The organism is Bartonella sp. MR90HLJMH, assembly GCF_042194115.1.
In the GTDB taxonomy this organism is placed as follows: Bacteria; Pseudomonadota; Alphaproteobacteria; order Rhizobiales; family Rhizobiaceae; genus Bartonella; species Bartonella grahamii.
The window spans coordinates 1-57,671 of sequence record NZ_JBHIMM010000008.1 but is presented as its reverse complement, the minus strand read 5'-3'; the positions used below and the strand labels follow the sequence as shown (position 1 = coordinate 57,671).

At 37.9% G+C, this 57,671-nt stretch carries 46 protein-coding genes, 1 tRNA gene and 1 pseudogene (1 of these 48 running past the window's edge); 12 read left to right on the top strand and 36 right to left on the bottom strand.

The features are described from left to right. Positions 1-1,310: the 3' portion of a DEAD/DEAH box helicase gene (locus tag ACFIJ9_RS06705; protein ID WP_375636301.1), read on the top strand. 94 nt of this gene lie to the left of the window's left edge; only the last 1,310 of its 1,404 coding nucleotides appear in the window; its start codon lies off the left edge, out of view; it ends in the stop codon at positions 1,308-1,310. A gap of 59 nt (positions 1,311-1,369) precedes the next feature. Here the strand turns inward: ACFIJ9_RS06705 and gltX (ACFIJ9_RS06700) are convergent, their stop codons facing one another. The 7 genes from gltX (ACFIJ9_RS06700) to ACFIJ9_RS06670 form a co-directional block, all read right to left on the bottom strand. After that, positions 1,370-2,743, bottom strand: a complete 1,374-nt coding sequence (gene gltX / locus ACFIJ9_RS06700) for a glutamate--tRNA ligase (protein ID WP_375636300.1) — start codon at positions 2,741-2,743, stop codon at positions 1,370-1,372. Between the two features lie 10 nt (positions 2,744-2,753). Continuing rightward, positions 2,754-4,415, bottom strand: a complete 1,662-nt coding sequence (locus ACFIJ9_RS06695; protein ID WP_375636298.1) for an NAD+ synthase — start codon at positions 4,413-4,415, stop codon at positions 2,754-2,756. Positions 4,416-4,537: 122 nt separating this feature from the next. After that, complete coding sequence (locus tag ACFIJ9_RS06690; RefSeq protein ID WP_375636296.1) at positions 4,538-5,917, bottom strand: class II 3-deoxy-7-phosphoheptulonate synthase; 1,380 nt, start codon at positions 5,915-5,917, stop codon at positions 4,538-4,540. Positions 5,918-5,985: 68 nt separating this feature from the next. After that, positions 5,986-7,377, bottom strand: coding sequence for a glutathione-disulfide reductase (gene gor / locus ACFIJ9_RS06685; protein ID WP_375636294.1), 1,392 nt, complete (start codon positions 7,375-7,377; stop codon positions 5,986-5,988). A 205-nt stretch (positions 7,378-7,582) separates the two neighbouring features. After that, a complete protein-coding gene (locus ACFIJ9_RS06680; RefSeq protein WP_375636292.1) occupies positions 7,583-8,152 on the bottom strand; it encodes a DUF2059 domain-containing protein in 570 nt (189 codons plus the stop codon). 111 nt (positions 8,153-8,263) lie between these two features. Beyond that, complete coding sequence (gene rpiA, locus ACFIJ9_RS06675) at positions 8,264-8,968, bottom strand: ribose-5-phosphate isomerase RpiA (protein WP_375636290.1); 705 nt, start codon at positions 8,966-8,968, stop codon at positions 8,264-8,266. 470 nt (positions 8,969-9,438) lie between these two features. After that, on the bottom strand, positions 9,439-11,703 hold the full coding sequence (locus ACFIJ9_RS06670; RefSeq protein WP_375636288.1) for a ComEC/Rec2 family competence protein: 2,265 nt from the start codon (positions 11,701-11,703) through the stop codon (positions 9,439-9,441). A 112-nt stretch (positions 11,704-11,815) separates the two neighbouring features. Here ACFIJ9_RS06670 and gltX (ACFIJ9_RS06665) point away from each other — a divergent pair, with 112 nt between their 5' ends. The 7 genes from gltX (ACFIJ9_RS06665) (at position 11,816) to ACFIJ9_RS06635 (ending at position 19,891) form a co-directional block, all read left to right on the top strand. Next, complete coding sequence (gene gltX, locus ACFIJ9_RS06665) at positions 11,816-13,246, top strand: glutamate--tRNA ligase (protein WP_375636287.1); 1,431 nt, start codon at positions 11,816-11,818, stop codon at positions 13,244-13,246. 263 nt (positions 13,247-13,509) lie between these two features. Further along, positions 13,510-14,805 carry a citrate synthase gene (gene gltA / locus ACFIJ9_RS06660; RefSeq protein WP_375636285.1) on the top strand — a complete coding sequence of 432 codons (1,296 nt, stop codon included), beginning with the start codon at positions 13,510-13,512 and terminating at the stop codon, positions 14,803-14,805. Positions 14,806-15,534: 729 nt separating this feature from the next. Beyond that, positions 15,535-16,287 (top strand): transporter substrate-binding domain-containing protein, encoded by a 753-nt coding sequence (locus ACFIJ9_RS06655; protein WP_012755057.1) that lies wholly within the window; start codon positions 15,535-15,537, stop codon positions 16,285-16,287. Positions 16,288-16,780: 493 nt separating this feature from the next. Next, positions 16,781-17,533, top strand: coding sequence for a transporter substrate-binding domain-containing protein (locus ACFIJ9_RS06650; RefSeq protein WP_012755056.1), 753 nt, complete (start codon positions 16,781-16,783; stop codon positions 17,531-17,533). Between the two features lie 79 nt (positions 17,534-17,612). Then, a complete protein-coding gene (locus ACFIJ9_RS06645) occupies positions 17,613-18,335 on the top strand; it encodes an ABC transporter permease (protein ID WP_375636283.1) in 723 nt (240 codons plus the stop codon). Beyond that, positions 18,332-19,039, top strand: coding sequence for an ABC transporter permease (locus tag ACFIJ9_RS06640; protein WP_375636281.1), 708 nt, complete (start codon positions 18,332-18,334; stop codon positions 19,037-19,039). The genes ACFIJ9_RS06645 and ACFIJ9_RS06640 overlap by 4 nt, the downstream gene beginning before the upstream one ends. A 78-nt stretch (positions 19,040-19,117) precedes the next feature. Then, positions 19,118-19,891, top strand: a complete 774-nt coding sequence (locus tag ACFIJ9_RS06635) for an amino acid ABC transporter ATP-binding protein (protein WP_375636280.1) — start codon at positions 19,118-19,120, stop codon at positions 19,889-19,891. 20 nt (positions 19,892-19,911) lie between these two features. On the opposite strand, the gene lpxB is transcribed toward ACFIJ9_RS06635, so the two are convergent. The 14 genes from lpxB to ACFIJ9_RS06565 all read right to left on the bottom strand — a co-directional run bounded on the left by lpxB (position 19,912) and on the right by ACFIJ9_RS06565 (position 34,016). Further along, positions 19,912-21,108: a lipid-A-disaccharide synthase gene (lpxB, locus tag ACFIJ9_RS06630; RefSeq protein WP_375636278.1), complete on the bottom strand. Its 1,197-nt coding sequence runs from the start codon at positions 21,106-21,108 to the stop codon at positions 19,912-19,914. Next, the gene (locus ACFIJ9_RS06625; RefSeq protein WP_375636276.1) at positions 21,101-21,973 is read right to left on the bottom strand and encodes an LpxI family protein; all 873 of its coding nucleotides are present in this window, start codon (positions 21,971-21,973) and stop codon (positions 21,101-21,103) included. The genes lpxB and ACFIJ9_RS06625 overlap by 8 nt, the downstream gene beginning before the upstream one ends. A 2-nt stretch (positions 21,974-21,975) precedes the next feature. Continuing rightward, complete coding sequence (lpxA, locus tag ACFIJ9_RS06620) at positions 21,976-22,800, bottom strand: acyl-ACP--UDP-N-acetylglucosamine O-acyltransferase (protein ID WP_375636274.1); 825 nt, start codon at positions 22,798-22,800, stop codon at positions 21,976-21,978. Positions 22,801-22,824: 24 nt separating this feature from the next. Beyond that, positions 22,825-23,292, bottom strand: a complete 468-nt coding sequence (gene fabZ, locus ACFIJ9_RS06615; protein WP_375626256.1) for a 3-hydroxyacyl-ACP dehydratase FabZ — start codon at positions 23,290-23,292, stop codon at positions 22,825-22,827. A gap of 1 nt (position 23,293) precedes the next feature. Continuing rightward, positions 23,294-24,340, bottom strand: coding sequence for a UDP-3-O-(3-hydroxymyristoyl)glucosamine N-acyltransferase (lpxD, locus tag ACFIJ9_RS06610; RefSeq protein WP_375636272.1), 1,047 nt, complete (start codon positions 24,338-24,340; stop codon positions 23,294-23,296). Between the two features lie 65 nt (positions 24,341-24,405). After that, positions 24,406-26,802, bottom strand: coding sequence for an outer membrane protein assembly factor BamA (gene bamA, locus ACFIJ9_RS06605; RefSeq protein ID WP_375636271.1), 2,397 nt, complete (start codon positions 26,800-26,802; stop codon positions 24,406-24,408). A gap of 203 nt (positions 26,803-27,005) precedes the next feature. Beyond that, positions 27,006-28,154, bottom strand: coding sequence for an RIP metalloprotease (locus ACFIJ9_RS06600; RefSeq protein WP_375636269.1), 1,149 nt, complete (start codon positions 28,152-28,154; stop codon positions 27,006-27,008). A gap of 15 nt (positions 28,155-28,169) precedes the next feature. Next, positions 28,170-28,985, bottom strand: coding sequence for a phosphatidate cytidylyltransferase (locus ACFIJ9_RS06595; protein WP_375636267.1), 816 nt, complete (start codon positions 28,983-28,985; stop codon positions 28,170-28,172). A gap of 503 nt (positions 28,986-29,488) precedes the next feature. Then, a complete protein-coding gene (locus ACFIJ9_RS06590) occupies positions 29,489-29,632 on the bottom strand; it encodes a hypothetical protein (protein ID WP_375636266.1) in 144 nt (47 codons plus the stop codon). Between the two features lie 99 nt (positions 29,633-29,731). Then, positions 29,732-30,292: a ribosome recycling factor gene (gene frr, locus ACFIJ9_RS06585; RefSeq protein WP_375636264.1), complete on the bottom strand. Its 561-nt coding sequence runs from the start codon at positions 30,290-30,292 to the stop codon at positions 29,732-29,734. 37 nt (positions 30,293-30,329) lie between these two features. Beyond that, positions 30,330-31,049 (bottom strand): UMP kinase, encoded by a 720-nt coding sequence (gene pyrH / locus ACFIJ9_RS06580; RefSeq protein ID WP_375636262.1) that lies wholly within the window; start codon positions 31,047-31,049, stop codon positions 30,330-30,332. Positions 31,050-31,206: 157 nt separating this feature from the next. Then, positions 31,207-32,130, bottom strand: a complete 924-nt coding sequence (gene tsf, locus ACFIJ9_RS06575; RefSeq protein ID WP_375636260.1) for a translation elongation factor Ts — start codon at positions 32,128-32,130, stop codon at positions 31,207-31,209. A gap of 102 nt (positions 32,131-32,232) precedes the next feature. After that, on the bottom strand, positions 32,233-33,012 hold the full coding sequence (rpsB, locus tag ACFIJ9_RS06570) for a 30S ribosomal protein S2 (protein ID WP_012755041.1): 780 nt from the start codon (positions 33,010-33,012) through the stop codon (positions 32,233-32,235). 167 nt (positions 33,013-33,179) lie between these two features. After that, positions 33,180-34,016: a cell envelope integrity EipB family protein gene (locus ACFIJ9_RS06565; RefSeq protein WP_375636258.1), complete on the bottom strand. Its 837-nt coding sequence runs from the start codon at positions 34,014-34,016 to the stop codon at positions 33,180-33,182. A 145-nt stretch (positions 34,017-34,161) separates the two neighbouring features. Here ACFIJ9_RS06565 and ACFIJ9_RS06560 point away from each other — a divergent pair, with 145 nt between their 5' ends. Then, on the top strand, positions 34,162-34,623 hold the full coding sequence (locus ACFIJ9_RS06560; RefSeq protein ID WP_375607219.1) for a RidA family protein: 462 nt from the start codon (positions 34,162-34,164) through the stop codon (positions 34,621-34,623). A gap of 134 nt (positions 34,624-34,757) precedes the next feature. Then, positions 34,758-35,180 (top strand): HIT family protein, encoded by a 423-nt coding sequence (locus ACFIJ9_RS06555; protein ID WP_012755038.1) that lies wholly within the window; start codon positions 34,758-34,760, stop codon positions 35,178-35,180. A gap of 7 nt (positions 35,181-35,187) precedes the next feature. Here the strand turns inward: ACFIJ9_RS06555 and clpA are convergent, their stop codons facing one another. After that, entirely contained in the window at positions 35,188-37,539 is a 2,352-nt protein-coding gene (gene clpA, locus ACFIJ9_RS06550) for an ATP-dependent Clp protease ATP-binding subunit ClpA (protein ID WP_375636256.1), read from the bottom strand. A 6-nt stretch (positions 37,540-37,545) separates the two neighbouring features. Further along, positions 37,546-37,917 carry an ATP-dependent Clp protease adapter ClpS gene (gene clpS, locus ACFIJ9_RS06545; protein WP_375636340.1) on the bottom strand — a complete coding sequence of 124 codons (372 nt, stop codon included), beginning with the start codon at positions 37,915-37,917 and terminating at the stop codon, positions 37,546-37,548. A gap of 234 nt (positions 37,918-38,151) precedes the next feature. Between clpS and ACFIJ9_RS06540 the strand changes: the two genes are divergently transcribed. Together ACFIJ9_RS06540 and ACFIJ9_RS06535 are read left to right on the top strand one after the other, a co-directional pair. Next, positions 38,152-39,501 carry a D-alanyl-D-alanine carboxypeptidase gene (locus tag ACFIJ9_RS06540; RefSeq protein ID WP_375636254.1) on the top strand — a complete coding sequence of 450 codons (1,350 nt, stop codon included), beginning with the start codon at positions 38,152-38,154 and terminating at the stop codon, positions 39,499-39,501. Between the two features lie 32 nt (positions 39,502-39,533). Beyond that, positions 39,534-39,812 carry a hypothetical protein gene (locus tag ACFIJ9_RS06535; RefSeq protein ID WP_375626277.1) on the top strand — a complete coding sequence of 93 codons (279 nt, stop codon included), beginning with the start codon at positions 39,534-39,536 and terminating at the stop codon, positions 39,810-39,812. A gap of 1,749 nt (positions 39,813-41,561) precedes the next feature. Here the strand turns inward: ACFIJ9_RS06535 and ACFIJ9_RS06530 are convergent. The 13 genes and pseudogenes from ACFIJ9_RS06530 to ACFIJ9_RS06470 all read right to left on the bottom strand — a co-directional run. Further along, the gene (locus ACFIJ9_RS06530) at positions 41,562-42,953 is read right to left on the bottom strand and encodes an L-serine ammonia-lyase (RefSeq protein ID WP_375636252.1); all 1,392 of its coding nucleotides are present in this window, start codon (positions 42,951-42,953) and stop codon (positions 41,562-41,564) included. A 345-nt stretch (positions 42,954-43,298) separates the two neighbouring features. Then, entirely contained in the window at positions 43,299-43,988 is a 690-nt protein-coding gene (locus ACFIJ9_RS06525) for a nitroreductase (protein ID WP_375636250.1), read from the bottom strand. Between the two features lie 207 nt (positions 43,989-44,195). Then, a complete protein-coding gene (locus ACFIJ9_RS06520) occupies positions 44,196-44,582 on the bottom strand; it encodes a MerR family DNA-binding transcriptional regulator (RefSeq protein ID WP_375636248.1) in 387 nt (128 codons plus the stop codon). 473 nt (positions 44,583-45,055) lie between these two features. Then, positions 45,056-49,267, bottom strand: coding sequence for a DNA-directed RNA polymerase subunit beta' (gene rpoC, locus ACFIJ9_RS06515; RefSeq protein WP_375636247.1), 4,212 nt, complete (start codon positions 49,265-49,267; stop codon positions 45,056-45,058). 171 nt (positions 49,268-49,438) lie between these two features. Next, positions 49,439-53,587, bottom strand: coding sequence for a DNA-directed RNA polymerase subunit beta (gene rpoB / locus ACFIJ9_RS06510; RefSeq protein WP_375636245.1), 4,149 nt, complete (start codon positions 53,585-53,587; stop codon positions 49,439-49,441). 291 nt (positions 53,588-53,878) lie between these two features. Next, positions 53,879-54,250: a 50S ribosomal protein L7/L12 gene (gene rplL, locus ACFIJ9_RS06505; protein ID WP_012755028.1), complete on the bottom strand. Its 372-nt coding sequence runs from the start codon at positions 54,248-54,250 to the stop codon at positions 53,879-53,881. Positions 54,251-54,351: 101 nt separating this feature from the next. After that, entirely contained in the window at positions 54,352-54,870 is a 519-nt protein-coding gene (gene rplJ / locus ACFIJ9_RS06500; RefSeq protein WP_375636243.1) for a 50S ribosomal protein L10, read from the bottom strand. Positions 54,871-55,228: 358 nt separating this feature from the next. Then, entirely contained in the window at positions 55,229-55,933 is a 705-nt protein-coding gene (gene rplA / locus ACFIJ9_RS06495) for a 50S ribosomal protein L1 (protein ID WP_375636241.1), read from the bottom strand. A 4-nt stretch (positions 55,934-55,937) separates the two neighbouring features. Then, positions 55,938-56,366, bottom strand: coding sequence for a 50S ribosomal protein L11 (rplK, locus tag ACFIJ9_RS06490; protein ID WP_273723157.1), 429 nt, complete (start codon positions 56,364-56,366; stop codon positions 55,938-55,940). Positions 56,367-56,515: 149 nt separating this feature from the next. Then, positions 56,516-57,046, bottom strand: coding sequence for a transcription termination/antitermination protein NusG (nusG, locus tag ACFIJ9_RS06485; protein ID WP_012755024.1), 531 nt, complete (start codon positions 57,044-57,046; stop codon positions 56,516-56,518). A gap of 20 nt (positions 57,047-57,066) precedes the next feature. Further along, positions 57,067-57,279 carry a preprotein translocase subunit SecE gene (gene secE / locus ACFIJ9_RS06480; protein ID WP_375636240.1) on the bottom strand — a complete coding sequence of 71 codons (213 nt, stop codon included), beginning with the start codon at positions 57,277-57,279 and terminating at the stop codon, positions 57,067-57,069. Between the two features lie 204 nt (positions 57,280-57,483). Next, positions 57,484-57,559 (bottom strand) — tRNA-Trp (locus tag ACFIJ9_RS06475). A gap of 47 nt (positions 57,560-57,606) precedes the next feature. Continuing rightward, positions 57,607-57,671: pseudogene (locus ACFIJ9_RS06470) on the bottom strand (elongation factor Tu); the annotation flags it as partial.

Sequence of the window (57,671 nt, the reverse complement as noted above, 5' to 3'; positions counted from 1 at the left end):
TTCAAAGTGAAACAATTCCGCATGTCCTTCAAAGAAAAGACGTTTTAGGAATCGCCCAAACGGGAACAGGTAAAACCGCTTCTTTCGTATTGCCTATGCTCACTCTCCTTGAAAAAGGTCGTGCAAGAGCACGAATGCCCCGTACGCTCATCTTAGAACCAACACGGGAAATTGCAGCTCAAGTTGAAGAAAATTTCGATAAATACGGAATAAATCATCGTTTAAATGTTGCTCTTTTGATTGGTGGAGTTTCTTTTGAACTCCAAGATCGCAAACTTGAACGGGGAGCTGATGTTCTTATCGCAACACCAGGGCGCCTTCTTGATCATTGCGAGCGCGGTAAACTGCTCCTGATGGGCGTTGAAATCCTTGTTATTGATGAAGCGGATCGCATGTTGGATATGGGCTTTATTCCTGATATTGAACGCATCTGTAAGCTAACTCCTTTTACGCGTCAAACTTTGTTCTTTTCTGCAACAATGGCGCCAGAAATTACAAAACTAACGAAACAATTTTTACATTCTCCTGTATCTGTTGAAGTTACAAAAGCATCCTCAACCGCAACCACAATTACACAACGGCTCGTCAAATCTGGAAGTAAGTCATGGGATAAAAGAGCTGTTTTGCGAGAACTTATTCATAATGAAGGTGCTGAGCTTCAAAACGCTATTATTTTCTGTAATCGAAAAAGAGATATCTCTGAACTTTTTAGATCTCTCGTCAGGCATAATTTTAGTGTAGGTGCACTTCATGGAGATATGGACCAATACTCGCGCATGAGCACATTGGCCGATTTTAAAGACAATAAACTCACACTTCTTGTTGCATCTGATGTTGCCGCCCGTGGACTTGATATCCCAGCTGTAAGTCATGTATTTAACTATGATGTTCCTACACATGCTGAAGACTATATCCATCGAATTGGTCGTACAGGGCGTGCAAATCGTAGCGGAAAAGCTTTTACAATTGTCACAAAAGCTGATCAAAAATATATCAATGCCATTGAGGAAATGAGTAATGAAAAAATTGAATGGCTCAATGGAGATCTCTCAACTTTAATAGCCGATGATCAAACAGAAGATATTGTTGTAAAGAAAAAATCTTCAAAATCATCAAAGAAAACTGCTCAAAAAGAGCCTGTTGCTCACACTAAAAAATCTGTAGAAGAGAATAAAACAGAATATATCAAAAATGCAAATAATAAAGAGAAGCCATCTGAGCAACAACGCCCACGAAAAAATAAGAATTACACGCCCCTTGGATTTGGTGATGATATTCCTGCTTTCATGCTTATAAAAACGTGTAAATAAACCCGTTCTTTACTCTCTTTAAGAGTAAAATGAACGAAATGCTTTTAAAAAAGCCGCTCTTATTTCCTAGAGAGTCTTTCTGCTACCTTTTCACGTCCCAAGAGCGGCAAAATTTTTCCCATTTCAGGTCCATGATCCATCCCAGTAAGTGCCTGACGTAATGGCATAAACAAAGCTTTCCCACTACGTCCTGTTTTTTCTTTTAATTCTGTTGTCCAAATTTTCCAACTTTCCTCATTCAAAGCACCTTCAGGTAAGAAATCGAGTGATTGGCGCACAAAAGCACGATCCTCTAGTGCCACTGTATCAAAATTCTGTTCATCATGAATGATTTTCCACCACAAAACAGCATCATTGACTTTATTAATATTACTTCTTATCGCGTTCCAGAAATATTCCGCCTTATCTCCCTCAATAGAAAGTTTTTTAAGGCGCATTTTTACTTCCTCATAGTTTAACTCATGGACAAGATGACTATTCAAAGCAAGAAGATCAGCAATATCAAATTTTGCAACGGATCTTGACGTATCTTGGAGATTAAAATGCTCTAAAAGCGCTGCTTGATTGGGATAGGGATGCACATTTTGCGATGTCCCAATCAAAACGGCAAGGCATTGAACAGCTATAGATTCAAATCCTTCTTCCCGTAGAGAACGAATAGAAAGATCATTGTTACGTTTTGAAAGTCCTTTTCCTAAAACTGTCGCCAATAAATTGATATGACCAAAAACCGGTAATTCTGCATTAAGAGCTTTAAAAAGAGCAATTTGAGCGCCTGTATTTGTAATATGATCATCCCCACGAATAATATGCGTAATAGCCATATCTACATCATCAACAACAGACGGCAATGTATAAAGATAGCTTCCATCTTCACGAATGAGAACAGGATCTGAAAGAGAAGCCAAATCAATCGTCTGCTTTCCCTTTACTGCATCATTCCAACAAACTGCTGTTCGCTTTGTTTGTAGAGGATCATTTTCAAAATTAGGGAGAAGAAAACGCCAATGGGGTTTACGACCTTGTGATTCAAAGTTTTTTTTCTCTTCTGCTGTCAATTTTAATGCTGCACGGTCATAAATAGGAGGCAATTTGCGTGAAAGCTGGATTTTACGACGCCGTTCTAATTCTTCTGCAGTCTCATAACAGGGATAAAGAAGCCCGCGTTGTTTGAGAATTTCCGCAACTTCATCATATCGATTAAATCGCTTAGATTGGTAATAAATTGCATCTGGTTGAATACCAAGCCATTCAAGGTCAACAGCAATAGCATCGATATATTCTTGTTTAGAACGTTCAACATCTGTATCATCATAGCGCAAGATAAATGCTCCATTATGCGCTTGCGCATAAAGCCAATTGAAAAGCGCAATACGGATATTGCCAATATGAATATAACCTGTTGGAGAGGGAGCAAAACGAACTTTAACCATAAAATAATACTCAATTTTTATCGCGAAAATGATTAACTATGGGATAGCGACGATCGCGTCCGAAACTCTTGTAACTGATTTTTACACCGAGTGCAGATTGTCGTCTTTTATATTCGGCACCATAAAGAAGCTGTTCAACTTTCTCAACAGTTTCCCGTGAATACCCACGTTTAATAATATCACAAATACTCATGTCATTTTCTACAAGAGATTGCAAGATATCATCTAGAATAGGATAAGGCGGTAGAGAATCTTCATCTTTTTGATTTTCCCGCAGCTCTGCAGAAGGCGCTTTTTCTATAATATTGGATGGAATGACAATCCCTTCTGGTCCTCTCAAATTGTGCAAGTGATTTTTATTGCGCCACTCAGCTAATGCATAAACCTGCATTTTATAAATATCTTTAAGAGGATTAAACCCGCCATTCATATCACCATACAGTGTCGCATATCCCACAGCCATTTCCGACTTATTGCCTGTCGTTACCACCAATGAACCGAATTTATTTGAAAGAGCCATTAAAAGTGTACCGCGTATACGACTTTGAAGATTTTCTTCTGTTATATCAGGGGGTAACCCTAGAAAAACTGGCGCCATTGTCTTTAAAAAAGCTTCAACAGGTTGCTCAATCGGTATTATTTCATAATGACATCCTAGAAGTTGTGCACATTCTTTAGCATCTTTTAACGATTCTTGTGAAGTATAGTGATAAGGCATCATAATGGTGCGAACTCTCTCAGAGCCAAGAGCATCCACCGCCATTGCCGCACACAGGGCTGAATCAATTCCTCCTGAAAGACCAAGAATAACATCCTTAAAGCGATTTTTATTAACGTAATCTCTCAAACCTAAAACACAAGCTTGATAATCGGCCGCTAATCCATTGAGAAGACTTTCATTAGGACCTGAAATACAGTGCCATCCCGTCGTTATTTTTTGCCAATGGCTTAAAGCAATATGGCTATCAAAGTGCTTCATTTGAAATATCTTTTTTCCTTCTCCATTCAAGGCAAAAGACCCACCATCAAAAACGAGCTCATCTTGACCTCCAACTTGATTAGCATAAATAATTGGTACCCTAGATCGTAGAGCTTGCGTATGAACAACATCTATACGTTTTAAGGTTTTATTACGATAGTAGGGAGATCCGTTAAGGACAAGAATAATTTCCGCTCCTTTATTACCAAGCTCCGCACAAAGTGAAGAATCATTCCAAATATCTTCACAAATCACTATTCCTAGTCCTACCCCACGATAGATAAGAGGCTCAGGTCGTGGGCCTGAAGAAAATAAACGCTTTTCATCAAATTCAGCATAATTAGGTAAATCAAACTTCAAACTTTCGGCAATGACTCGCCCTTCATCAAGAAGCATGACACCGTTGTAAATATTGCCATTGCGTCTTAATGGAAGACCAATGACAATTCCTGGTCCGCCTACGGTTATCTTTGCTAATTTCTTAACAGTCTCTTCACATGTTTTTGTAAAAGCAGGTTTTAGAACAAGATCTTCCGGCGGATAAGCGCTTATAAAAAGTTCCGTGAATAAAACAAGATCAGCCCCCTCTTCTTTGGCCTTTTGATGTGCCATGACAGCTAAAGAAAAATTCCCCTCAATATCACCAACAATAGGATTTAATTGGGCAATTGATACCCGAAAATCATTTTTCATAAGCCTTTGTATCATTTCATCAGTTTAGCAACCACAACTTTACTCTTCATCATCAGGAAATATCACTTTTTAAAAATTCTCTTCTGCCATAATGACCTAAAAGTATATTAGGAAAAATTTTCCTACCCACCAGCAGCAACTCCTAACGAATCAGTCACACGATTTTTTTTAAGGAGTTCAGCAACAAGAAAAGCCAATTCTAACGCTTGATCTGCATTTAACCGTGGATCACATTGCGTATGATAACGATCAGATAAATCGTCTACAGAAATAGCATGCGCCCCTCCTGTACATTCAGTAACATCACGACCTGTCATCTCAATATGGATACCTCCTGGATAAGTTCCCTCTCCACGATGTACTGCAAAAAAATTCTCTACTTCTTTTAAAACATAATCAAAGGGACGCGTCTTATAACCATTGGCAGTAATCGTATTGCCATGCATTGGATCACATGACCATATAACCGCACGCTTCTCACGTTCAACGGCACGGATGAGTTTAGGCAGATAACTTTCAACTTTATCATACCCAAAACGCGTAATGAGAGTAAGCCGCCCCAGCTCGTTTTCTGGATTTAAAATATCAATTAATTTTAAAAGCTCATCAGACTCAATGGAAGGACCACATTTTAATCCTATAGGATTTTTAACGCCGCGACAATATTCAACGTGAGCATGGTCAATCTGACGTGTACGGTCACCAATCCATAACATATGACCGGATGTTGCATACCAATTTCCTGAAGTTGAATCAATCCGAGTCAAAGCCTCTTCATAACCAAGCAAAAGTGCTTCATGACTGGTATAAAAAGATGTTTCACGCAATGAAGAATGTGTTTTGGATGTAATCCCTATAGAACGCATAAAATCAATTGCTTCAGAAATACGCTCTGCCAATAATTCATAACGTTCCCCCTGCGGACTGTTAGAAACAAAACTCAACATCCATGTGTGTACATTTTCTAAATTAGCATAGCCACCTTGTGAAAAAGCACGCAATAGATTAAGTGTTGCCGCAGATTGGCGGTAAGCCATAGACATCCGTTGCGGATCTGGAATACGAGAATCGGCTTCAAACTCAATGCCATTAATAATATCCCCCCGATAAGCAGGAAATTCAACTCCCTCTTTGCTTTCGATATCAGAAGAGCGGGGCTTTGCAAATTGACCAGCAATACGACCAATTTTAACAACCGGTTTAGAACTACCAAAGGTTAAAACAATTGCCATTTGCAAAAATACACGAAAAAAATCACGGATATTATCAGCTTCATGTTCTGCAAAGCTTTCGGCACAATCACCACCTTGCAATAAAAAAGCTTGTCCTTTTGCAACAGCTGCTAATTCATTTTTTAAATCACGTGCTTCACCGGCAAAAACTAAAGGAGGATAACTTCTCAGTTTTCGTTCAACATCTTCTAACATAGACTTATCCGGATAAGTCGGAACTTGTTTAATTGGCCTTGTTCTCCAAGAGTCAGGTGCCCATTCTTTTATCATTACACTCTCTCTAAAGATTAATCTTACAGATTGGCATATCAAAAGCTTTTTACCGCAATATATGCTGTTTAACTTTCTATTTTCTTCCCATTTTCATATATATAACTTGGTTTATACATCGTTACCAATTCTTCTGCCATCGTTGGATGCACTGCCATCGTTTCATCAAAGATATCCTTCGTCAGCTTTCCTTTGAGAGCTATCCCAATAAGCTGTGCCATCTCACCAGCGTTTTCCCCTAAAATATGAGCGCCCACAACAATACGGCTTTCACCATCAACAATGAGTTTCATAAGCATTTTCTCTGAACTATCAGAAAAAACATTACGCATAGGACGAAAAACTGTACGATAAATTTCAAGACGCTTATAACGACGTACCGCATCTTCTTCTGAAAGACCAACTGTTCCAATCTCTGGCTGAGAAAAAACTGCCGTCGTAATTAAATCATAATCAGGTGTCGTGGGAATATTCTCAAACGCAGTCTTCACGAAACACATTGCATCATGAATCGCAACAGGTGTTAATTGAATATGACCTGTTACATCACCAACAGCCCAAATATGGGGTACATTCGTTGTCATTCTTTCATCAACAACAACTGCACCAAATTCATCCACTTGAACACCTGCTCGCTCAAGTCTTAAACCTGTTGTATTTGGTACACGCCCCGTAGCCAACATAATCTGATCGGCACCGATCGTTTGCCCATTTGATAAAACAACTTCATAACAATTTTCTGCAGCCTGCACTTTAGAAATTGTTACGCCATAGAGAATAGAAATCCCTTTTTCAATCATTGCATCGCTAAGCAATTGCCGCAAATCATGATCAAAACCACGAAGGATTAAATCACCACGATGGAGCAGCGTTGTTTTTACCCCCAATTCATGAAAAATATTAGCAAATTCAACACCAATATACCCTCCACCAACAATGACTATCGATTTTGGGAGTTGATCAAGGTCAAAAATCTCATTAGAAGTGAGGCAAAATCCACCGCCTTCTATGGGAGTATTTGGTGCAAATTTTGCCCCTGTTGCAATCAAAATCTTTTTCGCACTTACCCGCTCACCCGTGGCAGAAAGCTCTAATGTGTGATCATCTATAAAAGTAGCACGACTTTCATAAATATGCACATTGTTATTTTCTAATCCCTTACGATACAGCCCTTCTAACCTTGATATTTCTTTATTTTTAGCTGCAACCAACTTTTCCCAGCTAAAAATTGGATCCGCATATTTCCACCCAAAACCAACACTTTTCTTAAATTCTTTTACATATTGTGATGCATAAACATAAAGTTTTTTGGGAACACAACCACGAATAACACAAGTACCCCCTATACGATATTCCTCTGCTATAGCAACACGCTTACCAAGTCCTCCAGCAAGCCGTGCTGCACGTACTCCACCAGAACCACTTCCAATAACAAATAAATCAAAGTCAAAAGAGCCCACGAATTATTCCTTCTTATGTATCTGCAAGAATAGGCTAAGATCATTTATTATCAAATGAAAGTCTTTTTTTCTTTTGAAGAAGCATTTTTTTATAAAGCCGTATTCTAAAAAGACCTACTCTCATTAAAATATTAAAAACGGCGGAAAAACCGCCGCTATTTAAAAAATCAGAAATTGCCCATTGGTTGTCATGATATCAATCAAGCTATTTTTTATTTTCTGAAGATTCTGATTTTATAGGCATATTTGTAGGCATAGTAGAATTATTCAAATTAACTGTTTCAGACATTTCTTTTTTCACATTTTCTACAAGATCCCGCATAAGCGCAGAACGCCATGCATCAAATGCTGAATAAGAATCACGTGCGATATTGGGGACCTCTGTCAAAAACTTTTTACCGGTATCAGAATTGTAGAATGCCGTTATTGCATCAAGCTCTTTTTGAGTAAAATATTTTGCATATACATGAGCAATCTCTTTTTCTAGATCAGAGCGCCTTTTAATTAAAGCAAGCGCCTGCTTATCAACAATATCAGAAATAGTCTCTGCCAAATTTGGATCAGCCCTCATCAGTGCAGTTTTAAGATCATCTACCGCATTTGGTAAAAAACTATCAAACTGATCCGTTGCGTGAATGGCACTTATAGCCTTTCTAGCTGAAGCTAAATGCTGATCGCTCACACCTTGTGCATAAGCCATTCCAATATTCACAACGAAAACGGCAACTACACCTAAATATACGACAAAACGCTGAAAAGAAAATATTGTTTTCATTTAATGATTACCCCGATAATTAATTATAATTCAAATGCGTTATTTATTCAAAATTTCAATACTCTTTGATTTATTGTATTGTGCTAACATATCGTCATGAAACTGTCTTCTCTAAAAATCAAAAGATTCTAAAATTTTTGTTTGACCATCAGCCATAGCTACAATTGCACGTGAAGCCAATCCCAAAAAAAGTCCATGCTCAACAACACCAGGAATGGCAAGAAGTGCATCCGATAATGGTTTTGGTTGCAAAATGCAGCCCCAAAATGCATCAAGAATAAAATGGCCACCATCTGTTTCAAAAGGATTTTTTCCATTCATTCGCAATGCAATTTCTCCAGAAAGCCCTAAATCCTCAGCGACTTTTTCGATGGCTCTGCATGTTGTATGGATACCAAATGGATTAACTTCAATTGGTAGTGCAAAAGCACCAAGTCGTTTTACCACCTTTGTTTCATCAGCAATGACAAGCATTGCACGAGATGCCGATGCTACAATTTTTTCATACAACAATGCTCCCCCTCCACCTTTAATGAGCATCATCTCAGGACCAATTTCATCTGCTCCGTCAATATCAAGATCCAGTTCAGGTATTTGTTCTAAAGTGCTAACAGGCACTCCAAACTTACGACAGAGTTGTTCAGAATATCGTGAAGTAGCAACACCAGTCACTCGCAAACCATCCGCAACACGCCCACCAAGAAGACGAATAAATTCATTGACTGTCGAACCAGATCCAATACCAAGCCGCATATCATCTTCAATAAATTCAAGCGCTTTAATAGCTGCCATTTTTTTTAACTGCTGAACATCCATGAATGACTTTGCCTTTTATCCGTATAAGCAGCATTTATCACCCCTATTACCACCGATAATAATGATAATAAAAGATAACCTCTTGACGCAATCTATTTAAATTTACCATCATCTTTTGCTTGGAGAGATGTTACTCGTTATAGAAATATATGATAAGAATAAAATAGAATAATCAACAATTATCTTTTTTATTTCTTTGAGAAAATTTATTAGCATTTTTCTCATTCAATAAGAATTTTTGATTTATCTTGTGCTATCAATAGGATGCACATATCAATTTTTTTGAAAAATTTAAAATGATCAGATATAAAAATCATCTATTTCTAGAAAACTGTAGATTATTATCTCGTTTCAATAACTTTGATAAACTTACTAATTTAAATACCGCAAAATTTTATCAGAAGAGTCTTCTATTATTTTTTGTTTTGTCATTATCCAAATGTGAAGCAAAATATGATAGATTATATTTTTTATGAATGCTGTCTGTGCATATTCCATGGTCTATGAAACCCTAGCGAAGACCAAATAATATCTCCACCTTTGGTCATCATAACGCTTCCTCGTGATAACAATTGTTGAGGCGTAAATATTATTTTTGCCTTCTTATAACATGTTGGATTACGCATTACAAATGTATGAATGAGAATATCTGCCTCTACACATTGATCTATTTCTCTCTGTAAAACAACCACTTTTAATCCATTCTCTAATAATGACGTACATACATGATAATCACAAATAAATTGTCCGTGCAACGAAGGACCATATTTTGTTGGTTTAATCGTTTCATTCACACGAAATGACTTTTTCCATATGGATGTCGTGAACTTAGAAATATGGTAACGATCAATATATAATTTTTTATCATGGATAACGCCCACGAGACGCATATTATCTGCTATAATCAGTTGTACAGGTGAATGCATTACGCAAATAGAAATACCAGCCAAAATAAACAAACTAAAAAAGAGCCGGATGAGTGTTTTGCAAAAAGTCAGTCCAACCAAGCCTATACTCAATAAAACCAACGCAGATAACGGCATAAAACCAGGATTCAAATCAGGAGAAATAGCCTTGATAACATGCGCAATCTTTATCACAATATCAACACCAAACCCCATAATTTGAAGGGGGAGCCATTCGAATCCTCCTAACATTGCGAGGACTGCAATTAATCCAAAAGGAATGACGAAAATTGAAATGACAGGCAAAGCAAAAGCATTACTGATAATGCTCAAAGATGCCGTATTAGAAAAATGATACGCAGCATAAATTCCACTTGCACTCCCTGCAACAAGGGAAGAAGCACATGTTGAAAGCATCGATAAGAAAGCAAAATTTATCACTCCTCCTCCAACATAAGAGGGTGTTGTTTTTCTTTTACGAAAAAATGATCTTCCACTCCACCAATCAAAAAAAGCGATCAAAGCAGCAGTCGCAGAAAAGGACATTTGAAAGCTAGGACCTAATATTTCATGGGGTGTCATCGCCAGAGTTATCAACCCTGCAATAGAAAAATTACGCATTGTTATAGCAGAGCGATTACACAATATAGCAACCAACATAACAGCAATCATCACAAAACTTCTTTGCGCTGATATTGCTAAGCCCGACAATAACAAATAAAAAGCTGTTATCATAAACGCAACGATAGCAGCAAATTTTTTACTGGAATAATAGGAAGAAAAAACTGGAAAAAATGCTAAAAAACTACGGATACTCAAAAGAACTATGCCGCTTAACAACGCCATATGTAAACCGGATATTGATAAAATATGGGCTAATCCAGCCGTACGTAATGCTTCATTTGTCTCATTTGAAATGCCAGCACGCTGCCCTGTTATAAGAGCAGCAGCAACACTCCCCTTTTCTCCTTCAAGGGCTATACGGATTCTTTGTGTCATCTTCGTGCGTAAATTTTCAATTTTCTGTAGAATGATAGCGAATATTCCATCAGGCTGCGAAACCGATATTTTTCTTGGTTTTCCTAAATAAACGCCTTGTGCCCCAATTCTTTTAAAATAATTATGAAAACTAAAGTCGTAGCCTCCTGGACGCACTGGCCCAGAAAATGCACGAATCTTAACTTTCCCATATAGTCCATCACCAATTGCTAAGCCAGATGGCAAATATCTTGCCGATAAACGAATACGATGAAGACTATGGCATAATATGGGCTTTTCTGTACTCAAAACATCCAAAACTAAACGAAATCCCCCTTTGGTGCCTAACTCAATAGAAACAATTCTTCCCGTCAATGTGGTGACGATGTCACTGCTTAACATGGGTGTTGCAATACGCCACGTTTCTATTTTTGCCGCCAAAACACCCAATATAATACAAAACAAAAATCCCACGGGAATCCATATTTTTCGATAAAAACGTGCAACATAGAATATTCCCAGAAAAATACTGACCAACGCCCCCAATTGTCCCCAACTTGGCTCCCACTCTAAATGAAAATAAAAAATGATTCCTAGAGCAAAAAAGATTAAAATCAGCGAAAAAAGGATACCAAAAGAAACCTCTTTATTGATACAATCTTCTAGCCATTTGCGAAAACGAATGATTACTTCTTTTGAGAGTGTCAATAAAAAAAGTTTTTGTTGGTTATAACTGCCGTTCTTTGCATCATCATATCTAGAAAAAATACTCTGCCCTATTTGACATGGCTTTTTTCTTTCTGTAACAGATTTTTCGGATAAACCCTCTTTAACTTTACTTTGATAAAACATCCGCCCCCCACTTTAACTCGCAATATGGCTATTGCACACCCCATCACCTATGCTAACATGATTTTTCTATAAAGTTCTATAAGTAATATCTCAGTTTAAAGGAAAATATTTCGTGTCTGTTATTACTCGTTTTGCCCCTTCACCCACTGGCTTCCTTCATATTGGTGGCGCTCGTACTGCTCTTTTTAATTGGCTTTATGCAAAACATACCGGTGGAAAAATGCTTTTACGAATTGAAGATACAGACCGAGAGCGCTCAACAGAAGCAGCTGTAAAAGCTATTATAGATGGCTTACACTGGATGGGGCTTAGTTATGATGGCACCCCTATTTCGCAATTTGAACGTGCTGAACGTCACCGACAAATCGCCGAACAGTTGGTCAAAGACGGCAAAGCATATTATTGTTATGCTTCACCTGAGGAGTTAGCTGAAATGCGTGAAAAAGCCCGTGCAGAAGGGCGCCCACCACGTTATGATGGACGTTGGCGGGACCGTGATCGTTCTGAAGCTCCTAAAGGTGTTAAGCCTGTTATTCGCATCAAAGCCCCTGAAGAAGGAGAAACGATTGTACATGATCGTGTTCAAGGTGATGTTCGTTTTCCTAATAAAGATCTCGATGACTTTATTATTTTGCGTTCTGATGGTTCGCCTACTTATATGCATGCTGTTGTCGTTGATGATCATGATATGGGCATCACACATATTATACGTGGGGATGATCATCTTACCAATGCTGCCCGACAAATGATCATCTTTAAGGCAATGGGATGGGATATTCCTGTTATGGCACACATTCCTCTTATCCATGGTGAAAACGGTGCAAAATTATCAAAGCGGCATGGTGCACTCGGTGTTGATGCCTACCGAACAATGGGATATCTTCCTGCTGCTTTGCGCAATTACCTTGTCCGTTTAGGTTGGAGTCATGGTGATGACGAACTGATGTCGCTTAAAGATATGATTTCTTGGTTTGACATTGAGGATATTAACAAAGGTGCTGCTCGTTTTGATCTCAAAAAGCTCGATTCCATCAACGGACATTATATGCGCATGAGTAATGATCAAGAACTTTTTGATGCCGCTCTTAATATTCTACCAGAAACCGATAGGGGAGCACAAATTATTGAAAGACTTGATGAAAAACGCCGTGTTCAATTTTTAAAAGCAATCCCACATTTGAAAGAACGTTCAAAAACACTGTGCGAACTGATTGACAATGCCTCCTTCATTTTTACGCAACGACCTTTACAACTTGATGAAAAAGCACAAATGCTCTTAGATAAAAATGGACGAACCATTTTAAATGATCTTTATCTTGCCCTGAAAGCTTGCCCCTCTTGGGATACAAAAAACCTAGATGAAACACTTCGCTCTTGTGTACAAACACAGAATCTCAAATTTGGATCTATTGCCCAACCACTTCGCGCAGCTCTTACAGGATCTGCAACATCACCAGGTGTTTTAGATGTTCTTATTTTATTAGGACGCGATGAATCCCTTCATCGCATCAAGGACCAACTTATCACAACAATATGCTCATAATGTGTACTGAGTATATTTCCTCAAATAGGGATCTATACAGATATCTCAACGCGCCCTAGAAGAGTTTTTTATGTTATATCATTGAAATACATTTTTTATTGAGTAATAATGATCAATAAGGAAATATTTTTAGATTGCATGTACTCACTTTTAGAGGCAATCTACCATTAAATATAAGTAAGAAAAGCTTCAGTTATACATCCCCCACTCTGATGAAGCAGAGTCTTAATTTTTAGCAGTGAAGGATCTGAAAGGAATACCGAATGTCTGAGAATAACGCATATATTATTGTGAATGATAAAAAAGTAGAGCTTCCCTTGCGTAAAGGCACGAGTGGACCTGAAGTCATTGAAATTGCTTCTCTCTACAAAAAAGCCGATATTTTTACTTATGATCCTGGTTTTACTTCAACAGCTTCTTGTGAATCAAAAATTACTTATATCGACGGTGATAAAGGCATATTGCTTTATCGTGGTTATCCTATTGATCAATTAGCTGAAAAAGGAGACTTTCTCGAAAGTTGTTATCTTTTACTTTATGGTGAACTCCCAACACAGCAAGAAAAAAATGAATTTGATCGATGTATTATGCAGCATACCATGGTACACGAACAGTTTGCACGCTTCTTCCATGGCTTCCGCCGTGATTCTCATCCTATGGCCGTCATGGTTGCCTGCCTTGGCGCTATGTCTGCGTTCTATCACGACTCTATTGATATTACAGATCCTCACCAGAGAATGATTGCTTCTGTTCGTCTTATCTCAAAAGTTCCAACGCTTGCTGCTATGGCCTATAAATACAGTATCGGACAAGCATTTGTTTATCCACGTAATGATCTTAGTTATGCTGCAAATTTCCTCCGTATGTGCTTTGCTGTTCCTTGTGAAGAATATAAAACAAACCCTGTGCTTGCTCGGGCGATGGATCAAATCTTTATCCTTCATGCAGATCATGAACAAAATGCTTCTACATCTACGGTACGTCTTGCTGGATCCTCGGGTGCTAATCCGTTTGCCTGTATTGCAGCAGGTGTTGCATGCCTTTGGGGACCAGCACATGGTGGTGCCAATGAAGCATGTTTAAAAATGCTACAAGAAATAGGTTCTATTGAAAGAATTCCTGAATTTATTGCACGTGCAAAAGATAAAAATGATCCTTTCCGCCTTATGGGCTTTGGGCACCGTGTCTATAAAAATTATGACCCACGTGCAAAAATCATGCAAAAAACCTGTCATGAAGTTTTAAAAGAACTCAACATTCAAGATGACCCGCTTCTTGATATTGCAATAGAACTTGAAAAAATTGCCTTAAGTGATGAATATTTTATTGAGAAAAAGCTTTATCCCAATGTTGATTTCTATTCCGGCATTACATTAAAAGCTCTAGGTTTTCCAACTGAAATGTTTACTGTTCTTTTTGCATTGGCGCGCAGTGTCGGGTGGGTAGCACAATGGAAAGAAATGATTGAGGACCCTGCACAAAAAATTGGTCGTCCTCGACAACTCTACACAGGCCATGCTATGCGTGACTATGTTCCTATAGATGAACGTGCAAATTAAAAAAAGAAATCAATAAAGCTTCAGTTTACTGAAGCTTTATTGAGAATAATCCAAAAATATCCTTTAAGAATTTTTATAAAACGTGATTTTAAAACTCTTTTTACAGAGGTAACATCATCATAAAAATTTACTAAAAAATTCTAAGTTTTAAATTGAGAATACTCTTCTGCAAATTAGCCAAACATTTAGCAAAAAGAAATTGAAAATTTTACCTTATAATTCCCATTATCTTTAATGGAAGTGTATTCCCTGTCATTCCCTCATGTTTAAAAACCTTATTACATATTAAAATCTAGCAATGTCAGAATTTTACTTTCTATCTTCTCCAGATAAAATTGCAAAAGGCTTACATTAAGTGCTTCTTTAAAATGCCAAAAAATTCTTATCCCTTTTCAAGTAGATTAGAATAAAAATACTTTACATTTTATCCTGTTCAGAGCTGAAATTTTCTTTGTATTTAAGTTAATAGTTTTCCTTTTAAATATAACTTATTGATTTTTAAATAAAATTATTAAAAATCATCATATAATCAACAAGAGGTGTACTTCTTTCCTATATTTTTTATCCCCATACTTAATAAGAATAAATCATTTTTTTTGATAATGATATCCAGCATAATGATAGCAAAATGAACCCAGATAAATTTTTTACATTGCTCCAAAAGAGCTTACAGATTATAAAAATGCATGATGGTTTCATATTTGCCAGCTTATCTAATAGGAGAACATAATGAAATTATTAGCAGGAGCTCTTATAATAAGCGCAACACTGTTTACCCTATCGGCCAATTCTCAAACGCTGAAAATTGCAAGCGATGCCTCTTATCCGCCATTTAGTTATATTGACTCAAATAACGAACTTCAAGGGTTTGATATTGATATATCTTATGCGCTTTGTAAAAAAATGAATGTTGAATGTACTATTGTCACACAAGACTTCGAGGGGATGATTCCTGGTCTTCTTGCCAAAAAATACGATGCTATCGTTTCTTCCCTTTCTCCTACAAAAGAGCGCTTACAAAAAATTGATTTTACAGATCCTTACTACAATACTGTACTCGCTGTTATCGTTACCAAAAATTCGGGAATTAAAGAAATCTCAACACAAAACTTTAGAGGTAAAAATCTTGGAGTACAATCGAATACAACACAAGCTGCATATGCGGAAGATCATTATGCCTCTGAAAGAGTGAATATCAAACTTTATCCTACAGCAATAGAAGCTAATCGTGATCTTTTAAGCCATCGGCTTGATATCATTATCTTTGATAAATTAAAAGCATTAAATTGGCTTGAAAATGAAGGAAAAGATTGCTGTATCCTCCTAGGAACTCTAGAAGAAACAAAATTTCCTGTTGCAATTGCACTCCGTCAAAATAATAACGATCTTAAAAACAGTTTTAATAAAGCAATAGAAGAAATCCGCGCCGATGGAACCTATGAAAAAATTATGAAAAAATATTTTACTTTCAATATCGATTAGATATCACTATGAATTAAAATTCAGTTTTTATATTTAAGGAGTATTTTTTAACTCTTTATTGGACATGCAAAGATAATTGGAAATTCGGCAGTTTTATAAGAAAATTTACATTTATCAAAATAGTTTTTAATTGTTCCTCGATATCTAAACATTTTATAGAATATAATGACAACAATAAGGTTGTATTTTTATCGTATCAAAATCTAATTTTTTCTTTATGTTCAAATTGAATAGCCTTACTTTCAAGAAAAATCCTTAGTTTTTACTCATGAAATGATTCAAATCTATCATTTCGTGAAAATTAACCTATCATACAAGCAATAAGATATTTATTCTTTTTTTATCAATAAAAAAGATAATTTTTTTGATAATAATGTCCAACATAATGATCTAAAATAAACATCAATAAATTTTTGAATTGCTCCCAAAAAGCTTACAGATTATAAAAACATAGTGATTTCATATTTGCCCGCTTATCCAATAGGAGAACATCATGAAACTATTAGCAGGAGCTCTTATAATAAGCGCCGCACTATTCACCCAATTGGCTGATGCGAAAACATTAAAAATTGCGAGTGAAGGCACCTACCCTCCCTTTAGTTATATTGACTCAAATAATAAATTGCAGGGACTTGATATTGATATATCTTATGCACTTTGTAAAAAAATGAATGTTGAGTGTACTGTTGTCACACAAGACTTCGAGGGAATGATTCCTGGACTTATTGCAAAAAAATATGATGCTATCATTGCCTCCCTCTCTCTTACACAAGAGCGCTTACAAAAAATTGACTTCACAGATCCTTACTACGATACAGCACTGGCTGTTATTGTTACCAAAGCTTCGGGAATTAAAGAAATCTCAACACAAGACTTTAGAGGTAAAAATCTTGGTGTACAATCAAATACAACACAAGCTTTCTATGCAGAAGATCATTATGCTTCTGAAGAGGTGAAAATTAAACTCTACCCTTCCACAATAGAAGTGAATCGTGACCTTTTAAATCATCGACTCGATGTGATTATTGTTGATAAATTACAAGCATTAAATTGGCTTAAAAATGAAGGAAAAGATTGCTGTCTCCTCCTAGGAACTCTAGAAGAAACAAAATTTCCTGTTGCAATTGCACTGCGTCAAAATAATAATGATCTTAAAAATAAGTTCAATAAGGCGCTAAAAGAAATCCGTTTAGATGGAACTTATGAGAAAATTATGAGAAAATATTTTACAAGTGATATCTATTAAATATCAATATGATGTTTAAATAAAACCCGCTAGTTATTTCTAAAAAATATTATCTAACTCTTTCATGAGGAACACAAGAATGATTGAAAATTTAGCATTGCTATCATTTAGCAATGGTGGATGGGGAGCGGTTATACTTTCTAGTGCAGGAATGACATTGTCATTGGCATTATGTTGTGGACTTCTAGGACTTCCTCTAGGTCTTCTAAATGCAGTGATGATTCGATCCAATATTAAGATGGCCAAAGCGATGGCACGCCTCTTTTCAACGGTATTTCGTGGACTACCAGAGCTTTTAACTTTGTTTTTAGTTTACTACGGGTTACAAAGCCTTATTCAAAATGTCTTGGACTATTTTAATTTTGAAATCATGTTCAGTATCAATGCTTTTGTTGCTGGTGTTCTTGCGCTTAGTATGGTTCTTGCAGCTTTTTCTTGTGAAGTTTGGCTTGGAGCATTTAATATTTTTGATAAAGGCCAATATGAAGCGGCTAAAGCTTTAGGCCTTTCACGGTCAACCACATTTTTTCGTATTGTCTTCCCTCAGCTCATCCGAAATGCCTTGCCAGGACTTTCTAATAATTGGCTTACTTTACTGAAAGATACATCCCTTGTTTCAACCATCGCACTTGTTGACCTCATGCGACAAACGAACTTAGCTGTCGCTGCTACCAATAAACCCATGCTATTTTATCTTGTAGCATGCTTACTCTATTTGTTATTTTCAGCGGTTTTTACTGCAATCTTACGCCATTTGGAAACATACACTCAAATAGGCGATAAAAAGGTGCTACGTCAATGATTCCTGAGTGGCTTTATTTCCTTTTCAATCCTGATCTTTTAAGCCATTATGGACCAAAATTTATTAATGGCTTTATTGTTACTGTTGAGCTTGTTTCTATTTCTTGTTCTCTTGGTTTTTTTCTTGGTATGCTTATCGCTTTTGCACGTTTATCAAAAAATACATTTTTACAGTATTGTGCAAATGCTTATGTCTATTTTTTCCGTGGCTCTCCTTTATTAGTTCAACTCTTCCTTTTTTATTATGGACTTGGTTCAATGAATGACTTCTGGCAGCAGGTTGGTTTGTGGTGGTTTTTTAAAAACGCGTGGTATTGTTGTCTTTTTATTTTTACTCTCAATTCTGCTGCCTATCAATCTGAGATCTTTAAAGGAAGTTTTCTATCCGTAACAACTGGGCAACGTGAAGCATCAAAAGCTTTAGGTCTAAGCAACTCTGTCACATTTTTTAGAGTTATTCTTCCACAAGCAATGATTGTAGCATTACGCCCCCTAGGAAATGAGTTGACTTTAATGATTAAATCCAGTGCTCTTGCCTCACTTATTACTGTTTATGATTTAATGGGGGTTGCTAAACTCACTTATTCACGGACTTTCGATTTTCAAGTTTACGTTTGGGCTGCTCTTATCTATCTCTTTATCGTTGAACTCATTCATCGTTTTATTGTTTTTATCGAACAGCGCCTCACTCGATATTTACGGTAAATAAAATGATCATAAAAAACTTTACAAACAAAAATGTTGAATTAATCAAGTTATTCATCAATGAAAGAATAAAATAAGATGAATTTGAAAAATAATAAATCGATCTCTCCCTGTAAAAACCCTGTGATCTCTATTCGAAATCTAAATAAATGGTATGGAAACTTTCAGGTCCTACATGATATCAACTTTAATGTTCAAGCTGGTGAACATATCGTTATTTGTGGACCATCGGGATCAGGAAAATCAACGTTAATCCGTTGTATTAATCAATTAGAACAAGCACAAAAGGGTTCAATCTGTATCCATAATGTTGATATCCATACCGCTCCTATACAACAGCAAAAAAATGTTCTTCGTAAGATAGGAATGGTCTTTCAGAACTTTAATTTATTTCCCCACATGAGCGTTATACAAAATTGTATTTTAGCACCTATGACAGTTCAAGGACTTTCCAAACAACAAGCACAAGAACGGGCAATTCGCTACTTAACGCATGTTGGTATTGAAAAACACTGTGAAAAATATCCTTTACAACTTTCTGGTGGGCAACAGCAACGTGTTGCAATTGCCCGTGCACTTTGTATGGAACCTGAAGTCATGCTTTTTGATGAACCAACCTCTGCTCTTGATCCAGAAAGTGTGGGAGAAGTTTTAGACGTGATGGCTCGATTGGCCGATACAGGGATCGCAATGCTTTGTGTTACCCATGAAATGGGCTTCGCACGTAAAGTCTCAGAAAGAATACTCTTTCTAGAAAATGGAAAAATTGTTGAAGATACAGCCTCTGAAGAATTTTTTACTAATCCTAAAAGCCAACGTGCTTGTAATTTTCTTGCTAAAATTAAATATTAATCATTAACATATTGCTTTATTTATACAATTTTATTCCTGCTTTTTAAAAGAGTGATAATTATTTGTGCGCTAACAACCCCCGATGGTACTTCAGTTTTCATTTTCTGTTCTACCATCTCAAAGGCATCGAGTTGTGCCTGTCGTATTAAAGGATTAAACAAAAGTTGTTCTACTTGTCTTGCTAACATACCTGGGCGTAAAAATTCATCAAAATATTCCGGTACAATAGGCTTATCAGAAATAATATTGGGAAGAGCTGCACTCCATAAAATTATTTTAGGGAAAATAAAGAATTTAGAAAAACGATCAAGTTTATAGCAAAGGACTGTTGGAATTTTAGCTAATGCTAATTCAAGTGAAACCGTTCCAGATGCTGCAAGTGCAACATCTGCTTGTGCAAAAGCACGCCATTTTGCATCTTCACCAACTATAATTTCCACTTTGCTTTTCCAGCCTTGTACAAAATCACGAATTTTATCCGCTAAACGTGGTAATGTTGGTAAAATAATACGTAAATGAGGAATCCGTTGTACAAGAATCTCTACTGTTTCTCGAAAAATAGGCATTAAAGAACGAATTTCTAAATTGCGTGATCCTGGCAAAATAACTAATGTAGGCGATGATGTTTGTGTATCGCTCAAATTTCTTTGTTCTAATTGGCATTTTTTTTCTGACTGAACTATCAAAAGGGGAGGATATGTCAAAAGACGATGTCCAACATAAGTCGTGGGAGGACCACCCAAATCTTGCATAATCTTTTCTTCAAAAGGAAAAACCGCTAAAACATGGTCAACAAACTTGCGCATAGCTTTAGCGCGCTCTGGACGCCATGCCCAAACGGTTGGTGCAACATATTTAATGATAGGAATAGAAGGCGCTAAAACGCGCACCTTTTTTGCAACACGATGCGTGAAATCAGGACTATCAATAATAATGAGGCAATCAGGTTGTTCTTGTGCAATAAATTTGGATAAATTGCGAATATGTAGCAACAATAATGGTAGTTTTTTCAACACCTCCTTTAAACCTATTAAAGCAATATCATGGGAATCAAAAAAGCTTTTTAAACCTAATGCCTTTAAATGCCTCCCCCCAACACCAATCAAATGAATATTGCATCCTGTTTGTTGTGATAAACAAGAAATTAAATCGGACGCAAGTAAATCACCAGATTCCTCCCCTGAAACCACAGCAATCTTTAAGAAACAATTATTCATGAGCAAACTTTTCAAATGTCTCTATAAATAGAGAATATTTATTGGCTTTTTCTATTGTTGTTTTCACCGATAATATTAGACTTCTATTTGCCTCCACTGCAACACCAGATAAACCACTTTTTGCAATATTCATTATTGTCGCGGGCCCAATTGATGGTAAATCAACGCGATTATCCTGTTGTGGTTTTGCACATTTTACAAGAACGCCACCTTTAAGGGGAATTTGCCCTCTTTCTCGCATTTCACAAACACGCCATAACATATTATCAGTTCCCTCAGCGCCCTCCAGTGCAACCACCCTTCCTTGGACAACAACAACGGCTTGCCCGATATCTAATTGACCTAAAAGCTTTGCTGCTTCTGCTGCTAAAAAAATATCTTTTTTCTCTTTTTGCGTAGCACGCCGCACTGTTAAATCAAACTCTATAGGAGCTAAAAGATCTGCGACTATCTCGTGAGCACCAACAACACGAAAACCATACGTTTCAATAATCCGTATAAAAGCTTTTAATAACGCATCATCCCCTCTCTTCAAAGCTCCGATTAACTTAGGAAGAGCTAAAAATGTTGTCCAGTCCAGTCGCAATTGCTTAAGAAGTGGGCGCTTTTTCACACCACCTGCCAAAACAACATTATAAACTCTAGCCTCTTTTAAGATTTTAATGAGTCGCGCTAACTCTACAATTGATAGCTCGCAATGCTCATAGCGAGAAAGAACAGAATCTGCCTCACCACGCAAAAGCACAAGAAAAGGATTCTCTCCATTCTTCTCAAGAGCCTGCGCAACAGTAATCGGCAGAACACCATTTCCTGCTATAATAGCAGTACGGCCGGAAAGAAAACCTCTGGCTCCCCAAATAGGCATTTTTAATCCTTATATTCTTTTATTCTATCACCTTCAAATTTTGGTGTACAATAAAAACGTTTTCCTTCTTCCTTAATAAAATTAACTATATCAAGAACAGACTGAGAAGAAGAATAGAAAGAAGCAACATCACTGACACGCTCTTTAAATGGTTTGCTATGATCAAAAAGCATGGCAACCGCATGACGGAGTGCATGAATATCTTGACGCTCAAGTCCTGCACGCTTCATGCCAATAATATTGAGGCCAGCAAGTTTTGCCTGTACCCCAACAGCTGTTCCATAGGGAATGAGATCACCAACCAATGCCGATACACCACCAATAAATGCATGATGCCCAACACGAACAAATTGATGCACAGCAGCACCCCCACCAATAATCACATAATCACCAATAATAACATGACCAGCTATCATCGCATTATTTGCGAATGTTACATGATTCCCTACATGACAATCATGAGCGATATGCGCATAACAAAAAAATTGGCAATTATCACCAACAACTGTCATTCCTACACTCGAATCGGAACCCCTATGCATTGTTACGCCTTCACGAATCGTACAGTTTTTACCAATCGAAAGAGTCGTAGCCTCTCCCTTATGTTTATTATTTTGCGGATCTCCCCCCAAAACTGCATGAGAAAATACTTTACTCTTGGCTCCTAACGTTGTCTTCCCCATTATCACAACATGACTCATCAAACTGCATCCATCACCAATAACAGCATCTGAACTAATATGACAAAACGGTCCAACTTGTACATTCTCACCAAGCTGCGCTCCCTTCTCCACAAGAGCAGTTGGATGGATTTTTGTACCGGACATTTTTAAATTCCCATCAAATATCGTTTATTCTTCTTCGACAATCATCGCAGCAATTTCTGCTTCAGCGACGCGGACATCTTCTACTTTTGCAACGCACGAAAAACGTCTCATACCAGATCTTTTTTTCAAAAGCTGAACATGAATCTTGAGCTGATCACCAGGCATAACCGGCTTACGAAATTTCGCATTATCAACCGTCATAAGGTAAACTAAATTTGTTTGCTTATTGCCTAAATTTAAAAGTGCTATTGCTCCTGCCGTTTGTGCCATAGCTTCTAAAATCAAAACTCCAGGCATAACAGGCTTTGCGGGAAAATGTCCCGTAAAATGCGGCTCATTAATCGTTATATTTTTAATACCAATAGCTCCTTGTTCACCATCAATATCAACTATACGATCGATTAATAAAAACGGATAACGGTGCGGTAATATTGATAATAGTTTTTCAATATCGACAGCCTCTAAGTTTTTAGTCTTTTCACTGCTGATCATATCAGCGTTTCTCCTTTTTAACTTTTCCCATACTGCGCAACGTCGCTACTTCACGAAACCATTGTTTAAATGGTCGCGCTGGACTACCTCCCCATTTTTCGCCATCCGGAATGTCATTCATAACACCACTACGAGCAGCAATCTGAACACATTTACCTATTATGATGTGATCGGCTACTCCAACACCCCCGCCAAGCTGAGACATATCCCCTATCGATGTACTTCCCGCAATGCCACATTGAGCAGCAATAAGACAATAGCGGCCAATTTTTACATTGTGGGCAATTTGTACAAGATTATCAATCTTGCTTCCTTCACCAATAACAGTATCTTGAAATGTCCCACGATCAATTGTCGTGTTCGCACCAACTTCTACACCATCCTCAATAATAACGCGACCAAGCTGTGGAATTTTCTCGATTCCAGAAACGCCCCCAACATAACCAAAACCATCTTGCCCAATACAAACACCAGGATAAAGCTGAACCTTATCACCTATTATAGAACACTGAACTGTTACCTTAGGAGCAATATAGCAGTCACATCCAATACGGCAATTTTCACCGATAACAGCTGTGGATGAAATGAGAGTTCCTGCACCAATCTCAACATTTCTACCAATAACAGCTCCCGCTTCAATACACACATCATGTGCCAACTTAGCCGTTGGATGAATATGCGCATGCGATGAAATCCCCTTCGATCCTAACCAAGGCATTGGCTTGACAGAATCTGGAAACAAAATACGACCAATCTGAGCAAAGTCACGCTGTGGTGTGGATGTTACCAAAATTGCCATAGTTTCGGGAACTTTAAAAACAATCTCATTCGTACAAAAAACAGCAACAGCGGAACTGTCCAGTAAAGCATCAGAAAACTTCCGATGCTCTACAAAAACAAGAGAACCTTCCACAGCACTCTCAAGTGAAGAAAGAGTATTGATAACTTTATGAGAAAACTCTGGATTAAGAAGCTTTGCACCCGTCAACTCAGCAACATTTGCAACTGTCAATTGCCGGGACGGCGTAAAAAAAAATGTATCCGCCATCAAAACACTTTCTCTCCCAGCTTAAGCTATTCTCTTCAAGTTTTTCCTTCTTAAAATCACTCAAATCAGAACTTCGTAGAAATACCAAAATTCAATTGTTGCAAACGATCACCTTCCTGCTTCGTTATTGGCCAAGCATAATCAAAACGCAAAGGACCAAACGGAGAATCCCACATCAAACTCACACCTGCAGATGAACGCCAAGCACTTTTGGTATTGGTAACAGACGGTTCACCCTTAAAAACGGCTTTATAATTATTGCCATAAAGCGTGGCAATATCCGCAAATAAAGCACCGCGCAACCCGAACCCTTCAGGCACAACAGGGATAGGAAACTGTACTTCAGCAGTCGCATTCATATATGTTGTTCCCCCCAAGAAATAAACCTCACCCTTACTGGAAACCTGACGCGGACCTATTCCATTATATTTGAACCCTCGAATCATATCAGTATTCGCTTTAAACATATCGAAAATACGAACACCATCTCGGCCCATTCCGTGGATATAACCACCCCCAAAGGAAAGCAAACCAACAATATCCTTCTGGTCAGAAAGAGTCTTGTACATCATCGCCTTACCCGTGGTCTTCAAGAACTTTGCACTTCCACCAAGCCCTGCATATTCCTGAAGAAGATGCACGTACCATCCATCATGGGGGGATCTCATATCATCAATCGTATTATAGGTGAAACCATAACTAATTGATGAACGTTTCCAAGGGCTTTGTTTTGCAGCTTGAACAATCGCACCAGAATATTTCCCATATAATTCTATTACGTCACTCTCTTTGTCAAAATCGTACTCTCCGCCAAAATCATATTCTTCCTGTACATAAGAATAAGCTACATTAGCAGATAATTGATTATTAATAGGTAATGAAAACCGTAGCGATCCACCTGTCTGTCGTACATCATAGGCCTTATCAGCACGGTAAGTACTACGAAAAACATCAACGCCAGCAGATAAACGATACCCTAAGAAATAAGGATCAACAAATGATAAATTATAATTACGAGATTTTTCTTGCCCCGCACCTAATCCTAAACGAACATATTGACCACGTCCCCCAAGATTACGTTCGGTAACAGAAACTTCAAGTGACATACCAGGACTTGTTCCCCCTGTTGTATATCCTCCAGAAAGAGAGAGATCTCCTGTTGAAGCTTCAACGACATCTATTACCAAAATAACTTGGTCAGATTGATCTGTGGGCACCATTGAAATATTAACGGCTTTGAAGAAACCTAAACTTTCTAGACGACGTTTTGCCCGCTGTAATAAAGTTTGATTGTAAGCATCCCCTTCGTTTAAATCAATCTCACGGCGAATGACGTAATCACGCGTTTTCTCATTGCCACGTATATCAATACGCTGAATATAAGCACGTGTACCCTGTTCAATATTATATAAAATTGAAATTGTATGATTTGCTAAATTACGATTTCCCCGCGGCTCAACTTTAGCAAAAGCATATCCCGAATCAGCAACCTTATTATTAATAATTGCAACAGACTGTTCAATATCTTCTGCGCTATAAACATCACCTGGCTGGGTTTTAAGCACCCTTTTCACAGATTGAACGTCAATTCCATCAACATCACTTTCAACCTGAATATCACTAATTTTATAGCGCACACCCTCATCAAGAACGAAAGAAATTTTATATGTATTGCTTGCTGCATCAAAAGTCGCTTTAGAAGAGACTACACGAAAATCTGCATAACCACGATTATAATAAAAGCGACGTAAAGCTTCTTCATCAGCAGCGAGACGCTCTTCACTGTAAACATCACCTCCCAATAACTTCGAAAAAATTCCTGAAGTTTTTGTTGAAATCACATCACGCAAACGACGACTTCCAAAGACACTATTCCCCTTAAAAGTGATATCACCAATCTTTGTTTTTTGCCCTTCAACAACATTAAATACTACATTAACCCGCCCTTTTCCAAGGTTAATCGTTTGAACGTTGACAGTGATATTATTACGACCAAGAGTTTTATAAGCTTCACGAATTGTATTTATATCAGCAGAAAGCTTAGCAGAATTAAAAGGCTCATTCGGTTTTAAAGAAATAAACCGCTTAAGATCTGGGTCTTTAAAAGATTTATTTCCCTGAAACAATATCTGATTGACAACCTCATATTCTTTTACGAATACAACCAATTTATCACCTACCGGATTTATTTTAACATCATAAAATAAACCCAATTCGAAAAGATTCTTCACAGCATTATCAACATCAGCACTGGAAACCCCTTGTCCAGCCTTAATCCCCATATTGTCTCGAATCGCCTGAGAACTTACAAACTTATTCCCACGAACCTCAATAGAACGGACTACAGACGCTTGCATTTCTCCAACCGCAGCAATTGACATAAAAACCGTTGCTGGGGCAATCATCCCCATCTTTAACACCAATACAGATGCTGCATTTAAAAACTTTGAATTTGTAGTCATTGGCTTTTTTACCTTACTCTTGTTCCTTGGACATGATGCCTTAAAAAGCTAACTGCCATAACAACCTTTTTACAGCGAGACTTTTCATTCCTTAATTACTCATTATAATGTACGACGCCACAACATTTTGCAGACATGGTAAACAACCTTCAATTTGTTTTCGCTATTATTACTCAATTTATAAAGCGTTTTCCATAATTTAATTAGCTAAACCAACAAAAATAATCATTAAAAAAGACAAAGATCATAAAAAGGAGAAGAATGGAAAAACCTAAACGAAAAATAATTCCCTGAATTTTAGCAGATATTTTCCTCCTAGTAATGACCTCAATGACATGCAATAAAAGATGCCCACCATCAAGCGGTAGAATCGGAAAAAGGTTAATAAGCCCAACACTTATTGAAAGAAAAGCTGCCAAATTCAACAAAGAAACAAAACCTGTCTCGCTCACTTTCCAAGCAATTTTAACGGTTTTAGAAGGTCCACTTAGCCGACAACGGTCCTCTTTTCCTCCTATTAAACGACTCATAAAAAGAACGGTTTGAGTGACGATAAACACAGTACGATCTGACGCTTCTCTTACAGCTGTTACAAAACCATAGCGAATATGTTTTATATAAGTTGGATCTAAATGTGCAGGATTATTTAAATCAATAGGAACACCTACACCTATCATAGCACTTCGTGTTCGATTACCAAATCCATCATCTCGCTCAACGATTTCCGGGGTAATCACCGTTGTAAAGAATCGCCCCATGCGTTCTATTTTAAACTCTATGGGTTCTCTTCCGTGAAAAGCTACATAATTCATCAAATCTTCAAAACTTTCAACCCGTCGTCCATCCATTTCAACAAAACGATCACCTAACTCCAAACCGGACTGAAGAGCAGGGCTATCTTTTACCAAAGAACCAACAACGGGCTCAATGGCTACACGACCATAGATAAAGAAAAAAAATGTTAGAATAACAACAGTAAAAAGGGCATTGAAAAAAGGACCGGCAAAAACAGTTGCTGCTTTTTTCCAAGCATGCGCACTAGCAAATGAACCATCAACAATCAGAGATGATTGGGATGATACCATATCGATTTTTTCCTCATCCCCAACAAACTTTACATACCCTCCTACGGGGATAAGTGCTAAGCGCCACTTCGTGCCATGCTTATCTGTATAACTCGCTATTTCTGGCCCAAATCCAAGCGAAAAAACTAACGCCTTAATACCACACCACCGACCAATGAGATAATGCCCAAATTCGTGCACAAAAATGATAATCATAATGATGAAAAGAATACTCAAACTTCTTAAAAGAAAATCACCCATAGTGACGATATAATTTAAAAGTCCCAAACTACCTTCTCCCAATTAGATCATACTAAAAAGATTAAAAGGTGCATCCATATCAGACATAAATGAACCAATTAAATAAAGAAGAAAAGCTGCCCCTACCAATCCATCTATACGATCCATAAAACCACCATGTCCAGGCAATAAAGAACTAGAATCTTTAACAGAAAACCGTCTTTTGAGCCATGATTGCCCTAAATCACTCAATTGTGAAACAATTGACAAAACAAGTGTAAGAAGTGGCACAAAAAAACTTGCTAAATTTATATCAAAAAATCCAAAAGAAACCCATATACCACCGAAAACTCCGACAAATGTACCACCAAGTGCTCCTGACCATGTTTTATTAGGAGAAAATTGTGGTGCTAATTTAGGTCCCCCTAATGCACGTCCGATAAAATACCCACCAATATCTGTTCCCCACACTATCGTAAATAAGAAAATAACAACTTGGAACCCCAACATTTCATGATCCCGTAGAAAGCATAAAGCAACAACAGGAAAAGATGCATATAAAAAACCACAAAAAACCCAACCACTCTTTTTTATAGATATAATAGCCAACACCGCAGCCAAAACGATTAAAACACAAAAAATCAATGAAGCAGATACACTCAACACTAAAAAAAAGCCAAAGATCAAATAAAAGGTACTTGCTAATATTTTTTGTAAAATACACCATTTCTCTTTAGTAATACTCATCCACTCATAAAGAACAAAACCGCCAATACACCATACAAATAAAAAAAAGAAGATTCCTCCCAACCATGTTAGATACAACGCAATAACGCCAAACACAAAAGCTGTCAGAACACGATAAACCAAATTAGACAAAACAACATCCAAACAATAAAAATAGAAAATACAAGCTCTAAAATTGACGCAAGAAAAACTTCCCTACGCAGTATTTTTATTTCATACTTGTATAAATTTCTCTTATAATTTATCATAAATAATTCAGTCTACAAAGATAGCGCTTTTGAGACCAATAATCAATGAAACCAACTTCAAAAATCTCCGTCAGGATTAATCCTAAAATATTTTTTTTAATATTTTCTCAAATATAAAATGAAAAAGCAGCTATCTATCTCCCATATGAATTAACTAATATAGCTTTCGTATAACAACACTTCTCTATCAACTATTCGTCATTGAAAAACGAATTACGCCACATAACATCTGCTTGATCGATTATACTCACATGTTTTATAATGGGAAAATAAGAGAAAGGTTAGGCTTATTTTTTGCGTTATATTCTTTCCCCAACCCTCATCTTAGAATATTTGAATAATTTCTAATAATACTTTCATTATGTAGTTTAACAAAGACATGCTAAACTAAAAGCCCTCACCATGCTGCTCAATAGTGTCTTCCTGCAAAGAGCTTGATTTACCATGCAGATTAAAAAATAAAAACATCTGCCCTTTCAAATCAATCCCTCCCATATCAAGATGATAAAACGATAAAATACCTTCCTGCATCACACCTTGCTATCACAGAGCACTCTACTTCCTACTATTATCCATAGAAACAATTTACAGGCTGGAAGTATAACATCTTTCTCTAGCGACAAAACCGTCTTAAACGTGCATAATTTCAGATTCTTTTACGGCTAAAATTTTATCAATATCAGCAATCGTTTCATCTGTGAGTTTTTGAACTTTTTCAGACAAACTATGGGCTTCATCTTGTCCAATTTCACCATCTTTTTCTAACTTTTTCAAATTGTCCATACCATCCCGACGAACATGACGTGTAGCAACACGCGCTTGCTCTGCATAGTGATGTGCAATTTTTACAAGTTCTTTACGGCGCTCTTCATTCAACTCAGGCAAAGGAATACGTAAATTCGTACCATCAGTTATGGGATTTAAACCAAGACCAGAATCGCGAATAGCGCGCTCTACAGCTCCTACCATCGTTTTATCCCATACAGAAACAGAAAGCATCCGAGGTTCGGGAACAGAAATATTAGCAACCTGATTTATGTGCACAACAGAACCATAAGATTCAACGGTCAACGGTTCTAATAAACTGGCCGATGCACGTCCAGTCCGCAAACCACCTAATTCATGTTTAAAAGCCGCAATAGCACCATCCATGCGACGTTTCAGATCATCCATAATTGATGTAACATTCATATTTCTGTCTCCTTCAATTGTCCTTTGAAGCTTACCCTTATTCCGATACTATTGTAAAGCGTCCTGTTCCATTCAAGACCTTAGCCAAACCGCCTTTTTCATGAATGGAATACACAATAATCGGTACATTGTTCTCACGTGCTAAAGTGACCGCCGTTGAATCCATAACAGATAACCCCCATTGTAAAACTTCAACATGTGTTAATTGGTCAAAACGCTTAGCCGTAGGGTCTATCTTTGGATCTGCTGAATAAATACCATCAACTTGTGTTCCTTTAAGAAGGACATCCGCACCAATCTCTGCTGCACGTAAAGTAGCAGCAGAATCAGTGGTAAAAAATGGGTTTCCTGTACCACCCGCAAAAATAACAACTTTTCCCTGATTCATATAAGCTATTGCTTTACGTTGCGAGAAACTTTCACAAATTTGTGGCATAGCAATCGCAGAGAGTACAACAGTTTCAACCCCTAATTTTGTCAAAGATGTTCGCAATGCTAAAGAGTTAATAGCAGTTGCAAGCATTCCCATATGATCCCCTGTCACTCGGTCCCCACCACGCGAAGCAACAGCAACGCCACGAAAAATATTTCCCCCACCGATAACAACCGCAACTTCTACCCCCATTGTGCGCACTTCTGCAATATCAGCGGCAATACGGTCTACAACAGAAACATCAATGCCAAAACTCTGCCCCCCCATAAGAGCTTCACCAGAAGCCTTTAAAAGAATACGTTTATACGGAAGTGCTAATGCCATTAATAATCTCCCCAAAAGCACATTGACTTTTTGCTTTTGACATCACGAAGGGCACCACTTTTTTCACGTGACGCCCTCTCAACAATTACATTGCTCCCATCAGAGATTCTACAACCAACGATATGATTTTAAATCTCTGATCAAGAGTTTGCAATAACTAGCCTTTTACAGCAGCAGCAACCTCTGCAGCAAAATCAGACTCCTCTTTTTCCACACCTTCACCCAATGCAAAACGAATAAAGCCTGTAATTTTTGCTGGTGCGCCAATTGATTTTTCAGCATCCTTTAAAGCTGCCTCAACAGTCATATCAGGATTCATAACGAAAGCTTGAGAAAGCAAAACAACCTCTTCAAAAAACTTACGCATACGTCCTTCTACCATTTTTTCAATGATATTTTCAGGCTTTCCAGACTGACGTGCTTGATCTGAAAAAATTGCTTTTTCACGTTCAACAGCAGCAGCATCAACATCTTGTGCTGTAAGCGCTAAGGGATTGGTTGCTGCAATATGCATCGCAACCTGCCGACCAAAAGCAAGAGCAGCCCCTTTATTTCCTGTTGTTTCAATCGCAACCAAAACACCAAGCTTACCAAGACCATCAGCTACACTATTGTGTATATAAGTCGCAACAACACCATTCTCAACAGACAATTTAGCGGAACGACGAAATGTCATATTTTCGCCAATTGTACCAATTGCATCTTTAATCGTAAGCTCTACAGTCTTCTCAGAACCTGGATAAAGAGAAACAGAAACAGATTCAACATCACCTGGCGTATCTAAAGCAGCAGTTGCTACATTGCGCACGATATCTTGGAATCCGGCATTGCGTGCAACAAAATCTGTTTCAGAATTAATCTCAACCAAAACCGCATTTAAATCTTTTGATACGACTCCGATTAATCCTTCAGCCGCTGTACGACCGGCCTTTTTATCTGCTTTAGCTATTCCTTTTTTACGAAGCCAATCAACAGCAGCTTCCATATCACCACTGGTTTCAGCTAGAGCGGCTTTACAGTCCATCATACCAGCGCCAGATAGTTCTCGAAGTTCTTTTACTTGTGCAGCAGTAATGCTCATATTTGCCTCTTTATTTTGTAATAGTGAAAGCGTGCAAAACCCCTCTGCACGCCTATAACTTCTTCTTTAGACAATAAAAGTACCTTAATTAGGCGTTTTATATTATTCAGAAACTTCTGCAACCGCATTTTCTTCCAAAATAGGCTCCACAGGCGCATCAACTTGAGCTCCTAAATCGATACCCATTGCTCCTTGCTGGCGTGCAATACCATCAAGGGCGGCACGAGCAAAAAGATCGCAATAAAGAGAAATTGCACGTGAAGCATCATCATTACCTGGTATCGGATGCGTTACATCATCAGGATCGCAATTTGTATCAATAATAGCAATAACAGGAATGCCTAAACGTTTTGCTTCCTGAAGGGCAATATTTTCTTTATTCGTATCGATGACAAATATAAGATCTGGAACAGATCCCATATCTTTAATACCACCAAGCGCACGATTAAGCTTTTCACGGTCACGTTCAAGATTTAAACGTTCTTTTTTGGTAAAACCTTGCGCCTCAGCAGCAAGAATTTTGTCAAGCTTTCGCAAACGATGTATCGAATTGGAAATCGTTTTCCAGTTTGTGAGCATGCCGCCAAGCCAGCGTGCATTAACGTAATACTGGGCAGAACGATTCGCCGCATCAGCGATAATGTCAGATGCTTGCCGTTTCGTACCAACAAAGAGAATACGACCACCACGCGCAACAGTATCTGAAACAAGTTTAAGCGCTTGGTGTAAAAGCGGAACGGTCTGAGCAAGGTCAATAATATGGATATTATTACGCTGACCATAAATATAGGGAGTCATTTTGGGATTCCAACGATGAGTCTGGTGACCAAAATGAACACCTGCTTCTAAAAGCTGGTGCATAGTAAAATCGGGTAGTGCCATAAATCTTATCCTTTCCGGTTCAACCTCCGCGGAAAAAGCAGGAAAACCTACTACCGGCGGATGCTTGCTAGAATTTTCTCACAAATTATTTGCAAACACCCAAACTCCGCGTGTGGAATAGCGCAAACATACTAATATTTGATTCTTTTTCAAGTCATTTTCTTTAATCATTTAATATTTGCATTTTCACATTGATTAAGATCTTTTCCAAGTTCCAAGAATTCGAGACTGTTCAATTTTGCACGCACTGAAAAAGTTCCATAATCTATATGAAGATCACGCATGATACCATTCTCATTTAAGAGAAAACTGCTACGATAAACCGGCAAACCATCTTTATTTTCTCCATCATCAAAATAAGAAATTGTAACAGGCCAATATTCGTCTTCATCCAATTTTCTCACTTTTTCCGTTTTGCTATCAGATAAAAGCGCCTTCTTTTCCCCTATGATGATACTTTCTTTTATAACTTTATCTGCTTTATTTGTCCCATCAAATACAGTAGCATTGTAAAAATGATGCCCTGCTTTTGCATGGCGGATAATATTTTTTAGTTGCATCATTGGAAATTCAGCCATTGCAAGCTTATACTCTTTTTCCTTTGGCTTTTTTAAGGTAACTGTAATACCATCTTGAGTACGCTCCGCGACCCCCTCAGCACGATGCGCAACCTCTTCTCCCTCTTGATCTGTAATATTAAAACGAAATGTACGGCTATCTCCTGTTTCATAACTCGTCGTCTGTTGATCCGTTAAACGTACCGGCATATCTTCAATGTGAACACGACTAATAAAACGAAAACGTGTGCTATAGCCTTGGCATGCCGAACCAGTAAGCTCGTAAACCATTCGCCCTGACATCGCAGAAATTGTCATGTCATGAGAAACGCTATCGAGATGAAAATCATAAATTGCTCGATGAGGCACAATAAAAATAGGCTCTTCAGCTCTCGCTGTACATAAAAAAACAATATATAAAATTATTATAAATAATGATCTAATCATTCCCAAATTCCAAACTTTATCCCCGTTGCATAACATCATACAATAAGGCAAAAAAGGCTAATTTCTCAATTAACCACACATTTCCTTAAATCAAAAAATAGATTATACAATGAATGTATTATAGAGCAGCTATGGAGTTTAAATTATGACCAATATGATTGAAAAAAACTTAGAGAAATTCGGAATCACTCTTCCTGAAGTAATCTCCCCCCTTGCCAATTACATCACCACTTCACAAAGTGGCAATCAACTCTTTATTTCTGGACAACTCCCTCTTATTAATGGAAAACCAATAGCCATCGGTAAAGTTGGTGCAACTGTGAATACCGAACAAGCCCAAAAAGCATCCGAAGCTTGCGCTCTCAATATTCTCGCTCAACTCAAGGCAACTCTGGGTGACTTAAATAAAATAAAACGTGTGGTAAAAATTACTGTTTTTGTGGCTGTAGATTCTCATTTTACCGATATTCCTTTTGTTGCCAATGGAGCTTCTAATTTATTCGTCAATATTCTTGGTGAAATTGGAAAACACGCCCGTTCTGCTATTGGTGTTGCCTCTCTTCCTATGGATGTTCCTGTAGAAGTTGAAGCCATCATAGAAATCTAAGCCTTTATATAATACAGTGCACCATCCTAAATATAACTAAAGTCAAAATACTTCTTTGTCTTACACTCTGATAAAATTTGTATTTTTTCGTTTTTAATTAAAATCTTAAACTTACAATAAAAGGAAATATTTGTATGAAACAAGCTTATGATAATAACAATATTTTTGCTAAATTGATTCGCAATGAAATCCCTTCTGTTCGTGTCTACGAAGATGATGATGTTATTGGATTTATGGATATCATGCCACAGGCACCAGGTCATACGCTGGTCATTCCTAAAAAAGGCTCTAGAAACTTACTTGATGCAGATACTGAAACATTATTTCCTGTTATTAAAGCTGTTCAAAAAATTGCAAATGCCGTCAAAAAAGCCTTTCAAGCAGATGGCATAACTGTCATGCAATTTAATGAAGCAGCTAGTCAACAAACCGTTTATCACCTCCATTTCCATATTATACCACGTATGGAGGGAATAGAACTTACCCCTCATAATAATATAATAACGCCTACAGAAATACTTGAAGAGAATGCAAAGAAAATCCGTGCAGCCTTATAACACACTCTTAAGTTGTTGTGCTTTTTTTTCCTACACGTTTTTTTGTAAAATTTTCCATTTTACTTTTCTTTGAACTTGCAGATATATCGGAAGATGAAATTTCTAACTGTAAGCTTTCTTTTTTGCCATTTGATTTTTGTGTCAATACGCGAACAATGCCACCGTTGCGTAACTTTCCAAATAAAATTTCATCAGCTAATGGCTTTTTAATATATTCTTGTATAACACGCCCTAATGGGCGTGCTCCCATCTGAGAATCGTATCCCTTATTGGAAAGCCATAAAGTTGCAGAAGGGCTTAATTCAAAACAAATTCCCCTATCAGCTAATTGTGCTTCAAGCTGAAAAATAAATTTTTGCACTATCTGCTTGATGATTAAATGAGATAAAGGTGCAAACGGAATAATTGCATCTAACCGATTACGAAACTCTGGTGTAAATAACCGATTGATTGCTTCTATATCCTCACCATCACGATGTACCTTCCCAAATCCAATAGCTGATTTTGCCATATCTGAAGCACCAGCATTGGTTGTCATAATCAAAATAACATTGCGGAAATCAATTTTCTTACCATTATGATCTGTTAATCTACCATAATCCATTACCTGCAATAAAATATTAAATAACTCTGGATGTGCTTTCTCAATCTCATCTAGCAATAGGACTGCGTGAGGCTTCTGATCAACAGCATCTGTAAGAAGACCTCCTTGATCAAACCCTATATAACCTGGAGGAGCTCCGATTAAACGTGCTACCGTATGCCGTTCCATATATTCTGACATATCAAAACGCAATAATTCAATGCCTAAAGATGATGCAAGCTGTTTTGCAACTTCAGTTTTTCCTACACCTGTTGGTCCTGAAAATAAATAACTTCCTATTGGTTTATCCGGTTCGCGTAAACCTGCTCGCGCCAATTTTATGGATGAAACTAAGACGGAAATTGCCTGATCTTGCCCATAAACAACATGTTTGAGTTCTCTTTCAAGCTTACTCAATATCTTCTGATCATTCCGAGAAACTGTTTTTGGTGGAATTCTTGCAATTGTAGCAACAGTAGCCTCAATTTCTTTAACACCTATACTCTTCTTGCGTTGTTTTTGTGGCAAAAGCTTTTGCGCTGCGCCACTTTCATCAATAATATCAATTGCTTTGTCAGGTAACCTACGGTCAATTATATAACGTGAAGATAATTCTACGGATGCCTTCATCGCCTGATCTGTATATTTAATCTGATGAAAATCTTCAAAGTAAGGCTTCATCCCCTGCAAAATCTTAATCGCATCTGTAACAGAAGGTTCATTAATATCAATCTTCTGAAAACGACGCTCTAAAGCACGATCTTGTTCAAAGAATTTGCGATATTCTCTGTAAGTCGTCGAACCAATACATCGCATAGTTCCAGAAGATAATACAGGTTTTAAAAGATTTGCTGCATCCATATTTCCCCCTAATGTCGCTCCTGCTCCAATTAAGGTATGAATTTCATCAATAAATAAAATAGCATCTGGATACAGCTCAAACTCTTTAATAACTTGCTTTAAGCGTTCTTCAAAATCACCGCGATAACGTGTACCAGCAACAAGTCCCCCCATATCAAGAGAAAATATTGTTGCATTTGATAAAACTTCAGGCACTTGCCCATCAACAATGCGCTTTGCTAATCCCTCAATTATAGCGGTTTTCCCCACTCCAGGATCACCAACCAAAAGCGGATTGTTTTTTGACCTTCGACATAAAATCTGAATCATGCGTGAAATTTCTATTTCACGGCCAATTAATAAATCAATTTTTCCATTAAGTGCTTTACAATTGAGGTCAACACAATAATTCGTTAAAGCACTTGTTCCTCTTTCACCATTATCCGAAATCTGCTGATCTAATTGCTCTTCAAGTCCTTCAAGTAACATGGATAACCCATCATCACGTGTGATACCATGCGAAATAAAACGTACAGCATCATAGCGTGTCATTCCCATTTCTTGAAGAAAATATGCTGCATGGCTTTCACGTTCAGAAAAAATTGCAACAAGAACATTTGCCCCCGACACTTCATCTTTTCCAGCTGATTGTGCATGAATCACCGCACGTTGGATAACACGCTGGAAAAAAGCTGTAGGCTTTGTATCCTCATCAGCTCTAATCTGTTCATCTAACTCTGAGCGAAGATAATTGGTTAAGCGCTCTCGCAATTCCTCTACATCTACCTGGCAAGCCTGAATAACGGAATTTGCATCGGCATCATCTAATAGCGCAAGTAGAAGATGCTCTAATGTTGCGTATTCATGCCGTGCTTGAGTAGCAATTGTTAATGCACGATGCAAAACCTCTTCAAGACTAGGTGTAAAAGATGGCATAATTCCTCACTTCCATTCCATTACACATTGTAACGGATGTTCATTTTGACGTGCACATTCCCTCACTTGTAATATTTTCATTTCAGCCACTTCATAAGTATAAGTTCCACATTCTCCTATCCCACTGTGATGAACATTTAACATTATTCGCGTTGCCTCTTCGAAACTTTTTTTAAAAAAGTTCTTCAAAACGAAAACAACAAAATCCATAGGTGTGTAATCATCATTAAGCAAAAAAACTCGACATAATTTAGGTTTTTCGAGTTTTGCTCTAGCCTTAGGTATTATAACCGCACCATGCCTAACTTCATCCCAATTCTTGCCCTTTTCATTATGCATAATATGAGCTATAGAGTTTATTATGAGGATCTGTCCCATTATCGTTTTCCATGCAGCACATTTTTTATTAATTTTAAATTCTTTCATGACTATTGCAATACCTGTATGTATTAGAAAAAGATTCCCTCTATGGTTAGACTTCAATCACTCACTCATAAAATAACTTCTGTAAACAAATTAGTAATACCATTCGTCTAAACTGCATCAACAAATTACAGAAAAGGAAGCTTTATAGAAGTTTTTCAGGATAAATGGAGAAATAGGATACTGCAAGTGTATATTAATTATCAAAAAATTATGCGCTACTGTAAAACAATAGCAATTTCTTTTGTTGTGTTAGCTTTTTCTTACTGTTGGGCATCAGCTACACCTCAAGGAGCCTATCCTGATAAGTATGCGGCTATTGTTATAGATGCTACTACGGGAAAAACTCTATTTCAAGCCAATGCAACACTGAAACGTTATCCTGCTTCTTTAACAAAGATGATGACATTGTACTTACTCTTTGAAGCTATGCAGATGCGTCGTGTGACACCAAATACACCAATTCCCGTTTCACATTATGCAGCAATGCGTCCACCGACAAAAATTGGGTTTAAAGCAGGCCAAACAATTTCTGCAGAATCAGCAGCTAAAGCACTCATTACAAGATCCGCAAATGATGTTGCTGCTGCCATTGCAGAATATCTTGGAGGTAGTGAAAAAAAATTCGCTCAAATGATGACTGTAAAAGCTCGTAAACTTGGCATGAAACATACACATTTCGCAAATGCTTCAGGACTTCCGGATGTGCACAATTATTCTACAGCACGAGATATAGCGACTTTGTCATTAGCTTTACGTAAACATTTTCCAAAACAATATAAATTGTTCAAAACAAAAAGTTTTAATTTCCGTGGGCATAAAATTAACAGCCACAATAAACTCGTTAAAATAATGAAAGGTGTCGATGGAATTAAAACAGGATACACACAAATGTCAGGTTCTAATTTAGCAACTTCAATGCGTCTTGATGGGCGCTCTGTTGTCGCTGTTGTTATGGGAGGGAAATCATCTACTGCACGTGACGAGCATATGGCTAGCCTATTGAATCAATATTTGCCCAAAGCAAGCCAAATGAAAAGTGGTGAACGTTTAATGGCTTCTGTACGCTATCACTTACCGACTGGCGCCAATACTCCTATACCGACTATTAAAGCTGATTCAAGTAATTTTGATGATGAAATTTCGACTATGTTGACAGCATTTGCAGAACAACCTAAAAACTCCAATACCGCAATAACGGCTGTAAATAAGGTAATTATACCAATACCAAACCCTCAAAAAACTATACCGGTTGAGACTCATAAAATTGTAACAGCCTCTTTGTCCACAAATGCCGGATGGGCTATCCAAATTGGTTCTCTTCCTAGTGAAGAACAAGCAAAAACTTTACTTTTAAAAGCAAAAAATATAGCTTTTTCTACTTTAAAGCACGCATCTTCACACATGCAACTGTTTGAAAAAAATGGGCAGCGTTATTACCGAGCGCGCTTTACAGGGTTTCAATCAAAAAAAGCTGCATTTGATGCTTGCTCTACATTAAAGAAAGCAAATTTTAACTGCTATACTGTAGCCTACTAAAAATTTTTGAATTCTGCGTTAAGGATAGTATTATGACAGATAATGCTTTTGCTTCATTCCATAAAAAAGAAATTTTATTGAAGCAATCATCCCTCCTTTCATTGCGTTCTCTTCACGATGCTGCCGCAAAACTTACTGGTTTAAAATATAATTCGACGGCATTAGATACACAATCTCTTGTTAACCTTCTCATTTGCCAAACAATACGCAACCGTCGTCTCATAATGCCTCCTGTACGCATTCATTTACGCGTTGCTAGCCAAACTGGTAATGTGCCTATCAAAATCCGTCTAGGAGCAACAAATATTTAATTCTACAGACCATCTCTAAAAAATTATTTTATTATTAACCATTATCTACAGCCTTAGAAACTCCTTTGATAAACATACTTTTTTCTTATTATGGAATTGTGCTGACAGCTTTTCCAACTATCCAATACCTCCAAGCTTTCAATAAAACCATTATTAAAGACATAAAAAAACACCCAATATTTTTTCACTTTTGGATTTAATATAAAAATTATCCTTGATATCTTTTTGGAAAAAATGAATAGCTTCATTGGATGAAAACTTATCATTTTAGGGATTATTGTAAAAGTTCAATAAAGGAAGTCCCTCTTAATAACGGTCCCCCTTACAACATAAACGCTGTAAAAAATAATCTAACTCCTCTTACTTTTATTTCTTTCAACAGACAAAGAAAATTGGAAAATACAACAAATACTATCGATGAAAAAACGTAAAAGAAATTATCAGATTAAATATCATGATAACGATTTCCATAAGATTTTAATTTATAATTTATTTTTTGCATATTGAATAAGAGGTTTTCGTAAAATTCTCTTATTTTCCTTCTTATATTCAATCAGTCAAAATCGTTCGCTTGCTCATCACGAGCAAGATTGGCATTAAACTATAAAAAAGGATGATAGTGCTGGTTTTCTCCCTCTATAAATAAAGATGCTAATACTCTATAGGTTTTATACCATTCATGGAAAACTTACATTATACTATTCATATGTAAGATACTGATTTATAAAGATAGTTCATTATTTTGCATGTTAGATAAAAATCTCGAATATCGTAAGATTCTCTCATTTGAAATTTGTTTATGTTGAATCAATCCAAACCGTTCTCTTGCATATTACGAGCGAGATTAGTGTGTGGCGTGAGACCGCACCAAAAAAACTCAAAATGCCTATAATGAACCGTTTCAAATGCCAAGGGCTTTGGTCCCCATACAAGGGGGGGCTGGTAAAGTGTATAATCGTGCCAGCATACTCTTTTTATTAAGCATAAAGATGGGGATAGCTCAATGGATTTACTGTTATACCATTCACAGGTGCCATCGCGAAATGAGTTTGGGAGCGTTGAGAGATATTTCTTTAAAGCAAACTCATGAATGAGTAACACGATAATGTTCTATCGTGTGCATTCTATTCTCATGAGAATTTTGATAAATATTTTTTAATGTATATGCTATTATTTATTTTAGTTTTTTTGACGGTACAGAATTTATAAATAAAAAAGATATTTCCAATATATCTCTTAATTATTGTAAATTAGCATTTCTTTTCAAGGTATTTTTTACCATACTAGGTATCAAAAGATCTTCACTTCTAAAAATTAAAATCTTTAAAATTCTCTCTCCTCATCATAATTATTCAGATTTAACACAAATTTTCCTTGGATACTCAGGCATAATCTTCCATTACTTAAAAGATATGGCTATGGAAACTTTTAAAAGCCATAAAACCCAGCTAAAAAATAATGGCAGACTGATCACTAATTTTACTTTACGCTTTTTTATTTTTTCTAAATTAGACTTTTTTCCCATTTTAGAGACAAATCAGATAGATACTGATACTACTCCCCCTCCAAACTTGCATGCCAAAGCTACTATTCGTTAAGAAAACACTGAATCATCTCAAATTTATTTCAAGCTGCTGTTTCATTAAAGTGGAATTTTGATTTATAAGTAACAAAAAAACATAAGCTTTATCAGGAAATACGATCCCCCTCCCAAAAATTCCAGTTATGGATTGAAAAATGTTTCAGCTCCTAACAAGATATTGTATTGACTGCAAGACCACCTTTACTTGTCTCTTTATAGCGTTCACTCATATCATGACCAGTCTGGCGCATTGTTTCTATACAAGCATCAAGAGAAACAAAATGATCTCCATTACCATATAATGCAAGAGAAGAAGCCGTTACCGCCTTAACAGCTCCCATTGCATTACGCTCAATACAAGGAACTTGTACAAGACCTGCAACAGGATCACATGTCATTCCCAAATGATGTTCAAGCGCAATTTCTGCCGCATTTTCAATTTGAGCTGGCGTTCCACCTAACGCTGCGGTCAACCCTGCTGCGGCCATTGAAGATGCCGTTCCAACTTCACCTTGACACCCAACTTCTGCACCAGAAATAGAGGCATTATGTTTGATAACACCGCCTATAGCTGCTGCCGTTAATAGAAAATTATGTATTCCCTCTCGATCTGAATCATCATTAAATTGAAGATAATAACGCAAAACTGCTGGGACAACTCCAGCTGCCCCATTTGTTGGAGCTGTAACAACACGACCACCTGCTGCATTTTCCTCATTGACTGCTATAGCATATACCGAAAGCCAATCATTTGCCCAAAGTGGATAATTGCGATTTTTCTTTTGATTTTCCAAAAGCGTTTCATGCAGCTTTTTAGCACGCCTTAGAACACGCAATCCACCAGGCAACTCACCTTCTTGTGAAAGACCTCTATCAATGCAATTTGTCATCGCTGAAAAAATTTCATCAAGCCCTGTATCAAGAGAAGAACGCTCTATCTTTGTTTCTTCATTTAAGCGCTTCATTTCAGCAATTGAAAGTCCTGATTTTTCTGCCATTGATAACATTGCACCAGCAGAATCAAATGGATATGGCACCTCTAATGTTTCTGGTTGTATATTATCATTCATATGGCTTAATTCATCCTCAGTCACAACAAAGCCACCACCGATAGAATAATAAATCTGCCGCAACAGAACATTCCCATCAGTATTAAGTCCTTCAAAGGCTAGTCCATTTGTATGTCCTGGGAGAATTTTCTTTCGTTCAAAAATAAGATCACGCTGCACATCAAACTGATAAGCGAGATGGCCTTCTGGTTGCACTTTTTTTTCACGTATAACTTTTTCTAACAACCCTCCCATGCTATCAGGATCAACAGTAGAAGCTTTTTCTCCTAAAAGTCCTAATATGATAGCCCTATCTGTTGCATGACCAATACCCGTGAAAGCTAAAGAACCATAAAGATAAACACGTATACGAGAAACTTGAATATCAGACGACTGAGAAAAATCTCCTATCTTTTGCAAAAACATATTAGCAGCTGTCATCGGTCCCATCGTATGTGAGCTAGAAGGACCAATCCCAATTTTAAAAAGTTCAAAAACAGATAGAAACACGTATCACCTCAAAACTATAGTACAGCTTGAGCATATATGCTTTTTCATAACGTTTGTCCCGTTTAAAATCAAACTGCGAGATAAACTAAAAAAATGACAGCAATAAACACGAATGTCGCTCGTCTTGCTACCACCCAACACTTTCTCTCTATAGTGTTTTCCATTAGACTCACCTTCAAAAAACGGACAATGCCCCTAGAGCCACCGCTCTTAATGTTTCAAACGTAGTAAAATAAGTGTTAATATGCAATATTAAAATTCAATAAGGATGCGAAATTCTTATCGGAAATATTTTTTATAATGCACCAAGTTCTTCAAAACGTATGCTTAATTATATAAAATATTTTATGGGTATGTTTCAATGAAACGTACAAAGTTTTCTAACGGTTCGCGTTCTGTCTCAAAATTGTTTTCTGGAGCACTCATATCGCGATAACCAAGTGCCATACCACAGATAATATGGCGATCAGAAGGAATAGATAAAAGCGTACGAATCTGTTTATGATAATCAGCAAAAGCAGCTTGAGGACAGGTATCTAATCCAAATCCACGTGCAGCTAACATAATGGTCTGCATAAACATACCCAAATCAAGCCAACTCCCCATTTCCATGTCATGATCCATTGTAAATAAGAGTCCTACAGGTGCATCAAAAAATAAAAAATTTCGCGCCTTTTGATGAAGTACTTTTTCTTCATCACCTTTTTGAATTCCAAGACTCTGATAAAGATCCAAACCAACTTTTCGACGCCTTGAAATATAAGGCTCACGCCACTGACGTGGATAATAACTATACTCACGCTCTCCTTTTACACCTGAAAGCACAAGTTGTGAAAGCTCTTGCCCTACTTTCTGTAATACACTTCCTGTAAGCACAATCACTTGCCATGGCTGAATATTTGTTCCAGATGGTGCACGTGCTGCAAGTTTTAAGATTTCTTTGATTGTTTCCAAACTAACTGGCTGATCAGTAAAAGCGCGAATTGACTTTCGTGATAAAATAGATTGAAAAACACTCATAGGAGAGACTGCCATTGTTTTTACTTTCTTTATGAAAAATAATTTTTTACTTATCAAGGACAATATATTGCGAAAATACCTTCGCAGCTTTTTTCGAACACTCTATTTCTTTAAATAACTTACACATTTCACGTAGTGTTAAAGATTCCCCTTAGAGATAGTATAACACATCTCTTTTAATAGAAAAAAATTGTCTAAAAGCAGATGAAATAAATTTTATAATCAATGATTAACCCCCAACTCCGCTAAGCTCTCAAAAAAACTCTCCTCAATTCGTTCTAAATCCTGTAGAAGATCATCAATATCATTCTGCATCTGCTTTAAATCAGCTCGTTTTTTATGAATTCCTGCAATTAATTTCTTAAGCTTTTTCTCATCATCAGGTGGTTTTCCAACCATTGTCAACATATCAGATATTTCAGAAAACGAAAATTTAACTCTTTTAGCACGCAGAATTTGTTTTAACTTATGACGATCCGTTTGTGTATAAAGCCGTGTATTTCCACGCCGAAAAGGAATAAGAAGTCCCTCTTCTTCATAATAACGCAAAGTCCGAGCTGTTATTGAAAACTCACGTGTTAATTTTCCAATTGAATAATATTCGTGCATTTTTTTATTCTGTCTTCATAGATCACATTGTGATAAGAAATATGTCTATTTTTTATAATACTTAGTGAGCACCCTAATCTCTACTCTCCTGCATTCTAATTTAGAAGAAGATACATTCTTGTCATACAAGTATTGTATAGTAGAGAATCAATTATTTTTTAGATTATAAAAAAGACTATCGATCTTTCATTATAAGTCCTTTAAAATCTTTATAAAAGATATCAATCAACAATTTTCCTAAAATTCAAAATCAATCATTATTTGATTTGTAGATAACCAACTCTTTTCCTTGAATATGGCTTTTGAGTTTCACATAATTACAAAACAATAAGCTACTAAAGATGTTTAAAATAACTATTGCCTTATAATTTTTGATATTTTTCAGGAAAATATGCAACTTCTGCATTTCGAAATAAAAAAACGTCTGAATAGAAAGTTCAGACGTTTTTTTATTATGTGATGTTATATTTAAATTATTCAGCAACTGCTTGGGTTGTCATATTTGTCAACATAGCCTTAGCCACTTCGTTATTACTAGACTTACGCTGCTCATCTACAATCAAATCATCACGAACTGCAGCAATACGACGGATTTGAGAAATCGTACCACCCGTACCTGCTGGAATAAGACGACCGACAATAACGTTCTCTTTAAGTCCTTGCAAAGTATCAATTTTACCAGAAACTGCTGCTTCAGTAAGAACACGTGTTGTTTCCTGAAACGATGCCGCCGAAATGAAAGAAGGCGTTTGAAGAGAAGCTTTTGTAATTCCAAGAAGAATGGGATTACCAGAGGCAGGTTTCTTCCCTTCTGCAATCAAATTATCATTGATTTCATCAAGTTCAATACGATCAACATTATCACCTGGAATATAACCAGAATCTCCAGATTCAGTAATTTCAACTTTTTGCAACATTTGACGAACAATCACTTCAATGTGCTTGTCATTAATAAGAACTCCCTGCAAACGATAAACCTCCTGAATCTCATTAACAAGATAAGATGCCAAAGCTTCAACCCCCTTAATCGCCAAGATATCATGAGGTGCTGGATTACCATCAAGGATATAATCTCCCTTTTCAATTTGATCACCTTCTTGGAAGTGAAACAACTTACCTTTTGGAATCAAATATTCTACTGCCTCAAGAGTTTCATCATTTGGTTCAATAATGATACGACGTTTATTCTTATAACCACGGCCGAATCGAATCGTACCACTTACTTCAGCAATAATCGCATGATCCTTTGGACGACGCGCTTCAAAAAGCTCAGCCACACGTGGTAAACCACCCGTAATATCTTTCGTCTTGGCACTTTCCATTGGCAAACGAGCAATAACATCACCAGCCTTAACATGAGCACCAAGCTCAACAGAAAGAATAGTTTCCACTGACATCATATAACGCGCTTCACCTCCCTTATACAATTTAGCAATGGATTCACCTTCTTTATCTGCATGGATAATAATGGCTGGTTTAAGATCCGCACCACGTGGATTAGCGCGCCAATCAATCACCAAACGCTTCGTAATACCCGTAGATTCATCAGCTGTTTCAGTGACAGATAAACCATCAATCATATCTTCAAAACCCACATAGCCTTCAACTTCCGTTAAAATTGGACGTGTGTAAGGATCCCATTCTGCTATACGTTGGCCACGTTTAACCATATCACCATCATCAACAAAAATATGGGCACCATAGCTAACACGATGTACAACGCGCTCTTTTCCTAACTCATCCTTGATAAGGATAGCCATATTACGCCCCATCACCACCAAATGTCCTTCAGAGTTACGAACCACATTACGATTACGAATCTCCACCTTACCTTCATAAGATGCCTCTAAATAAGATGAATCAACAACCTGCGCAGTTCCTCCTAAGTGGAAAGTACGCATAGTAAGCTGTGTTCCCGGTTCACCAATGGATTGAGCAGCAATAACACCAACGGCTTCTCCCTGATTAACAGGTGTTCCACGCGCCAAATCACGACCATAGCATTTTGCACAAACACCAAGACGTGTTTCACATGTTAAAGCAGAACGAATTTGAACAGATTGAATTCCAGCTTCTTCAATCTTCGCGACATCAGCTTCCTCAATCATCGCTCCACCTTCAAGGATAACCTCTCCAGAGACAGGATGTAGAATATCAACAAGCGCTGTACGACCAAGAATCCTTTGCCCAAGGGAGGCAACAATTTGTCCTGCATCAACAATTGGCTGCATGGTAAGCCCTTTTGCGGTACCACAATCAACTGCTGAAATAATAGCATCCTGTGCAACATCAACAAGACGCCGTGTTAAATAACCAGAGTTCGCCGTCTTTAACGCAGTATCAGCAAGTCCTTTACGTGCACCATGCGTGGAATTGAAGTATTCATTAACAGTTAGACCTTCTTTAAAATTTGAAATAATGGGGGTTTCAATAATTTCACCCGATGGTTTTGCCATTAATCCACGCATACCGGCCAATTGTCTCATCTGGTTAGCAGAACCACGTGCCCCAGAATGCGACATCATATAGATCGAATTCATCGGCCGTTGACGACCTGTTTTAGGATCAAAATCGACGGCTTGAATACGTTTCATCATTTCATCTGCAACGCGATCTGTACATTTACCCCAAGCATCTACAACCTTATTGTATTTTTCACCTTGTGTAATCAAACCATCATTATATTGCTGTTCATACTCCTTAGCCAAAGCTTCTGTCTCTGCAACTAAACGCGACTTACTATCAGGAATAACCATATCATCCTTACCGAATGAAATTCCTGCACGACAAGCATAAGAAAAGCCAAGCTGCATAATACGGTCGCAAAAAATAACCGTCTCTTTTTGTCCACAGTGCCGATAAACATGATCAATCATTTTAGAAATATTCTTTTTCGTCATTTCTTGATTGACAATATCAAATGAGATATCCGAATTTCTTGGCAAAAGCTCACCGATAATCAAACGACCAGGTGTCGTATCATAAAGTTTAGAAACTTCTTTTCCATCCTTCCCCATATTCTTAACACGGCCTTTAATCTTCGTATGAAGCGTTACAACCTTATTTTCCAAGGCATAATGAAGCTCACCTATGTCAGAAAAAGCCATTCCTTCACCTGGTTCTTTTTCAGAAACAATTGAAAGATAATAAAGACCAAGGACCATATCCTGTGAGGGAACAATAATTGGGGCACCATTGGCCGGATGAAGAATATTATTGGTCGACATCATCAAAACACGAGCTTCAAGCTGTGCTTCAAGAGAAAGCGGAACGTGAACCGCCATCTGATCTCCATCAAAATCCGCATTAAAAGCAGTACACACCAGTGGATGAAGTTGAATAGCTTTGCCTTCAATTAAGATAGGTTCAAAAGCCTGAATCCCCAAACGGTGCAATGTTGGCGCACGGTTGAGTAAAACAGGGTGTTCACGAATAACCTCATCCAAGATATCCCAAACTTCTGGATGTTCTTTTTCAACAAGCTTCTTTGCCTGCTTTACCGTTGATGAATAGCCTTTTGCATCAAGCCGCGCATAAATAAAAGGCTTAAACAATTCAAGAGCCATTTTTTTGGGAAGACCACATTGATGCAATTTTAATTCAGGACCCGTCACGATAACAGAACGCCCCGAGTAATCAACACGCTTCCCAAGTAAGTTCTGACGAAAACGTCCTTGCTTACCCTTCAACATATCTGATAGGGACTTGAGAGGACGTTTATTGGCTCCAGTAATCACACGCCCACGCCGTCCATTATCAAACAATGCATCAACAGCTTCTTGTACCATACGCTTTTCATTGCGCACGATAATTCCAGGAGCACGCAATTCAATCAGCCGTTTCAAGCGGTTATTACGATTAATAACCCGCCGATAAAGATCATTCAGATCTGATGTCGCAAAACGCCCACCATCAAGCGGAACCAATGGACGCAAATCCGGTGGAATAACCGGAATTGTTTTCATAATCATCCACTCTGGCTTATTTCCAGATTCAAGAAAATTTTCAACGATTTTAAGTCGTTTAATCAGTTTTTTCTGCTTTAACTCTGAAGTTGTTTCAGCTAATTCGAGACGCAAATCATTGGCGATTTTATTTAACTCCATACCAGCTAAAAGCTCGTAAATAGCTTCAGCGCCAATCATAGCTGTAAACTGATCTTCTCCAAACTCATCAATAGCAAGCATATATTCTTCTTCAGAAAGAAGCTGATGGAGCTTAAGAGATGTCAATCCTGGTTCGGTTACAATATAATTCTCAAAATAAAGAACCCGCTCAATATCTTTTAAAGTTAAATCTAAAAGTGTAGAAATACGACCTGGTAATGATTTAAGAAACCATATATGCGCAACAGGTGCCGCAAGTTCAATATGCCCCATACGCTCACGACGTACGCGCGAAAGAGTAACCTCTACACCGCATTTTTCACAAATAATGCCCTTATACTTCATGCGTTTATATTTGCCACATAGACATTCATAGTCTTTAATAGGGCCAAATATACGTGCACAAAAAAGACCATCACGCTCTGGTTTAAAAGTCCTATAATTAATAGTCTCAGGCTTCTTAATCTCACCATACGACCAGGACAAAATTTTCTCAGGACTCGCAATAGAAATGCGAATAGAGTCAAATGTCTGCGCTGGCGCTTGAGGATTGAAAAGATTCATGACCTCGTGGTTCATGCTGTTCTCCTTCAAAGATTCTTAGAACCTGTTGTAATATCTCATTTTTTTATAACAGATCTTCTTTAAAATACATTTACTTTTAAAAATGACCTGTATAACCTTAATAAGGTTATTGAAACTCTTAAAGCAATCAGAGCGCAGTCTTTTTCTACTGCGCTCCTTGAATTATTATTCTGCTGTATCAGACAATGCCCGCTGTGCAATAAATTCGCGCGCATCATCAAGCTCCACATTAAGAGCAAGTGAGCGCATTTCTTTTACCAACACATTAAAGCTTTCGGGTATACCCGCCTCAAATGTATCATCACCACGCACAATTGCCTCATAGACTTTCGTTCGACCAGCCACATCATCTGATTTTACTGTTAGCATCTCCTGCAAAGTATATGCAGCACCATAAGCTTCAAGTGCCCAAACCTCCATTTCACCAAAACGCTGACCACCAAACTGTGCCTTACCTCCTAATGGCTGCTGCGTAACAAGTGAATAGGGACCAATAGAACGTGCATGAATCTTATCATCAACAAGGTGATGCAATTTCAACATGTAAATATATCCTACCGTTACTGGACGATCAAAAGGCTCTCCAGTACGACCATCATAAAGCGTAACCTGCCCTGAACTATCTAAGCCTGCGTCCTCCAGCATCATGTTAATATCAGACTCATGTGCTCCATCAAAAACAGGCGTTGCAATTGAAACCCCTTTCTTCATCTGTAATGCCAATTTGTAAAGGCTTTCATTATCATACTGACGGACTGGTTCATTTTGATTATCATCAGGCATAAGATTTTCAATACGCTGACGCAACGGCAATATATCCCCAGTCTCTTGATACAATTCTAACAAATCACCAATCTTCTTGCCCATCCCCGCACATGCCCAACCAAGATGCGTCTCAAGAATTTGTCCAACATTCATACGACTAGGCACACCAAGCGGATTCAAGACGATATCAGCATGAGTCCCATCTTCAAGAAATGGCATATCTTCTACGGGAAGAATACGTGAAACAACACCCTTATTCCCGTGACGTCCTGCCATCTTATCACCTGGTTGGATTTTGCGCTTCACAGCCACAAAAACCTTCACCATTTTCATGACACCAGGAGGCATTTCATCACCTCTTTGGACCTTTTCAACTTTATCCATAAAGCGACGTTGTAATGCTTCTTTTGATTCATCATATTGCTTGCGCAAAGCTTCAATTTCATTTTGAAGCTTTTCATCCTCAACAGCAAATTGCCACCACTGGGATCGTGGATAATGCCCCATTACTGTACTATCAAGCTTTTTGCTGCCCGAAAAGCCTTTCGGACCTTCTACAGCAACTTTACCTGTCAACATATCAGTAAGGCGCGCATAAACATTGCGATCAAGAATAGACTGCTCATCATCACGGTCTTTTGCTAAACGCTCAATTTCTTCACGCTCAATTGCCATCGCACGTTCATCTTTTTCCACGCCATGGCGATTAAAAACGCGAACTTCAACAACAGTACCAAAAGTTCCAGGAGGCATACGCATAGAAGTATCACGAACATCGGATGCCTTTTCCCCAAAAATTGCACGCAGAAGCTTTTCTTCCGGCGTCATGGGACTTTCACCTTTTGGGGTAATCTTTCCAACTAAAATATCACCTGGTTGAACTTCAGCACCAATATAAATAATGCCAGCTTCATCAAGATTTCTTAACGCTTCTTCCGCAACATTAGGAATGTCGCGCGTAATTTCCTCAGGCCCAAGTTTTGTATCGCGTGCTGCAACTTCAAATTCCTCAATATGAATTGAAGTAAAAACATCATCAGCAACAATGCGCTCGGATAACAAAATAGAATCTTCATAATTGTATCCATTCCAAGGCATAAAGGCTACGAGAACATTCCGCCCAAGAGCTAAATCACCAAGATCCGTGGATGGACCATCTGCAATGATATCACCTTTCTCTACCCTATCACCGACATGTACAAGAGGACGCTGATTAATACAAGTGGACTGATTAGAACGCTGAAATTTCTGTAGGCGGTAAATATCAACGCCTGATTTTGAAGGATCTAAATCTTCTGTTGCACGGATAACAATACGGGTAGCATCGACTTGATCAACAACACCACTACGTTTTGCACTCACAGCAGCTCCTGAATCGCGCGCAACAATGGCTTCCATTCCCGTCCCAACAAATGGCGCTTCAGCACGTACAAGAGGAACTGCCTGACGCTGCATGTTCGATCCCATAAGCGCACGATTCGCATCATCATTTTCCAAAAAAGGAATAAGCGCTGCTGCAACTGAAACCAACTGTTTTGGTGAAACATCCATCAAATCAACATGATCACGCGGCGCCATTAAAACTTCACCAGCATGACGGCAAACAACAAACTCTTCTGTAAAACGACCTTCACTATCTAATGACGAATTAGCTTGAGCGACATAATGCTTTGCTTCTTCCATCGCTGAAAGATAAATAACTTCTTTTGTGACTTTTCCATCAACAATTTTTCGATATGGGCTTTCAATAAAGCCATATTTGTTAACTCGCGCAAATGTTGCTAAGGAGTTAATCAGACCAATATTGGGGCCTTCTGGTGTTTCAATGGGACAAATACGACCATAATGCGTAGGATGTACGTCACGGACTTCAAAACCCGCACGTTCACGAGTCAAACCACCTGGACCAAGAGCAGAAAGACGGCGCTTATGGGTAATCTCCGACAATGGATTAGTTTGATCCATAAACTGCGACAATTGCGAAGACCCAAAAAACTCACGAACTGCTGCTGCAGCAGGCTTTGCATTGATCAAATCCTGTGGCATAACTGTATCAATTTCAACCGATGACATACGCTCTTTTATCGCACGCTCCATACGAAGAAGACCAATGCGATATTGATTTTCCATTAACTCCCCAACGGAACGAACGCGACGGTTGCCAAGATTATCAATATCATCAATTTCGCCACGACCATCACGCAATTCAACCAACATCTTAACAACAGCGAGAATATCCTCTTGGCGTAAAATGCGAACTGTATCTGGACAATCAAGATCCATACGCAAATTCATCTTAACACGCCCAACGGCTGAAAGATCATAACGCTCTGGATCAAAAAACAATGAATGGAACATTGCTTCTGCTGTATCGATTGTTGGGGGCTCACCTGGACGCATCACTCGGTAAATATCAAATAACGCATCCTGCCGACTTTCATTTTTATCCACCTTTAAAGTATTGCGGATATAAGCGCCAATATTCATGTGATCAATATCAAGGATATTGATTTGATCAGCACTAACATCAAGCAAAACTTTTAATACTTTTTCGTCAATTTCATCACCAGCTTCAAGGTAAATTTCACCTGTTTCGTAATTGACGATATCTTCGGCTAGATAACAACCTAATAAATCATCTTCACTAACTTTAACCGCTTTAAGTCCTTTTTCTGCCAAAGACTTCGCAGTACGAACTGTTAATTTTTTACCAGCCTCCGCGACGACTTCACCACTATCTGCATCTATAAGGTCAGAAATGAGCTTCATTCCTTTAAAGCGATCAACAGAATAAGGAACTCGCCATCCTTCTCCATCACGCTCATAAGGCACTTTATCATAAAACGTCGATAAAATATCTGACGCATCCATACCCAGTGCCATCAAAAGACTAGTAACAGGAATCTTGCGCCGTCGATCAATACGTGCATAAATGATGTCCTTAGCATCAAACTCAATATCAAGCCAAGAACCACGATACGGAATAACACGAGCAGCAAAAAGAAGCTTTCCTGATGAATGGGACTTTCCTTTATCATGGTCAAAAAAGACACCAGGAGAACGATGCATCTGCGAAACAATAACACGTTCCGTACCATTAACAATAAAGGTACCATTCGTCGTCATTAAAGGCATATCGCCCATATAAACGCCTTGCTCTTTAATGTCTTTGATATCTTTGGAGCCAGTATCCTCATCAACATCAAAAACAATCAAACGTAATATGACCTTTAATGGGGCAGCATAAGTTAAATCACGTTGACGGCACTCCTCAACATCAAATTTCGGTAAATCAAATTCATAACCAACAAACTCAAGCATAGCTGTACCGGAAAAATCTGAAATAGGAAAAACCGATTTAAAAACAGCTTGCAAACCTTCATCTGGTCGTCCACCTTTCGGTTCCTCAACCATGAGAAACTGATCGTATGACGCTTTTTGAACCTCAATAAGATTCGGCATTTCTGCTACTTCAGGAATCTTACCAAAAAATTTGCGTACGCGCTTACGACCATTGAATTGAGACATCATTGCGTGAGTCTGAGCCATCGTCGCTCCTTGATCTTTACTCTTCAAGGTAGACCAACCTTGAAAGCCTTATATCATTAACCTGCATATGCAGACCAGTTCACTTGATACTCAATATTGAGCATCTTTAACTTTCCCCATCAACATAAGCCATTTATCTTTTTGACTCTATGATGAAGGGACGGATAGTGCAAACCTATCCCATTATTGTTACGAAACCGTTGGGAAAAGGTTTTTTTACTCATTATTTTTCCTCTTTGTATTAAGAGAAAGAAAATCGGCGAACATAAATGCCCGCCGATAAAATTAAATTTACTTAAGTTCTACTTTAGCACCAGCAGCTTCAAGTTGAGATTTAATTTTTTCTGCTTCTTCTTTAGAAGCACCCTCTTTAATAGGCTTAGGTGCCCCTTCAACCAGATCTTTAGCTTCTTTAAGACCAAGTCCAGTAAGAGCACGAACTTCCTTAATAACATTAATTTTTTGCGCGCCACCTTCAACAAGAATAACATCAAATTCTGTTTTTTCTTCAGCAGCTGGAGCAGCAGCACCAGCAACAGCAGCGACAGCTACAGGAGCAGCAGCCGAAACTCCCCACTTCTCTTCAAGTAACTTAGAAAGCTCAGCGGCTTCCAAAAGGGTTAGATTAGAAAGGTCTTCTACGATCTTCTCTAGATCAGCCATTTTTAAATTCCTTCAATTAAAAGATTTGAACCATTATTAAATCTTATCCAAAAAAACAGAAAAGCATTAAAGCCCTTCCATAAACGTGAATACAAACAGCCTTAAGCCGCCTTATCCTTCTGGGCATATGCTCCAATGACACGTGCAACCTGACCAGCAGGAGCATTAACAACCTGTGCAATACGGGTCGCAGGGGTAGAAATCATACCCACAAGTTTTGCACGCAACTCGTTTAATGAAGGCAATGAAGCCAATGACTTCACAGCATCTACAGTTAAACTTGTTGCACCCATTGAACCGCCAAGGATGACAAATTTGTCATTGCTTTTCGCAAAATCAACAGCAACTTTCGGTGCTGTGATTGGATCTTCTGAATAAGCAATAAGTGTTTGTCCAGTAAACAAACCCACTATCGATTCAGATTCCGTGCCCTGAAGAGCGATTTTAGCAAGACGGTTTTTGGCGACTTTAACGGCACCGCCAGCTTCACCCATTTTCGAACGTAGATCATTCATCTGTGAAACTGTCAGACCGGAATAATGTGCAACAACAACAGAACCAGACTTTCGAAAAGCCTCGTTAAGCCATGTAACAAATTCGCGTTTCTCCGCTCTATTCACTGTCTCTCTCCATTTAACAGATTTGCTTAAAACAAACCTGTTGGTTACCTTTGATAACATAAAATACTTCATGTCACCGATGAGGATCCTGTCCCCTTTTTCACGCATAACGATCAAAGGCAACCTTGGCTCAAACCCTTTAAGTCTTTTAACTCTCAGTTTTTACCCCAGTCTCATGCAGGTTTTTTTTGATTAAGATACTTAAAAGCATCACCTACAATCTCGGACAGGATATTCCGGAGTTTCTTCCGGTATAACCTAAGCCCTATAAAGCTTAGATAGCTAAATGCTGATCAAAACCAGCATTTTAAATACAATTTTGATATTCACATACCCCAAAATAAAATTATAAATCAGCTTACACTAGCTCTGAACGAACCGTTGCTGGATCAACTTTAACACCAATTCCCATAGTCGAAGAAACAGCAACGCGCTTAATATACTCACCTTTTGCACCTTGCGGTTTGGCTTTAATAACTGCACTTGCAAAGGCCTTTATATTTTCTACGATTTTTTCAACACCAAAAGAAGCCTTACCAATACCAGCATGCACAATACCAGCTTTTTCCACACGAAACTCAACAGCACCACCTTTAGAAGCTTTGACAGCACCGGCAACATCAAGTGTTACAGTACCAACTTTCGGATTCGGCATCAAACTCCGCGGACCAAGAATCTTACCAAGACGACCAACAAGAGGCATCATGTCTGGTGTTGCAATACAACGATCGAAGTCTATAGTCCCTCCATTAATGCTTTCAAACAAATCTTCAGCCCCTACAATATCAGCTCCTGCCGCCTTAGCTTCCTCAGCCTTATCCCCACGAGCAAAAACGGCAACACGAATATTTCTTCCTGTTCCATTAGGCAAATGAGCAACTCCTCGAACCATTTGATCAGCATGACGAGGATCAACACCCAAGTTCATTGAAATTTCGATTGTTTCATCAAACTTAGCAACCGCACGCTCCTTAACCATTGAAACGGCATCTTTTAAAGCGTAAAGTTCATTAAAATCAATATCTTTTCGGATATTTTTTATTCTTTTTGCTACTTTTGCCATAATATTAGCCCACCACTTCCAAGCCCATCGAGCGAGCAGAACCTTCAACCATACGCATTGCTGCCTCAATGTCATTCGCATTAAGATCTTTCATTTTTGATTCCGCAATCGAACGAATTTTATCGCGAGAAATGCTTCCTACAGACACTTTACCAGGCTCTTTTGAACCAGATTTCAGGTTTGCTTCCTTCTTTAAAAAGAATGATACAGGAGGCGTCTTGAGAGAAAATGTGAAAGACTTATCTTGGTAATACGTAATAACAACTGGAATCGGTGCTCCCTTTTCCATTTCTTGTGTAGCTGCATTAAACGCCTTACAAAATTCCATGATATTAATACCGCGTTGCCCAAGAGCTGGACCAATCGGTGGAGATGGAGTAGCAGCTCCTGCAGGAACCTGCAACTTAAGCTGACCTATACTTTTTTTTGCCATAACAATCTGCCTTTAATTTCACTGGTATACTGACAATTTATCTTGCCCATTACCCGCCGCAGTCACGTGGTTCGGATCATTAAGCCGACAAAAGCCATAAATCACCTCCCACTCCTTCCTTAAAGTAATTAAAACTACTCTAAGTTTAATCAGAGTTTTTCAACCTGACCAAATTCCAAATCAACAGGCGTAGGACGCCCAAAAATAAGCACTTCAACCTTAAGACGAGAGCGCTCTTCTTCAACCTCTTGAACAATTCCATTAAACGAAACAAAAGGACCATCAGCAACACGAACCTGCTCTCCAACCTCAAACAATACAGAAGACTTTGGAGACTCAACCCTTTCTTGAACTTGTTTGAGAATTTGCTCAACCTCTCGATCAGAAATGGGAACAGGACGCGCATCCGATCCTAAAAAACCTGTCACTTTAGGCGTATTCTTAATAAGATGATAAACTTCATCTGTTAACTCAGCACGAACAAGAACATAACCAGGAAAAAATTTCCGCTCAGCATCAACTTTACGTCCACGACGAACCTCTACAACACGCTCTGTTGGAACAAAAATCTTTTCAAAAAGATGATCAAGTCCTTTTTGCTTTGCTTCCTTATCAATAGCTTCCGCTACTTTCTTTTCAAAATTTGAATATGCCTGAACAATATACCAACGAGCTGCCACAGTCACACTTCCTTACATTCTCAACTAAAAAGATATTTCAGAAGATCAATAACCCGCCAAACACCAAAATTCATAACCTGATCCACAATAAAAAAGAAAGCTGAAGCCAACGCAGTTACCAACAAAACCATAACAGTAGAAATAACCGTCTCACGACGTGTAGGCCATTTCACTTTAATTGTTTCTGCATAAACCTGCTTCAAAAAGGTAATCGGATTGGTTTTAGATGCCATCGTCACACTATACTCTCTCTAGCCCTATTGTGTTTTATACAAAAAAATAAACAGAAAGAAATGCAAAAGCCAACTTTCAGACTTATGCAATTTCCTCACTTTTTATTCAATACCGTTTCATACACAAAAAAACAAGCCCTATATCAAAAAAAGCGAAAAAGGCAGCAAAATCCACTCCCTTATATGTAAAATTCTATTCCCCTTTGGCAGGGGCAGCAGGACTTGAACCCGCGACCTGCGGTTTTGGAGACCGCCGCTCTACCAACTGAGCTATACCCCTAACTCTCAAAACTAAAACACTTTTAACATCCCTTTAACAAGCATTATTTATTCAATGATCTTAGAGACGATACCGGCACCAACAGTACGACCACCTTCACGAATAGCAAAAC

Excerpts from the sequence above, each read along its gene's own strand:
- gltX (WP_375636300.1), bottom strand. The coding sequence starts at position 2,743 with ATGGTTAAAGTTCGTTTTGCTCCCTCTCCAACAGGTTATATTCATATT.
- ACFIJ9_RS06695 (WP_375636298.1), bottom strand. The coding sequence starts at position 4,415 with ATGAAAAATGATTTTCGGGTATCAATTGCCCAATTAAATCCTATTGTT.
- ACFIJ9_RS06690 (WP_375636296.1), bottom strand. The coding sequence starts at position 5,917 with ATGATAAAAGAATGGGCACCTGACTCTTGGAGAACAAGGCCAATTAAA.
- ACFIJ9_RS06680 (WP_375636292.1), bottom strand. The coding sequence starts at position 8,152 with ATGAAAACAATATTTTCTTTTCAGCGTTTTGTCGTATATTTAGGTGTA.
- rpiA (WP_375636290.1), bottom strand. The coding sequence starts at position 8,968 with ATGGATGTTCAGCAGTTAAAAAAAATGGCAGCTATTAAAGCGCTTGAA.
- ACFIJ9_RS06670 (WP_375636288.1), bottom strand. The coding sequence starts at position 11,703 with ATGTTTTATCAAAGTAAAGTTAAAGAGGGTTTATCCGAAAAATCTGTT.
- gltA (WP_375636285.1), top strand. The coding sequence starts at position 13,510 with ATGTCTGAGAATAACGCATATATTATTGTGAATGATAAAAAAGTAGAG.
- ACFIJ9_RS06655 (WP_012755057.1), top strand. The coding sequence starts at position 15,535 with ATGAAATTATTAGCAGGAGCTCTTATAATAAGCGCAACACTGTTTACC.
- ACFIJ9_RS06650 (WP_012755056.1), top strand. The coding sequence starts at position 16,781 with ATGAAACTATTAGCAGGAGCTCTTATAATAAGCGCCGCACTATTCACC.
- ACFIJ9_RS06645 (WP_375636283.1), top strand. The coding sequence starts at position 17,613 with ATGATTGAAAATTTAGCATTGCTATCATTTAGCAATGGTGGATGGGGA.
- ACFIJ9_RS06640 (WP_375636281.1), top strand. The coding sequence starts at position 18,332 with ATGATTCCTGAGTGGCTTTATTTCCTTTTCAATCCTGATCTTTTAAGC.
- ACFIJ9_RS06635 (WP_375636280.1), top strand. The coding sequence starts at position 19,118 with ATGAATTTGAAAAATAATAAATCGATCTCTCCCTGTAAAAACCCTGTG.
- lpxB (WP_375636278.1), bottom strand. The coding sequence starts at position 21,108 with ATGAATAATTGTTTCTTAAAGATTGCTGTGGTTTCAGGGGAGGAATCT.
- ACFIJ9_RS06625 (WP_375636276.1), bottom strand. The coding sequence starts at position 21,973 with ATGCCTATTTGGGGAGCCAGAGGTTTTCTTTCCGGCCGTACTGCTATT.
- lpxA (WP_375636274.1), bottom strand. The coding sequence starts at position 22,800 with ATGTCCGGTACAAAAATCCATCCAACTGCTCTTGTGGAGAAGGGAGCG.
- fabZ (WP_375626256.1), bottom strand. The coding sequence starts at position 23,292 with ATGATCAGCAGTGAAAAGACTAAAAACTTAGAGGCTGTCGATATTGAA.
- lpxD (WP_375636272.1), bottom strand. The coding sequence starts at position 24,340 with ATGGCGGATACATTTTTTTTTACGCCGTCCCGGCAATTGACAGTTGCA.
- bamA (WP_375636271.1), bottom strand. The coding sequence starts at position 26,802 with ATGACTACAAATTCAAAGTTTTTAAATGCAGCATCTGTATTGGTGTTA.
- ACFIJ9_RS06590 (WP_375636266.1), bottom strand. The coding sequence starts at position 29,632 with ATGCAGGAAGGTATTTTATCGTTTTATCATCTTGATATGGGAGGGATT.
- frr (WP_375636264.1), bottom strand. The coding sequence starts at position 30,292 with ATGAATGTTACATCAATTATGGATGATCTGAAACGTCGCATGGATGGT.
- pyrH (WP_375636262.1), bottom strand. The coding sequence starts at position 31,049 with ATGGCATTAGCACTTCCGTATAAACGTATTCTTTTAAAGGCTTCTGGT.
- tsf (WP_375636260.1), bottom strand. The coding sequence starts at position 32,130 with ATGAGCATTACTGCTGCACAAGTAAAAGAACTTCGAGAACTATCTGGC.
- rpsB (WP_012755041.1), bottom strand. The coding sequence starts at position 33,012 with ATGGCACTACCCGATTTTACTATGCACCAGCTTTTAGAAGCAGGTGTT.
- ACFIJ9_RS06565 (WP_375636258.1), bottom strand. The coding sequence starts at position 34,016 with ATGATTAGATCATTATTTATAATAATTTTATATATTGTTTTTTTATGT.
- ACFIJ9_RS06560 (WP_375607219.1), top strand. The coding sequence starts at position 34,162 with ATGACCAATATGATTGAAAAAAACTTAGAGAAATTCGGAATCACTCTT.
- ACFIJ9_RS06555 (WP_012755038.1), top strand. The coding sequence starts at position 34,758 with ATGAAACAAGCTTATGATAATAACAATATTTTTGCTAAATTGATTCGC.
- clpA (WP_375636256.1), bottom strand. The coding sequence starts at position 37,539 with ATGCCATCTTTTACACCTAGTCTTGAAGAGGTTTTGCATCGTGCATTA.
- clpS (WP_375636340.1), bottom strand. The coding sequence starts at position 37,917 with ATGGGACAGATCCTCATAATAAACTCTATAGCTCATATTATGCATAAT.
- ACFIJ9_RS06535 (WP_375626277.1), top strand. The coding sequence starts at position 39,534 with ATGACAGATAATGCTTTTGCTTCATTCCATAAAAAAGAAATTTTATTG.
- ACFIJ9_RS06525 (WP_375636250.1), bottom strand. The coding sequence starts at position 43,988 with ATGGCAGTCTCTCCTATGAGTGTTTTTCAATCTATTTTATCACGAAAG.
- ACFIJ9_RS06520 (WP_375636248.1), bottom strand. The coding sequence starts at position 44,582 with ATGCACGAATATTATTCAATTGGAAAATTAACACGTGAGTTTTCAATA.
- rpoC (WP_375636247.1), bottom strand. The coding sequence starts at position 49,267 with ATGAACCACGAGGTCATGAATCTTTTCAATCCTCAAGCGCCAGCGCAG.
- rpoB (WP_375636245.1), bottom strand. The coding sequence starts at position 53,587 with ATGGCTCAGACTCACGCAATGATGTCTCAATTCAATGGTCGTAAGCGC.
- rplL (WP_012755028.1), bottom strand. The coding sequence starts at position 54,250 with ATGGCTGATCTAGAGAAGATCGTAGAAGACCTTTCTAATCTAACCCTT.
- rplA (WP_375636241.1), bottom strand. The coding sequence starts at position 55,933 with ATGGCAAAAGTAGCAAAAAGAATAAAAAATATCCGAAAAGATATTGAT.
- rplK (WP_273723157.1), bottom strand. The coding sequence starts at position 56,366 with ATGGCAAAAAAAAGTATAGGTCAGCTTAAGTTGCAGGTTCCTGCAGGA.
- secE (WP_375636240.1), bottom strand. The coding sequence starts at position 57,279 with ATGGCATCTAAAACCAATCCGATTACCTTTTTGAAGCAGGTTTATGCA.